Below are 57,671 nucleotides of genomic sequence, written 5' to 3' on the forward strand. Positions count from 1 at the left end.
CTGTCTAAATCGAGCACAAGGGATTCCAATCAATAAAGTCAACAATATCGTATAAAGAAACGCACTTACTTCTATTTCTCGGTAGTATAAACTAACTAAAACTGCTGGCACTAGCATCAGAGCTTTAAATACCAGTAGACTTCCCATCACTTTTATGACGATTCCATAATTCATTAAGCAAACCCCTCTTCGGTGGATAAAAGTATTTTTCAAAGTCCGTCCTGTCGTCCTTCGTTGCAAATATGACAACACGATCACCCGCCGTGATCACAGTTTCTCCATCTGGTATAATCACCTTATTGTTGCGTAGCACAGATCCGATGATAAGCCCTGTAGGCAGTTCCAAATCTCGTAAGTTTTTCTCAGTCACATATGCTTTTTCCTGAACAATTAACTCTGTGACTTCTGCTTTTCCTCCAAACAACAAAGAAAAGGATAAAACTTTTCCTCCCTGAACAAATCGTAAAATCTCACTAGCTGTAATGGTCACAGGATTTACCGCAACGCCTACTCCTAGTTTTTCAATAATTGGGATATAGTTAGGTCGACTCACTTTTGCAATCACCTTTTTAGTACTATACTGTTTTGCAAGCAATGACAGTAATAGGTTTTCTTCATCCAAACCTGTTAAGGATACCAGTGCATCTGCCTCAAAAATAGATTCTTCTTCTAATAAATTTATATCTGTTCCATCCCCATGAATGACCAATGCATCATTAAGGGTTTCCGCTAAATACTTGCATCGATTCCTAGATTCTTCAATTATTTTAACTTGAACACCAATTTTCAAAAGTTTATCTGCTAAATAGTATCCTATGCGACCTCCACCTAGAATGACAACATTCTTGGTGATTTTCTTATCTGGCGAAATACCACATCGACGAGTAAACGAGTTAATATCATCCTTCTCTCCAATAACATACAAAACATCCGTTTCTTCAAGTTGCGTTTCACCATGTGGAATGATAACCTTTCCATTACGATACAAAGCAGCAATCAGAACTCTTTCTTCATAGTTTAAGTCTTTCACGTATTGACCAGACATTTCACAAAGATTTTGTACCTTTACATCAGCCAGTACAATTTTACCATGAGCAAAATCTTCGGTATGAACTGGAAGCCCCTTCATAAGGTATCGAATAATTTCTACGGATGTTGCAAGTTCTGGATTAACGATATAGTCAATATTCATTTCTTTTTTAATAAAGTCAGACTGTCTGGAATATTCTGGATTCCTCACGCGGGCAATAGACTGTTTGCAACCCATCCGTTTAGACAAAAAGGCAATAAGCATATTGGTTTCATCATCATCTGTTACGGCAATCACTAAGTCAGTTTCATGAACTCTTGCTTGCTTTAAACTCTTAATTTCTACCCCATTTTGCTGCATGGCAAGTACATCAAGCTGATCCGTTGTTTTTTGTAGCGCTTGTGCTTTAGGGTCCATTACAGTTACATCATTTTCTTTATCTGAAAAAGCTTCAGCCAGCTGAAATCCCAACTTTCCAACGCCTACGATTAGTATTTTCATTAAGAACAACTCCAATATATTGATTTCCTTGGACATTCGTCCTCAGACTAAAGCCATTTTACCACAATTACGATCTAATCCCAAGTCTATTCGCCGTAAAGGAGTCCCATATTTGACAGGTTTTCATAACTATGCTGTAATAGTCATGCAAGCTGCTTTCCTAATATAATCTACAAAAGTGAGGAGATCCAATGAATTCAAAAAGAAAGATAGTAACAGTTTTGTTTATAGCTGCTATGCTCCTGTTTCTTGTCTATCAGATGCTTAATAAACCTACTGGGGAGTGGGTTGAAAAGAATGAATTTGTGCTTGGTACATTTAGTCAAATAAGAGTTTATGCACCCAGTCAAACAGAAGGGGAGGCTATTATTCAAAAAGCTTTTGACCGAGTTCGAGAAATCGAAAACAGAATGAGTTCCCACATCGAAACGAGTCAGGTTTATGAAATCAATCAAGAAGCTGGAATTTCTTCTGTTGAAGTAACCGACGATACCTTAAAAGTCATTCAAAATGGTATTGATTATTATGATGAAACTCAGGGTCTTTTTCATATTGGAATTGGTTCCCTCATCGAATTATGGGGCATTGGATCTGAACATCCATATATCCCAACACAGTCTGAAATTGAGGAAAAGCTGGAATATTTGGATATTCATGCTATCCAAATTCAAGGAAATCATGTTCAACTTATGAATCCTCAAATGTCTTTAGATTTAGGAGGTATTGCCAAAGGATATGCAGTAGACGAAAGCGCTCGAATCCTTCAGGAGGAGGGCATCCAAAGCGGATTTATCAATTTCGGCGGTGATGTTTATGCCCTTGGAGATAAACCTGATGAAACGCCTTGGAATGTAGGAATTCGTGAACCAGTCATTGAATCCGGATCCGTTCTGGGCCGAATTCCTTCAACAAATGTTTCTGTTGTCACCTCAGGAGATTATGAACGATACTCCATCAAAGAGGATACGGTGTACCACCATATCCTTGACCCTAGGACAGGTTATCCCTCTCAATCAGGTCTAAGTAGTGTTACTATTGTTTCTGATACATCCATTGCTGGCGATGTTTATTCTACAGCAGCTTTTATTATGGGACTAGATGCCGGCTTACAATTGATAGAAGCAGCAGAGAATATTGAAGGAATCTTTGTCAATCACCAAAAAGAAATATTTCTAAGTTCTGGTCTTCAAAACAATGGATTTGAATTGATGAACGACGACTACCAAATCCTTGAAAATTAGGAATAGATAAAAGGTATCTATTGTCCACATAATATTTCATCTTTGCTTGTCCTTAAAAAAGGGTGGCGCCATATATCGGCACCACCCTTTTCTCACTAAAGAATTTCAACATCTGGATCTATTTTATAAATTACATCTTTTCTCTCTAGAATTATTTTTGTTTTCTCTTTTAGTTTTTCACTATTCTTTATTTCCGTCAGCAGTTCTCGAGCTGGATTGATCGCTACAGGATTTCCTACAGCCTGCAACATTGATAAATCACCTTTTGTATCCCCATAAGCAAAGCTATTTGGCAAATCAATCTGGTACTCATCAATTATATCCGCTAGAGCTCTTTTTTTGTTAGCAGAATCCCACATTTGAACAATTTCTCCAGTAAAATTATTACTTTCATCCACCAAATATTCCGTAGCTCTAAAATCTTCCACTTCATATTTTTCTGCCATTTTTTCCACTAAATAATCTGGACTGCCCGATATAAAGAATACATAATGTCCTTGCTGTTTATGCCAAAAAATACGATCTCTGGTGAATCGATAGACCCGGTCCCCTTTTGTATCAATCACCTGATCTACAATGAAATCGATATAGTATTTATTTTGACCCTTCATGGATTTTAGATATATTTCCGCAACTTCTAATAAATAATCTTCATAATTCCCCATGCGTTTATCCCAGTTTCGAAACGCTTTCTGTGCATGACTGTACCAATAGTGTGGGTCGATAATTTCATATCGAATCAGTCGCTTAAAATGCTCCATCATTAAAGAGTCACGGTGAAGCGTTCCATCAATATCAAAAAAAGCAGCAATGTTCTTATTCATCTTCATCACTCCTATTGTCTTCTGGCCACAATTTCATCCCGAGAAGCCAGCGCAATATTGGCGGCATGGTCAGAAATACGTTCCAAATTGTTAATCATATCTAAGAAAATAACACCAGCACTAGGCACACATTGTTGTGAATTTAATCGAAAAATATGATTCGTCCGTAGTTTTTTTTCCATTAAATCCACTTTTTTTTCTAAGTCTAAGACTTCTTCAATTAATCTAATATCAAGGGTTGTCATTGCTGTCAGTGCTTTTTCATAAGCCTCTAACGTTATACCTGAAATTTCTTTAATTTCTTCAACAGCCGTTTCTGTGAATAATAATTTATTATCTATTTTAAACTGCGATAATTCCGCTAAATTTTCAGCATGATCGCCTACTCTTTCAATATCATTGATGGTGTTGAATAATCCATCCACCGTTTCTCTTTGATCTGCCGATAGTTCTTTATTGGAAAGTTTTACAAGATAAGCCGCAATCTCCCGTTCCAACTCATTTGTCACCTTTTCCGTTTCCAAAGATTCCAATATTTTCTTTTCGCTACCATCTATAATGCTCTCGAGGGCATCTTTCAATGATTTCTTCGCCGTATTTCCCATGTGTAAGGTTTCTTTAATAGCAGTCCCTAAAGCAATAGATGGTGTATTCAAAATTCTCTCGTCAATATATTTTATCCCTATTACTGCATCCGCTTCACCCGGAACCATTTTGTAAGCTAATTTTATCAAAAGATTTGTAAACGGCAGCATTAAGAGTGTCGTGGTCACATTAAAAATAGTATGAGCATTTGCAATTTGTCTTGGAATATCTCCTGGATTTAAATATTGGATGATATGGTATGTTGGCTCCCGCAACAAAAATACAAAAATTGTGGTTCCTAGCAAATTAAAGAGTAAATGAAAATGAGCCGCTCTTTTTGCTGTACGATTGGCGCCAATACTTGAAATCATAGCTGTCACCGTTGTACCAAGATTGATACCAAATATAACCGGAAGTCCTGATTCAATAGGAATCAGTCCTTCCATAGCTAAAGCAAGTAAAATACCAGTAGAAGCCGTACTACTCTGAACCATAATGGTAATAGCAAATCCGGCTAAGATACCCAAAAAAGGATTTTCTCCAAAGCTAATAAGAAATGCTCGAAACCCTTCAAATTCTCGGAGCGGTCCTAAGGCATCGCTCATAAACTTCATTCCGATAAACAGCATCCCAAAACCAATAAATGCCTCCGATAGTTGCTTAGCTTTTCGATTTTTAGTAAAAAGCCATGCACCCACAGCAATCCCTACAATCAATGGTGCAAAACGCTCAATTTTAAATGTAATAATTTGGGCAGTGATGGTGGTTCCGATATTTGCCCCCATAATCACACTAGCAGCCTGCCCCAACTGCATCATACCTGCATTCACAAATCCAACAATCATAACGGTAGTGGCACTACTACTCTGCACGATCGCCGTAACAACGGCTCCCACCATAACTCCCGTAAAACGATTTGATGTTAAGGCGCTGATAATACTCTTCAACTTCTGACCAGCTACTTTTTGAAGGCCTGTACTCATTACATGCATTCCATATAAAAATAAGCCTAGTCCTCCAAGTACTCCAAAAGCGATATCCATTACTGTTCCTCCCCATTGCTGTATCAATAAATCATGGTTATTATGGTTGTATATTACTACCATAATAACAAAGCACCCATATTATACTATGAAACGAATTGAATTGGCAAAGAATCTTAAAAAAAATATCTCACTTTAAATAATCGCAATTTTCATTTTGATTTTATCTGATATAATTTCAGTGGCAGTAATGTAATTTCTTGCTGACTATGGTATTCTATTAAAAAACGCAACACTATTAACCACATTATAGGGAGGTAACCCATGATCGAACAAAAAATACAAAAAATAATCGCTGACCATTTGGGTATCGAACGTGTCCACTCTTTAACTCGCAGCACCATGTTAATGGAAGACTTAGATGCAGATTCTTTGGATGCTGTAGAAATCATCATGGCCATTGAAGATGCTTTTGACATTGAAATTCCCGATGAAATGGCAGAGTCCATCAAAACTATTGGCGATATCATTGATTATGTAGAAGAACAGCAGTAGAGACCAGAACTCAAAAGAACAGCTTGAATTCCTTCACTAGGAATTCAAGCTGTTCTCGTTTTTTCTTATTCAACCACCTTAATATCGTGCACAAAAACATTCACATTCTCAACAGGTACTTCCGTCATAGATTCTACGGCTTCTTTCACTTTTTTTTGGGCATCTTCAACGAGACAAGGAATAGAAACACCATACACTAATTCAATGGATAAGTTAAGATTAATACTCTTTTCATCTTTTTCGATTCTAACACCGTCTTTTGTGGCTGTATTTTTATTGAAAAGCGCTTGAATACCACCAGGAAATCCTCCGCTGATCGTGATAATTCCTTCAACATCCTTTACAGCATTTCGAGCAATCGTCATAATAATATCATCAGATATTCTAATTTTTCCCTGTTCACTGTAAAATATCATTGGATCTTCTTGTTTCATTTTGCTTTGCCCTCCTCTGTCTTTTTTTCGTTTCTTTCCTTTGTGTCGGATAGTCCAACGCCCATCTTAATTTGGCCTGCTGATATTCTGATTCTGTATTAATATTGGTAAATCCTCGCAACCCTGGATCCAACTGCTTTATTTGCGTTTCACAAACAGGTCTTACCAGCACATGATCATAAAAATCAACTATTTTGTAATGCTCTTCATCCAATTGTTTTTTTATAAAAGGTAAGCAGGTTTTACGATATAAGGCATGTAACGGCTGAAAATGTGACCCTATCATAGGAACTTTAACATCTTCACCATCCAATGTTTCCACCATATGTGTAATGAATTCACGATTTAAAAATGGCATGTCACAAGGCACTATAAATATATAGTCATGGCTAGCGTTCAACAAACCTGAATAAAGACCTATCAGAGAATTTTTTTTAGGAGTGTCTATTTCATCTACCACGAAACGAACATCATCCAGCATGTGAAAAGTAGAAGGATTACGGGTTACCAGCAGTATCTCATCAAACAAATCCTGCAGCACCTCCACGATCATCTGTATTATTTGCTTATCGCCAATTCTTAGCAACGCTTTGTTTTTTCCCATGCGCGTACTGCCACCTCCAGCTAGCACGACAGCAGAAATCCGATGTTTCACCATATCCATTCCCCATTTCTTGTTCCATTAAAAATGAGAATCTATTTCCCTATTATAGCATATCGAAAGAAAATTCTGCCTAAATGATGCAAAAGAATTTATAAGGTTTTCACAAGTTCTAATAAATCTTGGGAACTTCCTTGAATAGTTGGCTCTATCTTTTGCTTCTCTTTATTTAGCAAATGATCTGTTAGCAAATATGTTTGTATCCCTAAACTCCCTGCAGCCAAATCTTCAAATGCATCATTTCCTATCATCATGGCCTCCTTAGGCGATGCATTTAGATATTCAAGCAATTCTTCGTAATACTCTGTATTTGGTTTGGCTGCATGCATTAATTCATAGGTTGTGATAAATTGAAAGTCTTCTTTATTCAATCCCGCCCAATCTACCCGTTGTAAAACTGCTTCTTTAGGAAACAAAGGATTAGTCGCTATGGCTATTTGATAGTTTTTTTCTTTCAAAATATTAACAATTTCTACCATTTTAGGCTCTTTCCAGGTCGATGGCTTGACTACATCAAAATCATTTTTATAGAATTGATGGAAAATATTTTTAACTTCTTCCTTAGTCATGGGAAGGTCTTGCATAAATGTATTCTCAAATACTTTTTCATTAGTTTTTTTTCTACCTGTGTTGTTCATCATTGATTTTGTTGCTGCCCAGAGTCTATCCCTGAACACTTCTGGAGCCAAGAATGGCTTAAATTTTTCGGTTAAACCAGTTATATACAGATTCATAAACTTCTCTAAGTTCATGGGCAGTAAGGTGCCATCTAAGTCAAATAGGATTGTTTTCATTCGAAACGCCTCCTGTCAGAATAAATTAAGAATATATTCTATTCTTATTATATCGAAACAAGCTTTAAATAACAATGACCCTATTTCCCCATAAAAAAAGCCCTCCATTTATGGCGGGCCTTATCCTACTGATAAAACAAATTAATCATCCATTGTTTTTAAATCTTCATCTACAATAAACTCTGCTTCGGTTACTTCTCTGATTTTTTCTACGGTTGTATCAGGTGCAATTTCTCTTAAATACATGCCACCAGGCGTAATTTCAAAGACGCCCATTTCCGTTACAATCATGTCTACTTCTTTTTTTGCTGTAAGAGGAAGTGTACAAGATCTTAGAATTTTAGGTTTCCCTTTAGCCGTATGCTCCATGGCTAGTATGACTTTTTTAGCTCCTACTACTAAGTCCATTGCTCCCCCCATTCCAGGAACTAGTTTTCCTGGAATCATCCAGTTAGCTAAATTCCCTTCCTGGTCTACTTGAAGAGCTCCCAGAACAGTAGCATCCACATGTCCACCACGAATAATACCAAAAGAAGTCGCACTATCAAAGTATGCAGCCCCTTCTAGTACGGTTACAGGAAGCCCTCCTGCATTCACGACATCTGGATCTTCTTTTCCTTCTTCTGGAACAGGTCCCATACGCACAAACCCGTTTTCAGACTGAAGAATCACTTCAATACCTTCAGGTATATAATTCGCTACAAGAGTGGGCATCCCTATGCCTAAGTTAACAATATCGCCATCTTGAAAATCCTTTGCCACTCTCTTTGCAATTCTTTCACGAATATCCATTCTTATTCCCCCTTTACAATGTAATCCACAAAAATGCCTGGTGTCATAACGTTGTTGGGATCAATTTCCCCCACCTCTACCAGTTCGCAGGCTTCAACTATCACAACATCCGCAGCTGTTGCCATATGAGTATTAAAGTTTCTAGTAGCTGCGTTATACCATACATTCCCCTTTTTATCCACTTTTGTTCCTCGAATCAATGCCACATCTGCTCTCAAAGGCATTTCTAAAAGATATTCTTTTCCATCTAAAGCCATTTTTTGCTTTCCTTCTTCTACAACAGTACCAACACCTGTGGGTGTCAGAAAACCACCTAGTCCAGCACCCCCAGCTCTAATTCTTTCCGCTAGTGTTCCTTGTGGTATTAATGTAACATCGATTAAACCTTCATTCATCATTTTACCCGTTTCTGGGTTTGTCCCAATATGAGATGCATATAGCTTTTTTATCTGTCCGTTCACTATCAGCTTTCCAATTCCAACATTGGGTCTTGCTGTGTCCGTACAGATAAGAAATAAATCTTTTACTTTCTTATCTACCAAACCATCCACCAATGTCTCTGGTGTTCCTGCTCCCATAAACCCAGGGATCATAACCGTTGTTCCATCTTTAACAAACTTAAGTGCTTCTTCCAGTGAGACAACTTTACTCATATAACACCCTCCTTTGACTATATTAGTCTTACTTAAGCCCTTTTTAGGACATTCCTACTACATGATACCAGAATTATACCTACTTGTCCAAGTCTGGCTGTAAATTCAATTCCTATTTCGAAAATCGTTGAAAGTATAATTCCTGTAGCCAATATAACAAAATCCATTTCTTGAGAAATTAAACATGCTGTTCTCCTATCAATTACGAGAATGTTAGCAAAAAGAAAACCATAGCAATTGACGCCAGAGGAGTAATTACCCAACCTGCAAAGATCTTCGCTAGTAAAGACGCTTTTATGTTTCTTCCTCCCTTTGCCAAACCAATCCCTACAACCGAACCTACAACAGCCTGAGATTGAGATACTGGAACCAAGGGAAAAGTTGGTAAGTTTTTTTCCAATAGAAAAGATTGTAAATTTTGGGATGCAAATAGAAAAAGTACCAGCCCACTAGAAAGCACAATAATAAGAGCATGCGCAGGTGTTAGTTTGTAAATCCCACTACCGATAGTTGACATAACTTTATGTGAGTATGTATACACCCCTGTCGAAACTGCCAGGGACCCCAGCAAAAATAACATCTGCTGACCAGATAAAATCACAGTCTCCCCCACTAACAGTCCTGGTATTTCCAGGCTGTTCACAAAAACCCCCATTACATTGGCCATATTATTTGCTCCAAGGCTATAGGCACCAAAAGCTCCTGCGGTTAGCAACGATATTCTCAACCAACGATCCCGCCGAAGAATATGAACCGGCATGTTTTTCCAAAACCAAGAAAACAACAAGTATAAAATAACAGCCATCACACCACCAAGAATCGGCGCGAACACCCAAGTACCCGCTATACGCATTAACAATGACCAGTCTATCGAATGACCATGATACAAATTCCACCCCACCAAAGAGCCTATGATAGACTGAGAAGTAGAAACAGGTAGTCCTTTCCAAGTCATGACCATAACAACAATAGCTGCCGCTAAAGAAGCCATAAAAGCTTCCTCTAAGCGATGGATGTTCCCAAGTTCTCCCAATGTCTCCGTCGTTCCAGCCCCACTAATAACAGCACCAAGTGTTACGAAAATCGCTATGATCAAAGCAGCCGATCCAAACTTAATCATTCTAGTGCTTACCGCCGTGCCCATAATATTTGCTGCGTCATTAGCACCCAGAGACCAACCCATAAAAAGACCTGCAGACAGAAAAAATAATGCAGCTGGATTCGCTCCCATGAAACCCCCCCTTTAATCAGACTTACTGATTACTCGTATACATCTTCTTTTATTTGTTGTAACAGCCAACACAAAGCCATGCTGGTTCCTCTAAACCGCATTTGATTTCGTTTTCCGGATAAATGTACACACGTTGCTTTCTGAAAACCCTTCATAAACAATCCAATCCACATTAAACCCAACTGTGATTCATCTGTTCCTGAATCTGTCCAACCCGTAACCGCCAAGCCAACATCAGATCCCGAAACAGCAGCCACTCCCTTTGCCATAGCTATCGCCGTTTCTTTACTAACGACACCATGTTTGTCAATTAACGAAGGCTGAATCCCCAATTGTTGAATTTTAGATTCAATCCCATAGGTTATCCTACCTTCTTTTAGGCAAGATGACATCCCCGTTACATTAACCAGCCTGGCACAGATTAATCCACCAGTCATAGACTCTGCTACAGAAAGCGTCAGCCCTTTGGATCTCATAAGTTGATACACATTCTCTTCTAAACTCAACTCACCTTCCGCATAAATCAGAGATCCCAATAGACTATAAATTTCTTTCTCCACTGGCTTCAATAAGAGTTCAGCTTTTTCCACGGATTCTGCTCTGGCCGTCACCCTTATATGAACTTCACCTTCTTTAGCATAGGGTGCAATCGTGGGATTGCTTTGATGATGTATGAGCTTTAAAAGCCTTTCTTCTACCTGACTTTCTCCTATACCACATATGCGAAAAGTTTTCGAATGAAATGTCTGTTTCAAATAAAACGCCAATTTAGGCACTACTTGCTCTTCAAACATAGGGATCATTTCTTTTGGTGGCCCAGGCATCATAACCATTATTTTATCATCCTGCTGAATCCAACAACCTGGAGCTGTACCGTAGCCATTCTTTAAAATATCAGCACCAACAGGAAAAGTAGCTTGTTTTTTTGCACTTTCAGAAGGAGCTAAGCCTCTACTTGCATAAAACCCGTAAATTGAGTCCCATATATCTGGAAAAAAAACCATTTTACAAGAAAAATATTTTCCTGCTATTTCTTTTGTTATATCATCCTCTGTGGGTCCTAGTCCACCAGAGATAACGATAAGATCCGCCCTACTATAAGCAATATCATAAGCTTTCATAACCCTTTCTGGATTATCCCCCACCACGGTTTGATAATATACATAAATCCCAAGCTCTGCCAATCGTTTTGCCAAATACTGAGCATTTGTATTTGTAATGTCTCCCAACAATATTTCAGTTCCTATACTCACAATCTCTGCCTTCATCTGATCTCCTCACATTCTTATGCTTCTTCTACCTGTTGAGTCCCATAGTCTTCTGGAGCAATCAGTTGAAGAGCGTAGGGGATGACACTAAAGTTCATAGGTAGCTGACCACATAGTTCACCATCCACATCTATATCCACCTCTTGCTTGCTATTTAATCGAAAAGAATCAACACGATAATATGCTATCCCCTTCTTAGGTGTTTCTTTTTTTCTTAAAAAGCTTAAAAATACGTTAGCCATGTCTTGAAGCTCTGTGTTTTCAACGATAAGTAAGTCTAATTTCCCATCCTCAAGGGATGCTTTAGGCACAAGATTCTTAAATCCTCCGACAATCGGTCCATTGGCTAGTAGAAAAAAAAGTGTTTTTCGTGTTTCTACTCTACCTTCTAACTCCAATTCGATTTCAATGGTCTGAAAAAACTGTTTCGGAAATTCAAGAAAACCTTCTAAATAGTAAGCAAATTTGCCTAGGATTGATTTTTTTTCTGCCGATACTTTATGTGCCAAATCAGGTAAAAGACCACCAGCTGCCACATTTAAAAAATATCTGTCTCCCGCTTTCCCTACGTCTACAGGAATTATCAATGGTTTAAGAATCATCTCAGCATAGGTTTGCAGATTCTTAGGTATTTTAAGATGAGTCGCCACATCATTAGCCGTTCCCATTGGAAATAATGCTAAAGGAATAACTGCTCCAGCTTTCATCAAGCCATTCACCACTTCATTAGTGGTTCCGTCCCCCCCAAAAACAATGATCATCTCATAATGACCTGATCCAAATTTAGCGGCAGCTTCCATGGTATCTTCTTTGCCTTTTGTTTCATGAACAAAAAACTCACATTCTTCTCTTTCTAAAATCACTTTTTTCAGTGATTCAAATCGCTCTAAACCCAATTTTCTACCTGCTTTTGGATTTACAATCACTGCATAATTCTTCATGGACGTCTCCCTTTCTGACAGTTTTTTGTAGAATCCATTTCTACTTCTTCTCACTTTATAAATTGTTTTCCAGAAGGATGGAATGCTTCGATTAATCTTATCATTATATACATTCCCGTTTCAATCTGTTTTTAATTCATAAGGATCATACAAATTCCAAGTTCTTCTTGAAATCCATAAGGTTTCAAGAATCATGGAAACAATTTTTCGATCCATACTTTCAACAAGTTCTATGATTCTTTTCATTTTTACTAGGGTATAGATGATATCGGTGGGGTTTCGAAAGTTAAAAGCGAGGTGATTATATTGTCAAGTTATTTAGCTCTTGTTCCTTTTTTAAAAAAATATAAGCATTTTTATATCTGGGGTGTTCTCTCTCTCATCGCTGTAGATGCATTGCAGCTTGCAGTCCCCGAAATCCTTCGTCGTGTTACAGATGCAATTATGTTTGATACTTTAGACAGAGAAAAATTGTTGTTTTATAGCATCCTCATAGTTGTCATAGGATTTCTGATGATGGTCTTCCGGTTCCTCTGGCGGATTCTTATTATAAATTCATCTAGACGCATGGAATACGAACTTAGAAATGAAATGTTTGATCAGTTTCTCCGATTATCAACGTCCTATTATAGCCGAAAAAAAACAGGTGATTTGATGGCTCATGCCACTAACGATATTTTGGCAGTTCGCATGGCCGCCAGCGGCGGTATCATAACCCTCACAGATGCATTATTTCTTAACATAGCCGCTGTCACTATGATGATGATTACTACAGATATACGTTTAACCTTTCTAGCCCTTCTTCCAATGCCCTTTCTAGCATTTACTATTTATTGCTTTGGTAGAGCTATTAATTATCGTTTTAAAAATGTTCAAGAAAATTTTTCAAAACTAACAGAAAAGGCACAAGAAAATTTTTCTGGCATTCGAGTTATTAAATCCTTTTCTAGAGAAAAAGAAGAACTCCTTGATTTTGATCAATACAATGACAATCTTTTCCGACAAAACATGAGTCTAGCATTACTTTTTGGAACCTTTACACCAACCATCCAGTTTATATCTAGTATTAGTTTTTTTATTACTCTTATTTATGGTACCCATTTGGTTCTAAACCATACCATTACCTTGGGTTCTTTTGTAGCTTTTAATGCATATCTGGCTTCTATGGTTTGGTCTGTTCCTGTTATTGGGTTCGTCATCAACATATTGCAACGCGGCGCCGCTTCCATGGCACGAATTAATGTAGTAATGGCTGAAAAACCTGAAATAATAGAATCGCCTCATCCTATTCACTTAGAACACTTCACTGGATCCATCAGTTTTGAAAATGTTTCTTTTAGCTACAATTCAGAAGAGAATCAGGTTTTGAAAGATCTCAGCTTCCAAATCAAACCCGGATCAACTTTAGGCATTATCGGCCACACAGGAAGCGGAAAAAGCACCATCCCAACTTTATTACTTCGTTTATACGACCCAGACGATGGCATTATTTCAATTGATAATTCCCCCCTGAAGCAGCTATCCCTAGAATCTTTAAGACATCATATTGGATACGTGGAGCAAAATAGCTTTATTTTCTCTACAAGCATTCGGGAAAATATTGGATTTGGAGTGGAGTCTTCTACGCAACAATCAATTGAAGAGGCTGCTACTTTAGCTGGATTGCATCAAGATATTATTCAATTTCCACTACAATACGATACTATTGTAGGAGAACGTGGTGTCACTTTATCTGGCGGACAAAAACAAAGGCTGGCCATCGCCAGAGCACTTTTAAAAAACCCTTCTTTTTTGATTTTAGACGATGCTTTATCTGCTGTAGACACACAAACAGAAGAGAAAATATTAGAAGGAATTCAAGAAACCATCAACACTAAAACTACATTGATCATCGCTCATCGTATTTCAACTTTAAAATACTGCACTCAAATCATGGTCCTGGATAAAGGGAGAATAGCAGAGTTGGGTACTCATGAAGAACTCTTAGATAGGGATGGATACTATGCTCATCAATACCGTCAACAGATGTTGGAAAAAGAAATACTTTAATAATGGGAGCTGAAGGCATTGAGCAGTTATTTCGAAGAAGAAACGCTAGAAAAAACGTATGATCGTTCATTAATGAAACGTTTATTATGCTATGCTAAGCCACATTTTTTATTGCTAGTGTTAGCCATTGTATTACTTGCTTTTACAGCATTTGCCGAGCTAGCGCAGCCCTATCTTTTTAAAATTGCAATCGACAACCATCTTCACTATTCCGAGAAAGAATATACCTTAAACGAAGATACCGCTGCTTATTTTCATGAGCAAGTGCCAGATCATTCCATTAAAGTCTTAAGGAAAGATGGAAATTTCTATCTTTCTTCCGTTGCCGAAGAAAACAAATTATCTGAGCATCAAGTACAGGCATTGAGAGCCCAAGATTCACGCTCTGTTTTAAGGATTGGTTTTATCCTTATAGGAATTTTATTTGCAGCTTTTTTTATTAATTTCGCTCAAGTTTATATCCTTAATTATGCCAGCAATAAAATCATCTTTGCTATACGCCATGACTTGTTTAGCCACATCCAAAAAATGTCCCTTTCTTTTTTCGATGAGCAACCTGTTGGACGTTTAGTCACCCGTATAACTAACGACACAGAAACCCTTCATGAGATGTATACCAATGTATTGGTAAATCTTTTTAAAGACCTCTTTCTTTTACTAGGAATTGTTATCATTATGCTTAGTCTCAACCGCCAACTAGCTCTAATAACTTTTTCAATGATCCCAGTTGTTTTGTTGGCATCCTATTATTTTAGGGGTAAAATCCGAGAAGCTTACCGGAATGTACGCATTCACCTAGCCCGTGTCAATGCATCTTTGAACGAGAATATTTCTGGCATCAAAACCATCCATGTTTATAAACAGGAAGCCAATCGTAGCAATCAATTCCAAGATTTAAACCATCAATTATTAAAGGCAAACGAGCGCGAAAATTTTATTTCTTCAATTTTCAGACCAGGAGTAGAGTTAATTTCTTCTTTGGTCATGGCCTTGATCATTTATTTTGGCGGCGGATTGGTCATCGATCAAATGATTGAATTTGGAATTCTTTTTGCTTTTATTAATTATATTCGTTTATTTTTTCAACCTATCAATAACTTGACAGAAAAATATAACATACTGCAGTCTGCTATGGCATCATCAGAACGCATTTTCCAGCTAATGGATCAACCTCCCGCTATTATTGACAAAACCAAAGCTTATGAACCTGCAACCATAAACGGCTCGGTTGAATTTAAAAATGTCTGGTTTGCATACAAGGACGAGGAATGGATTCTAAAAAATGTCAGTTTTAAAGCCAAAGCAGGAGAATCCATCGCTTTTGTTGGCGCCACTGGAGCTGGCAAGACATCTATTATAAATGTTTTGGCTCGTTTTTATGATATTCAGCACGGCAGTATCTTAATCGATGATATCGATATCCGTGAATACAGCCAAAAATATCTTCGTCAACATATAGGTATTGTTCAACAGGAAGTTTTCTTGTTTTCTGGAAGCATAGCAGATAATATTAATATAAGTCAAAAATTTGGATCCATTTCACCAATTAAAGAAATCGCCAAAGAAGTCAACGCTCATCACTTTATTGAAAATCTCCCTCAGCAATATCAACATCAGGTTTTAGAGAGAGGTAATAACTTCTCAACAGGTCAACAACAACTTATCTCTTTTGCTCGAACCTTGGCCTCTGATCCATCCATTTTAATATTAGACGAAGCGACAGCACATATTGATGCAGAAACAGAAAGTCTAATCCAAGGGGCTATCCCTCGCTTAATGAATGGTCGAACCACCTTTGCCATTGCACATCGCCTTTCAACAATTCAGCATTGTAGCCAAATCATTGTTTTACATCATGGCGAAATCGTTGAAGCAGGTCATCATCAAGAACTTCTTAAACAAAGAGGCTATTACCATAAACTCTATACCCTACAATACCAATCCCACGAGAAAAAGTAATGACCACTCTGCCATAGATATCAAAAGCCCCTTGGGAAATATATGCTTCCCAAGGGGCTTTTGGCACTTTGTTTAATACTCTTGCATAAAAACCCTCTCTTGTAGTTCGCAAGCTTCAAGCGTACATCTGTCCAAAACACAGTGTATACATGTTAACACTCTGCACTTCACTGTTTTTACAGTATCTTCAACTGATTGCTTTTCCATTTTTTTCATTTTTATCATCCCCCCTACAAACTAGTTCAAATTATTATTATGATGGATATTATACTATTCCACCATTTATCTGTCAACTTGATTGCGAAGCTTATTTTTTACATTTTTCATTTTTAAAAATTTTTTCAATTCTTATTTTATCTTTCAGCATCTTTATTAAGCAATCGATACTGCTTTTCCTTTGATGAATACAATCATTTTTTGCAAGTTTATCTTGTGTTAATTCGTTTTGACAGCCTTCTTTCTTTCGATTACAATGGTAAAAGAATTGTTTTCTACCATCACACACAAGGAGGCTTTTTATGTTTGATTATCATATTCACACACACCATTCTTTTGATGGGTATCATTCTATGAAAGACCTGGCCGAAAAAGCCATCTCAATAGGGTTGAAAGAAATTTGTTTTACAGACCATAAAGATTATGATTACGATGGCAAAGGGAGTCACTTCACTTTTTCCTATGAGGATTTTTTCCGCGAGCTAGAAAAAACTGCCTATGATTACCAGAGTCAAATTCGCTTAAAAGCAGGAGTAGAATTTGGTCTTCAGCCTCATATTTTACAAAAATATAGAGAAGATATCGAAAAATATCCTTTTGATTTTATTATCGGTTCCTTACACAGCGCAAAAAAATCCGATATTTTTGCTGGCGACTTTTTTGATAATCGGACACAAGCAGAAGCATACACGGATTATTTTGATGACTTACTTAAGACAGTTAGACAAGATGCTCCTTTTTCAGTTATTGGCCACTTGGACATGATTAAACGTTATGGAGACTATGATAAGGTTTTAAACCTTCCGCATTATTATGATATGCTGGAATTGATTTTCAAAGAAATAATTCAAGGAAACCAAGGACTAGAAGTTAACACTTCAGGTTTTCGCTACCATTTAGGGGATACTCATCCATCTATAGATATATTACAGCTATATCACCAGATGGGAGGAGAAATCCTAGTAATTGGCTCAGATACCCACAGAATAACAGAGTTGGGTTATCATTTATTGGAAACATTAAGGACATTACATTCCATCGGTTTTCGATATATTTGCACCTTCGAAAAACTCAAGCCACAATTTCATAAAATCGAATCTTTACTCTAGTGCCAATCAAACCAAAAGCCTTTCTTTTGCCACATAAAAACAGGTATCGCATAGCGATACCTGTTTTTATGTGTTGTATTTTTTAAGTAGATCCTCAAGTCCCTCTCTCATAAGACCAGCTTCGGTTTTGTTAAGCTTTCCAGCTAAACGACTCAGATTTTGTGCTTTTTCTCTCGCTATACACACCTTCTTTTCCACCCAAATGTGACTAGTTGCCACAATTGTTTGGTTTTTGCCATTGCACTTAGCTTTTTTCAAAGCTTTATCTACGTTTTCGATCAACGCTTCTGTGGTTTTTCCATTATGGGGAAAAGAAGATAGTCCAGCACTAAATCGTACCTTTAGATCTTTATCTCCAGCTAAAATTGTATGATCGTCGCAAAATTTCCGTATTTCCTCAATAAGTAAATGGCCAGTTTCTCGAGGCGTCTCCAACATCATTACCATAAATTCATCTTTGTGGGTTCGACATACCAAGTCATTTTCTCTCAAATTTCCCTCTAGGGTATTTGCGATTTTGCGGATAACCTGATCTCCAACATGTTCGCCATAAAATCGATTCACTGTTTCAAAATCATCAATATTTACCTTAATCAATACAATCTCTTTGGAAAAAGACTGTATTTCATTTTCCAAATGGCAATACAACTCTTGTTCCGTCATCAATCCTTCTATCGTTTTTATCATAATCGATTCACCTCACTGAAGTCATCAATTCCCATGATGATTATGTACCCTTTTACTACTAAAAATCACATTAAAATTTCTATTTCATCACCAGTTTTAATGGTTCCTCCTTTTAAAATTTTTGTGAAAATACCTTCTTTTGGCATAACACAATCACCAACTTTTTGAAAAATTTCACATCCATGATGGCATTCTTTGCCAATTTGTGTCACTTCCTGTAAGGTATCTCCTATCTTAAGCTTTGTGCCAACAGGAAGTTCATAAAGAACAATCCCTTCCGTCAGAATATTCTCAGCAAAAATCCCAGCTTCCAAATCATGGATCACACCCAAAGCCCTTATCTTATCAACACTTTCTTGTCCTAACAAACTCACTTGACGATGCCATTCCCCTGCATGAGCATCATCTTTTAATCCATGATCCTCAATAAACAGCCCTTCTTCTACCGGTTTTTTAACAACACCCTTCTCTTTACTTATATTAATCGACAGTACTTTCGCCATTCTTTTTCCTCCCATCAATTGATATTTTAATCAATAATTTTTACGATACCCATATCCGAACAATCATATCCGCCTAAGGCTTGAATCTGTAGTTTAAATGACTCACTTTTAATAATTTCCAGTAATTGTTTCACTTTTTCAGTTTCAAGTTGTTTTTCCCGTAGTAAAAGATCATAGTCCTCCCATTCCACAGGTATAAATTCCAATTCCATCGCTACAGCAGCAGACTCTACACCCATTCCACAATCAGCTGTTCCTGTTTTTATGGCAGCAGCTACTGCCATATGAGTAGTCATTTCACGATGGTACCCTGTGATTTCATCCCGCTCCACGCATAACTTTTGCAATAAATGATCCAAAAGAATTCTTGTCCCCGCTCCTTTTTGCCTATTTACCATGACAACGTCTTCTCTGGATAAATCTTTTAAACTTTTTATTTTCTTTGGATTTCCCTGTTGAACGATCAATCCTTGACAACGTTTAACCAGTTTAATCAAACACATTTTTTCACCCGGAAAATACTTCTTTACATAGGACTCATTGTATTTGCCAGTATGATCATCCAGTAAATGAATCGGCGCAAGATGGCATTCATTTTGTTTCATCGATATCAGGCCACCCATACTTCCAACATGCGAAGAAGCAAGTCCCAGGCTGCTCCCATACTTTTTCATCTCATTTGCTAACAAGTCCATTACAATATCGTGGCTACCTATAGACACCAACACATTAAAAAGCGTATCTATGGGCCTTGATAGCTCCACTTCTACCAGTTCACCTTTTTCATAGCCTTCAGAGGACTGAGGAATCCTGAGAATGCCATCCCCACGAACCAGCGACATCGTAACACCAGCACCTCGATTTAAGGGCGTCACAATCCATCGATCCTCTACTTTCCCGAGCTTTACACGAATAAATTCTTCATGTTTTAAAGAAGAAACAACTCTTCTGACTAAGGTGGCTTTCAACGTTTCAGGTTTAGGAGCCACTTCATCTCGAAGAAGGTAGACCAAAGGTCGAATAATTTGTTCAAACACTACATATGCAGACACTGGATAACCAGGAATCCCTACCACTGGTTTTCCATCTACTTCTGCTAAAATCACAGGTTTTCCAGGTTTAATGGCAACACCATGGGTATAAACATTCCCTAGTTCACGAAGTATATCAACGGTATAATCCTTTGTACCAGCAGATGAACCTGCATTCACTACCAACACATCATTATATTTTATAGCCGTCTTAATAGACTGTTTAATGCTTTCTGGATCGTCTTTAACAATTGGATACGTCTTCCCTATCACTCCATAGCTGTGAAGCAAGGCACAAAACATTTTGCTATTAGACTCGATAATTTTTCCTTCTGGAAGCGGATTTGTTAAAGCTGTAATTTCAGATCCTGTCGGAATAATACCCACAGACATTTGAGTAAAAACATCAACTTGTTCAATACCACCAGATAGGAGAGCCCCAATATCCTGCGGACGAATGACGTGATTCTCTGACAGGATCAGTTCTCCCTTCACAAGGTCTTCCCCTACAGGTCTTATGTGTTGCCAAGGACTAGCTGCCTGTCTTATTTCAACGGTTTCGCTATCCAATTCCACCACATCTTCGATCATTACAACCGCATTTAGCCTAGATTTTAAAGGAGCTCCAGTATTAATTACTTGAAAATGCTTTTCTTTTTTTAATCGTATTGGATTTGTTTCTGAAGCTCCAAATGTGTCTTCCGCGTTAACGGCAATCCCATCCATTGCCGCTGCATTATAGTGAGGTGCAGATATTTTAGCAAAAACTGGTTTAGATGTTTTTCGATTGTGCGAATCAGACACAGATACCCTTTCTACTGGGAAGCCACCGAAAGATTCCTTCACGATATTTATATAACGTTCCACAGCTTCATCTAGCGGTGTATTGGTTAGGTATACATTTCTCTCTTTTGTCCCCACTTTACCCCATCCTCTCTCTCTAAAATGTCTTTATACCGTCATTAAAAAATTTCCATTTCTACGTCACTTCCTTTTGATAATCCTTCTTGATTGGCTTCAATCTTTATATATCCTTGTGAACGACTCATCATGGAGAGCATACCAGATTTTCCATGAACTGGCCAAATCCTATTTTCCTCCAAACCTTCTTCCAATCTCACCATCACATAATGCTCTCGGCCTGGTGCAGAAGAAATATTTTCCGCTAAAACACCTTTGATCGTGGGCACGAGGGTTTTGTGATTCATTCTTTTCTTTAGCAATGGTCGAATCAAAATCCGATATACCACTAAAGTTGATACCGGCTGCCCCGGCAACCCCAATAGTATTGTTTTATCCGCTTTCCCAATAATGGTTGGCTTCCCAGGTTTGACCGACATGCCATGTACAACCACGCCAGGCTCTCCCATACTATCAATGGCATCTTTCGTCACATCATGATGTCCCATAGAACTTCCGCCAGATATCAAAACCAACTGGCACTCTTTCATCATCTCTTTTATCTTCATCTTTAAAGATTCTAAATCATCCGGAACCACCGCTGTTTCAAAGACTTCACATCCATCTTCTTTCACTGCAGCTGAAAGACTATACGTATTCATGTCAATTATTTTTCCAGGATCCAATTTATCTCCTGGTTGTATTATTTCATCCCCAGTAGAAATGATTCCAACTTTCAATTTTTTAAATACAAGAAACGTCTGAAAACCCATTCCAGACAAAAGACCCAAATCTTGAGGTCGTAATCGGTGTCCTTTGTTCAGTATTATTTCGTTTTGACCTATATCTTCGCCTTTTTTCAAGATATTGGCACCTATCGTTACTGGCTGGTGGATCAATACTGTTTTCTCATCAAGTTTTTCAGAGAATTCAATCATCACAACCGCATCGCACCCCACAGGAAGCATTCCACCTGTAGGTACATATACACACTCTCCTGCCGACAGGATAATGATTGTTTCTTCCCCCATACCAACCTCTCCACAATCTTTAAGCATTGCAGGCATCGATTCAGATGCACCATAGGTATCAGCCGCTTTCAACGCATATCCATCTACTGTTGAACGATTAAAACCAGGGACATCGATAGGACTTTTAAGGGATTCCGATAAGGTTCTGTGTAAAGCATCCATTGTTAAACATTCTTCAGTTTCAAGTAGAAGATCTTCTGACAGTTCTTCTATGATTTTTTGCACCTCTTCTACGCTACGAGTTTTAAAAAGATCCATATTAACACTCCTTAAGCAATTATTAAAGTTGCCTATCCATAGTTTACCTTATTTAAAAGATTTCAGCTAGAATTTAATTTTAGTCTTGCATCTCATCATGACCTATGCTATAATTCATTTTGTTGTGGGGGCGTAGCTCAGCCTGGGAGAGCGCTACACTGGCAGTGTAGAGGTCAGGGGTTCGAGCCCCCTCGTCTCCACCATTCATATTAACTTCTAAGGATCCTTCTATTACTGGATCCTTTTTTCGTTTTTATTAAAATCACTCTATCCTTAAATGTGTTCTTAACTCACTCAAGTCTTCAGGCAGTTCTGCGCGACAAGTAATTTTTTCATCCGTCCTAGGCTGTGTAAAGGTAATGGCCTCCGCATGCAAAGCCTGACGATGAATCCGCTGGGGTTGATTAGGTTCATAAAACACATCTCCAATAACTGGATGACCTAAATATTGCATATGGACTCGAATTTGGTGAGTGCGCCCCGTATCAATTTTCACTCTTAACAGGGACGCTTCAGGAAACATCTCTAGTCTTTCAAGGTGACTGACTGCCATTTTTCCGCGATCATCTACAATTCTTCTGGGGGGCTCTCCCTCGGGGATGATTTCTGGCCTATAGATTGGGGCCTTTATGCTCTTTTTCATGTCTTTGACTCTCCCTAGAACAAACACAAGGTATTCCTTTTTCATGGTTGAACTTAACTGTTCCGCTAGCTGTTGATGAGCAAACGCATTTTTTGCAAGAATCATTGCTCCAGAAGTATCCATATCTAACCGATTAACAAACCTAATTTTATAACACTCTCCAGCATTATGCATATAATGCATAACCGCATTCGCCAAAGTCCCTTTTCTAATATTCACCGTCGGATGCGTCAGCATATTTGGAGGCTTGTTGACAACCAGCACATCAAAATCCTCGTATAAAACGGTTATAGGTATAGACTCTGCTTCAAACTCACAACTTTCTTCCATCATATTCAACCTTAGCTCATCGAATTCTTGCAGTACTTGATGGAAAGGTGCCCATCTTCCATTGACCGTTATCCCTTTCTCTTTCTTAATTCGTGTCATAAGCCGTCCTGAAACACCCCATTGTTTTCGCAGCACTGATTTGATTGTTTTTCCTGCAGATTCTAAATCTACATGGTAGAGAATCTGATTGTATTTTTGTTCTTTCTTATATATCATTTCTTCACATACCTTTCTAATCTGGGTTTTATTATAGAGATCAACTAAATCTTTAACAGGATCATCAAATCATGTTTGACTTTTATTTCTTATATGTGTATGGTTATGATAAACAAATAGGATTATATTCTTTAATAGAAATAGGGAGGAAACTATCATGTCTTCCATTAACAACATCTGTGTTTTAAGCAATTCAATCCCCCTCTCCCTGGAGACAGAAACCTTACTAAAGAAAAAACTAAAAATACACGGTTTCACTTGGACCAGTCAGCTAGATTCTACCACCGATTTAATCATCTGCATTGGTGGTGACGGATCCTTTTTAAAAACCATGCATGATTTATCATTTCCAACTATTCCCGTCGTTTCTATCAATACTGGCCATCTAGGTTTTTTTTCTGAGATTAAGCCAGATCAGATTGACTTTCTCTTAGAACGACTACGATCATGCGAGTATATCCTAGAAGATATGAATCCCTTGAAAGCAGAAATTCATTCCGAAAAAGGATCTTATACCCTCCATGGAATCAACGAAGTCGTCGTCAAAAGCAATCGTTGTAAACCAATCCACCTTAAAATCACCGTAAACGGTCAACTTATCCAAACCTTTAGTGGTGATGGAATCTTAGTATCGACTTCTACCGGAAGCACCGCCTACAGTTATTCTGCTGGAGGAAGTATTGTAGACCCAAGCCTGGAAGTCCTTCAAATTACGCCCCTAGCACCAATCAACACCAATGTTTATCGTTGTTTCACCTCTAGTGTTATCTTTCCACCCAGTGCTCATATATATATCATGCCAGAAAGAGAGCCCGAAAGCTATGTTTTAATCTCAGCAGATGGTATCGAACAGCCACTAACTTGGTTTAAACAAATAAGCATCTCTCTAGGATGTAGACCTATCCGAATGCTAAGACTAAATCAACATGATTTTTGGAACAAAGTTATCACCAAGTTTCTGTAGCCATTTCAAAGGAAATAAGGAGAATTTCATATGCCTTCCAACTATCATCCCATCAATTTAAATCCAGATAAATGTATCGGATGCACCAATTGCATCAAACGTTGTCCTACGGAAGCCATTCGTGTTACAAACGAAAAAGCAAGTATTATGCATGAAAAATGCATCAATTGCGGCGCGTGTATATCTGCGTGTCCATATAACGCTTTTTATGGTGTCATCAAGGGATATCGTGGTGTTTCTAATTACGCTCTCAAAGTTTCACTCGTAGATCCTATTCTTTACAGTCAATTCGAAACAGAAATTCCTCCACAATCTATTCTTTCGGCTATCAAGAGCATTGGCTGTACAGAAGTATTCGAAGTATCTAAAGGAGCTGACATTGTCACTGGGTTTACACAAAAATATTTACAGCTACAGAAAAAAACACCTGTTATTTCTTCCTCTTGTCCAGCAATCATCCGATTAATTCAACTGCGTTTTCCAGAATTAATCCATCACATTCTTCCTATTGACTCACCAGTGGAAATTGCAGCCTACTTGGCTCGAGAAGAAGCCATGCGCAAGTATGGGCTTAAGGCCAAAGAAATCGGTGTTTATTATACAACCCCCTGTCCAGCTCGCATCATGAGTTTTATGAACCCACTCGGCACCAACCAAACAAACGTCAGCATGTCATTGCCGATTCACCGTGTCTTTGGCAATGTTAACCGCGTACTAAAATGGGACAAAGGAAAGAGGTTTTCTAACCAAAAAGTATACCCTTCTTCAGCTGGCATCAATTGGTCACGGATTGGAGGTCAAGCTGCCGCAATTGGCATTGACGAATACATGGCTGTAGACGGAATCGACAATGTAATCAACGTATTAGAGGAAATAGAATATGGAAAAATGCGTCACCTTAAGTTTCTCGAATGCCAAGCATGCATTAATGGATGTGTTGGTGGAAGTCTTAATGTAGAGAACCCGTATATTGCTCAAAGTCGTATTCGAGTGATCTCTCGAAATTTTCAAGATGTCATCGTTGATAAACCCAGTGTCAAAGCAGAGAAATTTCTTTTCACCAAACCAATTCATCCTCTCCATTCCACAAAATTGGATAAAGACTTATCCAAAGCACTTATAAAGCTAGAACAAGTGGAAGATACACTTAAGCAGCTTCCGGATATCGATTGTGGAGCTTGCGGTGCGCCATCTTGCCGTGCATTTGCTGAAGATATTGTTCAACAACGTGCAACCATAGAAGATTGTGTCGTACTGATCAAAAAAACTTATTTTAAAAAATAAGTTAAATCAGATTGCTTTTGATGATAAAGAAACATCTCCTTAGCTAATGAAGAAAGCCGTATGCTTTCTTCTCGCCGAAGATAACGTTCATCTAAATCGTTTATCCGAACACGATCTAAATTATCTGCATCTTTGAATAATGGAAACAGTCGCTGCAATTGCTGATAAGCGTCTGGATCCCATATTTTTTGAAGTTTTTCATGCTCTTTAAGGGCATGTGCATCCTCTATGGAATGATGTTGGATAATCACCGTAGCAATCTCTTGTTCTGGTATTGATAATAAAGGTATTTTCCTTTTGATCTTTTTCATTTTATCAACACTAGCTGCTCCATGCCATGGATCTACACCATCATGATGACGCCCTATATCATGATACATACTGCAAAACAAGAGTATATCTTCCTGTCTTTCCGACAACCGACAAAGCCGACTGATAAAAAGACTAAGCATTAAAACCCGCTGAATATGGGTCGGTCCATGAAGCCCTTTGGGATAAAAAAACAGTTCTTCATCAATCCGCTCTTCGTAATACTTGTATTTTTCTATTATTCCCCTAAAGCCATCGACTCTTTCTCTCAGGTCTCTCTTTGAATATTTGAGCCTTATTCCATTATTTTTTTGTACTATCATCATTCCACACTCCAAGACTAGCTTTTATTGGAAACTGTTTTAAAGTAGCAAGTTCAATTCAATTATTATATCATATTATGTCTCTATCATCGATCCTTACCTTGCCCACATTCCTTTTTCAAAGAATCTTTTCAATCATCCTATAAGGTGAATAACGATTATACCAGGAAACAAACTTGTAGCATCCATTCTTAAATACTAGGTATAATTACACATAGTATATTTACAACATAGCATAAAGTATGGTAAAATAATACTATGCTGAATTGGGGAATTAACTCAGCTGGTAGAGTATATCCTTGACGTGGATAAAGCCGTGGGTTCAAGTCCCTCATTCCCCACCATATCATATAAAAAAACTGGGTATCTAATGGATACTCAGTTTTTTTATACACTTCTTTTCCATCCTCTTAACTTTTTACCTATAAATAAATTCCTTTGTTTTATTACTTCCAATATCGGGTAAAAGAATTACAGATTTTAAAAACATGGAGGTCATGCATATGGTCGCACAAAGCAAATGGTCGGTATTTTTTCAGCGTCAACCCATCATGCGAAGTGTTTTAATCAGTCTGATTCCACTAACCCTTGGAGCTGTCTATCTTTTTGGATTAAGGGTTCTAGCATTGATGGTAGTTGTAATTGCTGCCGGCACCGCTACAGAATATATTTTCACACAAAAAAGAGGAGGTAAAATTACAGAAGCTGTTTTGGTAACCAGTGTGCTTTTCACTCTTTCTCTTCCAGTAGCAACCCCTTATTGGGTAGCTATTGTAGGAATCGTCTTTGGAATCCTCTTTGCTAAAGAAGCTTTTGGTGGCTTCGGTCGGAATGTATTTAATCCAGCACTGGTAGGACGAATGTTTCTATATGTCTCTTTTCCCGAATACCTAACTGCTTCTTGGAATCATGCTGCCACTTCGTTTCCTGGTGGATTTGCAAAATACATAACACCAGTTCTTGATACCGTATCGGAATCAACTCCCATGCCAGCCTTCCGCTCTTCCGGTGAAATGCTATCATCAAGCGAAGTATTGTGGGGCTATACTTCTGGCTCCTTGGGAGAAACAAGTGCCATCCTCATTCTAATAGGCGGTTTATTTCTTCTTAGTCGAAAAATCACTGATTGGAGGCCTATATTTGCATCTTTAACTGGATTTTTAACGATGCACAGTATTCTTTTTATGTCCAGCATAGAGAACGTGCCAAATCCTTTATATGGCTTTTTTACTGGTGGATTTCTTTTTACTTCTATCTACTTTGTATCCGATCCTATTACAGCCCCAAAGACCATTCCAGCCAAATGGGCCTACGGCTTTTTAATTGGCATTATCACCGTCACTATCCGTCATTTCGGAATCTTTATTGAAGGTGCAGCTTTTTCTGTCCTCATTATGAATACCTTTGTTCCGATTATGGACGAAGGCGTAAAAGCCTACCAAGCTTCTCGAAAGAAGGTGAACGCATGAAAAAGTTCAGTTTTAAACCAATTCTATTCATGATAGTCGTTACGGTAATTTATACCTCTGTCTTAGCTAGTATTAACGCTGTTACCATCGAGAGAATTGAGTTAAACGAACAGCTTTCCGACCAACTTTCATTTCTTTATGTCTTAGATAAAATGCCAGAAAATCGAAATGCTGAACACGTTAACATGGTATATGAAACACATGTCAAAGAAATTGAAGTCAATGGAAAAAAGATTTTTGAAGGGTATGATCATAATAATCAGCTCATGGCCTATATTATTCCTATTTCAGGAAGCGCAGTTTGGGGTGAACTAAGAGGGTTAGTCTCTCTTTCAACGGATTTCAAAGAAGTGTTGGGCATTGAATTTCTATCTCATAACGAAACACCAGGCCTAGGAGCCCGTATTGATGAAGAATCCTTTAAGGAACAATTCAGAGGAATAGAAATCGATCCTGACGAGTCAGAAAAGTTCCTTGTATATACCCCTGATCCCAAAGCACAAGTTGATGCTATTTCTGGAGCTACTGGTACTTCAAATGCTGTACGCGATATATTTAATAACAATTTGCAAGAATTCATGTCAGAAACTCGGGAGGCTTTAAAGCATGATTAGAAAAATTAAAAACATATTTTCTCTCGGTGTCTTTAAAGACAATCCCGTTTTTCGCCAAATTTTAGGTATTTGCTCTGCACTTGCGGTTACCAACCTAATGATCAATTCAATGGTTATGGGGATTGGCCTAATCTTTGTTGCTTCATTTTCCAGCCTCACTGTTTCCATTATCCGAAAATTCACGCCAAAACATATTCGAATGATGGTACAAACCCTTATTATTTCAGCTTATGTAATTATTGTAGACATTGTGCTAAAAGCCTATTGGCCCAGCATGAGTGACGCCTTAGGTCCTTACGTTGGGCTCATTATAACAAATTGCATTATCATGGGCCGATGTGAAGTTTTTGCACAAAACAACCCGCCTTTAACCTCCTTTATTGATGGCATTGCTTCTGGGGTTGGATACAGTGGTGTATTGCTATTCATCGCTTTTTTTCGTGAATTATTGGGCTTTGGTTCATTATTCGGCATCAACATACTTGGTGAAGGATGGACCAATTGGGTCTTTATGATTATGCCCCCTGGTGCCTTCTTTATGTTAGGAATTCTCATTTGGATTGCTAATACTTATATTCCAGATAAAGATGGAAACAAACCCGCAACAGGAGGTGCTAAGTAATGGACATTAATCCAATGGTCATTTTAATGGCATCTATTTTCACCAACAATATGATTCTAGCTAACTTTCTTGGAATGTGCTCTTTTATTGCAGTTTCAAAAGAAATAAAAACAGCATGGGGTCTTGGTCAAGCTGTAACATTCGTTTTGACTGGAACCTCTATCCTTAACTACTTAATTTACCACCTCATATTAATTCCATACGATCTAGAGTATCTTCGTTTTATTGTTTTCATTATCTTAATCGCTGCCTTTGTACAATTAGTTGAGATGATTGTAGAACGGTATGTTCCAACATTGTATTATTCCTTAGGAATATTTCTTCCACTGATTACTGTGAATTGTGCCATTCTCGGTGTATCTTTATTCATGGTCATCCGAGACTATAATTTGATACAATCTGCATTTTTCGGACTTGGATCTGGCGTTGGGTGGACTCTAGCTATTGTAGCCTTAGCAGGAATTCGCCAAAAAATCAAAAACGCACCTGTTCCAAAAGGGCTTGAGGGTGCAGGTATTACACTCATTATCATCGGCTTAATGGCTTTAGCCTTTATCGGATTTTCAGGCATCGCCAATGTACAGTAAAGGAGGCTTGAAACATGACGCAAATCATCATCACCGTAGGGATCATGAGCTGTATTTCTGGAACTTTAGCTTTATTGCTAACACTTGCCAACCAGTATATTGCAAACTATGGCCAATGCTCTATTACCATTAATAATGAAAAAGAATTCATTGTAGAAGGCGGAAGTACACTTCTAAGTACACTAAATGAACAGGAGCTTTTCTTGCCTTCAGCCTGCGGTGGAAAAGGTACCTGTGGACTTTGCAAATGCAGTGTGAACCATGGTGCAGGTCCTGTTCTTCCAACAGAAACGTCTTTTCTTACGGAAGAAGATAAAAAACACAATGTCCGATTATCCTGTCAGGTAAAAGTTAAATCCAACATGGACCTTAGCATCCCTGAAGATCTTCTTACGGCTAAAAAATACGAGGCTGTCGTTGATACAATTAAAGAATTAACAAATACTATTAGGTTTTTACGCATTCGAATTACCGATGGTCAAGAAATTAATTTCAAGCCAGGTCAGTATGTACAATTATTAGCTCCACCTTACCCTGGAAATCCAGAAGAAGTCTTTCGAGCTTATTCACTAGCATCTTCTGCTTCTAATAAAGAGAATATTGAGCTAATTATTGGTTATGTAGAAGAGGGCCTGGTCACAACATATGTTCACCAATTTTTGAGCGAAAACGATAAAATTTCGTTCAATGGGCCCTTTGGCGATTTCTATCTAAAAAAAGATAGCAATGCTGAAATTATCCTCATCGCCGTAGGTACAGGACTCGCCCCAATACGAAGCATCCTCTATCAGCTGAAAGAAGAGGGTATCCAACGCAAGACAACTTTTTTCTTTGGTGCTAAAACAGAAAAAGATTTGATTTTAGCAGATGAAATGCAGGCTTTTGAAAAATCAATTCCTAACTTCTCCTACAAGCCAGTATTATCCAGACTCAGTGATGATGATCCATGGACTGGAGACCGAGGACGAGTCACAGATTCTATCGAAAAGTACCTTCATGATGCAAAAAACAAAGAAGTGTATCTTTGCGGCAGCCCAGTAATGATTGACTCAGCCGTTAAAAAGCTCAAAGAAAAAGGATTAACAGATGATGTGATTTTCTACGATGAATTTGGATAAAAGATGCCCCTTTTCTCAAAGGGGCATTGTCTATAACACTATCTCTGTATCCGCTAAATTAAATCCTTCTCCTATTGCTTGTATGGCTTTTTGCTCATCTTTTGCATCAATCACCCAAGAAAGATTAATCTCTGATGTAGTAACCATTTTTATTTCAATTTGATTCGATGCCAGTAAATCAAAAACTTTTCCCGCAACACCAGAATGAGACCTCATCCCTAAGCCTACAATAGCCATTTTAACAATATTTTCGTTCACTTCCCATTGAATAACATCATCTTCTTTTTTCCAAGACTCCATCATTCCTCTTGCTACATCCGAGTCCTCTCTCGGAACAGTAAAGCTTACATGCATTCTATTTTTACTAGCTGTCATTTGAGAAATCATATCTACATTCACTTCCTGTTCAGCCATTTCAGAGAAAATTCGGCGTAAACTATTCATGTTAGCCGGCAGATACATCAACGTAACCTGAATATCCGAATGGCTAGAAGTCATCCCTGTAACGACACTCTCTTCCATTTCTTTGCTGCCTCCATTCACAATTTTCGTTCCAGAAACCGAATCAAAAGCCGACGCAATATACAGAGGAACACGAAATTTATGGGCCAATTCTACCGACCGGTGGTGAAGCACACCAGCACCAAGACTAGCCATTTCCATCATTTCTTCCGAAGCGATGGACTCCAGTTTCTTAGCATTCTTAAGTTTTTTGGGATCCATTGTATAGATCCCATCCACATCCGTATAAATTTCACAAGATGCTTGCAACTTCGCCGCCAGAGCAACGGCAGAGGTGTCACTTCCACCTCTACCTAAGGTAGTCAGTGCTTGATCTTTTCCTACCCCCTGAAAACCTGCCACTACTACAATTTTATCTTTTGCCAGCTCTTGATGAATTTTACTCACATCAATATCAAGAATTCTTGCTTTCTGATGAATAGAGGTGGTCCGAATGTTTAGCTGTCCTCCTGTAAATGAAATGGCTGACGTTCCTTGCTCCCATAAAGCCATGGACAAAAGTGAAATAGATACTTGTTCTCCTGTTGTTAATAACACATCCATTTCTCTAGCATTTGGATTCTGAGATACTTTTTTAGCTAATTCAGTCAAGTGATCAGTCGATTTTCCCATAGCCGAAACAATTACCACTACTTGATGGCCTTCCTTCTTTTTCTGAATTACCTTTTTTGCCACTTCCATTATTTTTTCGGGTGTTCCCACGGAAGTTCCGCCATATTTTTGTACGACAATGCTCATTGTCTATTCCTCATTTAACTGTCTTAATGCATCTACTATACCTGTTTTAGACCTCGTTTTATCATCAGATTTTTTCAATACTTTAGCTGGCATTCCAGCAACAACAACATTTGGAGGTACATCTTCTGTTACGATAGCTCCTGCTGCAATTGTTGAGTTAGTTCCTACTCGAACTCCTTCTAAAATTACTGCATTCGCACCAATCAGAACACCATCTTCAATCACTACTGGTGTTGCAGATGCAGGTTCTACCACTCCTGCAATCACAGCACCTGCTCCTATATGACAGTTTTTCCCTACGATGCCTCTTCCACCTATCACTGCATTCATATCAATCATGGTCCCTTCACCAATAATTGCGCCAATATTAATAACCGCACCCATCATGATAATTGCATTTTTATGAATTTCTACTTTTTCTCTAATGAATGCTCCTGGTTCGATACGAGCAGGTATCCCTTTATAATCCATTAAAGGAATACCTGACATATTTCGATCCCATTCCACCACTTGGTCTTCTAAGTTAGAACTATGTTGCTCTAAAAAAGATTCTACAGGTTTCCAGTCTCCAAAGAGCACAGCTGTTTCTCCACTGATAAAACTTTTACCAGGAAAATCACTCCAATCTATATCCTTTAGGTTCCCTTTGACATATACCTTTACAGGTGTTTTTTTTTCGCTTTTTTGAATATATGCAATGATTTCTTTTGCTTCCATTTCACTTACCTCCAGTGTGTTTTATCGGACTTATGATTCTTCTATCCCCAAGACATCTTTCATATCATACAACCCCGCTTTTGCTTTCAAAGCAAACTTGGCTGCTTCCAATGCTCCTTTTGCAAAAACAGACGGATTATGTGCATCATGAACCAAAGTAAGACTTTCCAGTTCATGTATAAAACTTGCTTCATGCCGTCCAACGATACTCCCACCACGTATGCTATGGATACCAATTTCCCCTGTATTCCTTGGACATTGACCCTCTCTCCCATGAACATGATTACGTTTTTCACCCAACCCTTTTTCAATTGCCTCTACAATGGTTCTAGCGCTACCAGATGGTGCATCTTTTTTGCGATTATGATGTGCTTCCATCACTTCTATATCCACAGAATCTTTCAATACCGCCGCCACTTTTTCTACCATAGAAAACATAAGGTTCATACCTAGAGACATATTCGTTGCATAAACCAGCGGCAAAGCCTTTGACGCTTGTTTAATTTTATTCAACTCTTCTTCTGTATATCCGGTGGTTCCAATTACCAACGAAATTTTTCTTTTATCCGCATAGGCTAACACCTGATCTAATGCTGTTGGATGAGAAAAATCAATGACCACATCCGGTATTAATAGATCACTGTCACAATCCTCATGTGAGCTAATTCCCTGTATTTGATTCCAAAATGGATCTTCCCTCGCCATATCCATAATCATTTTTCCCATTTTACCAGTTTTTCCCCATACTAATAGGTTCATCTTTTCACACCCTTTCCTAAAGGCAACAATTATGATTAAACTATTCCTAAGTTTTTCATTTCTTCCTTCAGTTCAAGCTGATTAGCAGTCTCCATAGGTGTCAGTGGTAATCGCAACTCATTTCCTACCATACCCATGAAAGATACTGCTGCTTTTACTGGAATTGGATTCACTTCCATAAATAACAAATTGAATAATTTTTTATATTTTACTTGAAGTTCAATAGCTTTTGATATATCTCTATCCTCGAAAGCTTTACACATAGCCTGAGTTTCTTTGGGAATCACATTTGCCATGACAGAAATGACACCATGTCCGCCAACAGAATAAATCGGTAGTATATTGTCATCATTTCCAGAGTAAATCTTAAATTCATCTGGAACCAACCGTTTAATCTCCAACACTTGGGATATATTGCCACATGCTTCCTTAATACCAATAATATTATCCACTTTCGAAAGCTTGGCCACCGTATAAGATTCAATGTTTACTCCAGTTCTTCCAGGAACATTATATAAGATAATCGGTAACTTTGTACTTTTAGCAACTGCCTCAAAATGCATTACTAATCCATTCTGTGTTGCCTTGTTGTAATAAGGCGTTACTACAAGGGCTCCGTCAGCTCCTAATACTTCTGCTTCTTTTGTGTTCTCAATAGCATTTGCTGTATTATTACTACCCGTTCCTACTACAATGGGTATTCTACCTTTCACATGATCTACAGCCGTTTCAATCACCTGCCTCTTTTCATCTTTGGTTAAAGTAGAAGCTTCACCAGTTGTCCCCAGTACAATTAAACACTGGCAATCATTATCAATCTGAAAATCAATCAAGTTTCGGTATCCATGAAGATCTACCTTCCCTTGAGAAAAAGGCGTTATAATGGCTGTTCCAGTTCCTTTAAACATGTTTGTTTTCCTCCTTCATCTTTAAATCTTACGTTATGCCTCTATTGATCCTTTAACATTTCCATTTTTTCTAGAATTTGAACCGCATTTGTAGCCGCACCTTTACGCAAATTATCCGCTACAATCCACATAGATAACGTGCAAGGATCGTAAAGATCTTTTCTAATTCGTCCTACATAGACATGGTCTGTAGATGCTGCTTCTATAGGCGTCGGATATTCCAAGGCATCCGGATTATCCATCAGCATAATTCCTTCTCCATTTTTCAGCAATTCCCTGACTTCCAATAAACGTGGTGCGGTTTCAAAGGTCACGGTAATAGATTCGCTGTGGCCATAAAAAACCGGGACACGAACCGTCGTTGCATTTATCTGTATGTCGTCATCATTAAGAATTTTTTGCGTTTCATACACCATTTTCAACTCTTCCTTCGTAAAGCCATTTTCCTGAAAAACATCGATATGAGGCAAGCAATTAGCTGCAATCCTTTTAGGATATACTTGAAAAGGATACTCTCTGTCTTTCATCTGGTTTTCCAATTCCAGAATGGCTTTTTGACCGCTTCCCGATACGGCTTGATACGTAGAAACAACAATACGCTTCATATTGTAAATTCGATGCAGCGGCGCTAAGGCTACGACCATTTGAATGGTAGAACAATTTGGATTCGCAATAATACCCTTGTAATTTCGCAGAATATGTCCATTTACCTCTGGCACAACCAGCGGCACACCCTCCGTCATTCTCCACTGGGATGAATTATCGATAATCGTATTCCCTGCATCTCGAGCAATGGGCGCATATTTTTTTGAAATATCCCCACCTGCGGAAAACAAAAGATAATCAAAGGCTTGCTGCATAGCTTCTTCTGTCAACAATTCGATGGTAATAGACCGATCCTTCCAGTTTAGTTTTTCTCCAGCAGTTCTTTCTGAAGCAAAGCAACGTAAACGCTCAATCTCAATATCTCTTTCCTCTAACACTTCCAATATCTTTCTACCTACAGCTCCAGTAGCTCCTACAACGCCAATATGAAGTCCCATTCCTGATTCCTCCTAATTATTGATCATTTTACAGAAAAACTCCCGGCAAAGGATCCCGGGAGTTGCACGTACATAAAAAACAAAAACCATTCCGAAGTATTTTCTCCAATGTATCATAAATGGCTTTGTCTTTCAATAGCACTCCATGGGCTTACCATGACAGTGGCAACGCTCTTCGCAATTACCCCCAGTCTCTGAAATGATAGCAATACCAGAAACTTCGGCGCTTAGACCTTTCGACTATCAGTATCGAGTGCTTCCCTCTTTTCACCTGACCTCTAATGATTCTCAGCGCAACCTCTATCGATAAATATAATGAATTTTTTGAAATACTATGAATTATGATATCATACCTCAAAAAGTGCTGTCAAGATCATTTAGGGATTCTATTTTTTCACCACTTCATACAAATCATGCCTTCTAAGCTTCAAAAGCGGTAATTGCTGTCGTATCGCCAGTATTTTTTCTGGATAAATGTCTGCTGATATAATTGCTTCTTTTTCCTTTCCGCTTTTCAGCACAGTCCCCCAGGGATCACATACAGTAGAGTAGCCATAAGCATGATAGGTCGACTCTTCATTTCTAGCTGGTGATGCTGCAACAAAAAATACTTGGTTATCAATTGCCCTCATCTTAATCGTTTCGTGCCAGTGTGCTGGTCCAGTAATGGTATTGAAGGCTGCTGGAACAATAATGATTTCAGCTCCTTGTAAAGCCATTAGTCTGATAAGTTCTGGAAATCTCATATCAAAACAAATCGCTACACCCACTTTTCCAAATTCTGTATTAAAAACAGTGATTTCGTTTCCGGCCATTAAAGCTTCTGATTCGACAAATCGAATACCATCTTCTATGTCTACATCAAACAAATGAATCTTTCTATGTTTTCCAATACATTCTCCTTTAGGGTTATAACTATATGAGGTGTTATATACTGCAGTATCTTCTCTTTCAGCAATCGATCCCCCTATCAAATAGATTTCAAGTTCCTTAGCCAAAGATGATAGCATGTTCGTCGTTATACCACCATCTTCTTCTGCCATCCTTACCATTGTTTCTGTGTTATAAGGCGAATTAAAAATTTCTGGCAAGACAACCATATCTGCTTTTTCAACGGAAACAGCTTTCCGAATCATTTTTTCTGCCTTATACAAGTTCTCTTCTTTTTTATCCAGTACTTTCATCTGACAGATGGACAGCCTATAGGATTTCATAAACCGATCCTCCTCTTTCCTTTTTTCAATTTAATAAACTTTGTCCAACGACTGCTTTGTGATAAAATGATGGTATCATCATTTTAAATAAAGAAAGGACGTATCCTATGCTTCGAACTATCTACTGGACGATAGATTTTCTTCTATATCTATTGTACATCATTTTAATAGCAAAACGAGCTGAAAAATTGAATAAACAAGGAGAAATTATAAAAAAACGAACGTTAACCCAACAAGTAGGTCAGAAATGGTCTACGCGAATCCTCAATAAGTCTGGTAGCACAATCCACATCACTGGCACCGAAAACATTCCGACCCAAGGACCTGTCCTAATCGTTAGTAATCATCAAAGCTATTTTGATATCCCTCTCCTAGTGAGCACCATCCCTCTTCCTATGGGATTTGTTGCAAAAAAAGAACTTGGAAAAGTGCCCGTTATTTCAAAGTGGATGCATCTCATCGAATGCAGTTTCATTGATCGTAAAGACCTTCGCCAGTCTTTGAAAGCCATACAACAGGCACAAAAAAATTTAAAAAATGGCCAATCCATGGTTATTTTCCCAGAAGGAACACGAAGTAAACAAAATCAAATGTCCGCTTTTAAGCCAGGTAGCCTGAAATTAGCACAAAAAGCACAGGTCCCTATCTTGCCGGTGGCCATTCAGGGCACCTGTGATATTTTTGAGACAAACAATCGCATTAGACCTGCTAAGGTCCAAGTCAAAATCCTTCCATTAATTGATGAAGATCAGGTAATAGAGTCATCCACTAGTCAATTGCTAGCAGATGTTTTTTCATCCATCAACCAAGAGGTAGGTGGCAGTAAACTCTTATCAATTGATTAATTTTTATCCACCATCGTATCAATGAATTCATCCATCACCTTGTCATGATCGCCGACATTGTAAGAAATAATATTCTTTAAATGAGTAAAAGAATCTATGTCTATATGCTCTAAATGAACCCCTAGGCCATGTTCCTCTATCCGCACAATTTTTCCATCTCCTTGGATATAAACATCCAAGGAAGGATCTGATAAGTCGATCTCAATGGATACTTCCTCTTGTAATGAAAATTCATCTGTCGATTGGTCCACCTGTAAAAAAAGACCTTTTAAACTTAAGTCACTAACTTCTCCAGAAATTTCCTTGCTTTTCCCTTTAATGGTCCCTTTAATATGAAATTCAATACGGGTTACTTGACGCTTTTCATCCACAATTTATCACTCCCTAGTTTGAATTCTACAGACCATACTACCGTTACACTTTCTTTATACCCCCTCTTGTAAGCATTTTATCGTTTATTACAGAAAAACCTCCTCACAAAGGAGGAGGTTTTTCTATTTCATTTCACTAAAAGTATCATCTAGAATCTTAATAAATTCATCTATTTCATCTCTAGAAATAATCATAGGAGGAAGAAACCTCAGGATATTCCCAGCTGTACAATTGATTATCAATCCCTTTTCAAAAGCTTTCTCTACCACTAGATTCCCTGAAAAAGAAAGCTCCAAACCGATCATCAACCCTTTTCCCTTAAGCTTAGTGACAAACGTATATTTTTCCATTAGTGCTTCTAGCTGCTCACGTAAGTAAGCACCATCTTTCTCAACTTTTTCTGGAATTTTCTGACTAATAATTTCCTGTACAGTTGCCACTCCAGCTGCACAAGCTAAAGGATTTCCACCAAATGTCGTTCCATGATCTCCAGGCTGCCATGCTTCAGCAACCCTATCCGTTGCTACTATGGCACCTATAGGAAAGCCTCCTGCCATAGTTTTAGCCAAAGACATAATATCTGGTTTTATATTGTATTGCTCATAGGCAAACATAGTACCAGTTCTACCGAATCCACATTGAATCTCATCAAGGATAATCAATATATTATATTTTTTAGCCAACTCTTGGACTTTATCAACATACTCCTGTGTTACTGGTGTCAATCCTCCTTCTCCTTGTAACGGTTCAAACATAATGGCACAACTGTTTTCTGTGATCGATTCTTCCAGGGCTTTCACATCGTTAAATGGTACTTGTTTAAAACCGCCTGGAAGGGGTTTATATCCTACCCGATAGTTTTCGTTCGCCGTTGCTGATAAGGTTCCCAAGGTTCTCCCATGAAAGGACTCGCTGACCGTAATTATCTCACTTTTAGGACTGTCAAAGTTTTTATACCCATATTTTCTAGCCAGCTTTATTGCCGCTTCATTGGCCTCAGCTCCACTATTGCAAAAAAACACTTTATCTGCAAAAGAGTTTTCCACCAATAGTTTTGCTAGTTCGTACTGTGGTTCATTCCAATAGTAATTTGTCACATGCAATACCTTTTCTGCCTGTTTGTGAATGGCTTCCACTAAATAATCTGGCGAATGGCCCATTCCAGAAGCCGCTAGTCCACCTACCATGTCCAAATATTTTTTCCCTTCCGAATCTACCAACCGACAATTTTTTCCTTCTACAAATACAACCGGTACACGTTTGTAGGTATTCATAAATAGTTTTTCACTGGCAGCAATAAAATCATTTTTCATCATGACGCTTAATCCTCCTGTATTTTAATCCCATCTATTTCTATTCAATTTATATTATTTCCTGATCACGGTTCCGCTGCTATTGTCAGAAAACACCTGAAATAACAAAGAATGGCTTTTTCTTCCATCAATAATATGAACTTTTTTAACCCCATCCCTAATGGATTCTAAGCAACATTTTACTTTCGGAATCATGCCTCCTGTAATAACTCCCTGGTCAATATATCGATCAATATCTTCAATACTTAACTCTGGAATTACTTCTATTCCGTTTTTATCCTCTTTCATAACGCCTTCAATATCGGTCAACATGATCTGCATGGATGCATGGAGTGCCACGGCCATTTTACCGGCAGCTTCATCTGCGTTTATATTATAGCGATGGCCTTTTTCATCGCATCCAATAGAGGATATAACTGGTATATAATCTTTTTCTAATAAATCGTAAATCAGTTCTGGATTAATATTTTTGATATCACCAACGAAACCCAGTTTTGGATCTTTTTGTTTAGATACTATAAGCCCACCATCTTGACCGCTAATGCCAATGGATTTAATTCCATAGGCACTTATCATTGCTACTAATTCTTTCGCAATTTTCCCTGTTAAAACCATTTCAGTAATACTCATGGTTTCTTCATCCGTTACACGTAATCCATTGACAAATTCCGTCTTTTTCCCCATGATTTCTAGCATCTTAGTAATTTCAGGACCCCCTCCATGCATTACCACTGGGCGCATCCCTACATACTTCATAAAAACAATATCTTTAATAACCTGCTCTTTTAAAACTTCGTTAACCATAGCATTTCCGCCATATTTTATTAAGATTATTTGTTTATGATACTCCCTAATATAAGGAAGGCTACGAAGCAATGCGTCTGGACTAAATTCTACGGTCTTATTCTCTTTCATTCCAACTGCCTCCCCTAGCTCCGATATGAACCATTTATTTTTACATAGTCATAGGTTAAATCACAACCCCAACTTTTCGCCGAAGCAGGTCCATTGTTGGCTTCAATAAGGATATAAATATTCTTATCATCCAGCAAATTCTCTACACTTACTTCATCATATTCGAGAGGAAGCCCTTTTTCTAAGACTTTTATCCTTTCACCAGATCCATTCCCAAGGGTTAATGCTATCTTATCCATAGAGAATGCTGCCCCTGAGTAACCAAGACTACAGATCATCCTTCCCCAGTTACCATCTCCACCAAAAATAGCTGTCTTAACTAGATTAGAGCTAAGAACGGTTCTAGCTGCTTTTCTAGCATCCTTTACCGTTGGAAAACCACTAGCTTCTGCTTCAATAAATTTCGAAGCACCTTCTCCATCTCGAACAATAGATTTTGCTAAATACTCGCTCACCTGCTGCAATGCCAGCTTAAAAATCTCTTTATCTGGATGAAGCTCATGGATTTCTTGATTGTTTGCCATTCCATTAGCCAGCAGGAACACCGAATCATTGGTGCTAGTGTCCCCATCTACACTAATCATATTAAAAGTGCTTTCCGTTACTTCTTCTAGTGTTTTTTGAAGAAATTGCGACTCCACATCCGCATCTGTTGTGATAAAACCTAGCATGGTCGCCATATTAGGATGAATCATTCCAGAACCTTTTGCCATGCCTGCAATCCTAACGATTTTATCATCTATTCCAATTTCTACTGCTATTTCTTTATTCGTAGTATCCGTGGTCTTAATTCCTTCTGCCGCTTCTTTACCACCTTCTTTTCCAAGCTTGTCAACAGCTTCTGGAATTCCCTTTAAAATATGCTGCATTGGTAAAGGTATTCCTATAACACCTGTAGATGCCACCGCTAACTCTTCTGCAGCAATTCCAAGGGATTTTGCCGCTGTCTCTTGAATCTTTCTTGCGTCTTCCATTCCGCGACTTCCAGTGCATGCATTGGCATTTCCACTATTAACAACAATTCCTCTTAACCGGTGATTCTTAATCACTTCTTTACTAAGAATCACCGGTGCTGCCATTGCGATATTTTGTGTGAAGACCCCAGCTGCCTTTGCTTGCTTTTCACTGAGTATAATGGATAAATCTAACTGTCCGTCCTCTTTAACCCCTGTATTTACAGCACTTGCCACAAAGCCCTTAGGGGCTGTTATGGTTCCGTTGATGAGTTCCTTTCCAGGAAATTTTTCTTCTGCCAATTCATTTCACTCCTTTGAAAGTTTGCTTCTTTATGGCCACATAGACATTGATTGAATTCCTGCAGCTTCATTTAAATTAAACATTAAATTCATATTTTGAACAGCTTGACTAGATGAACCTTTAAGCAAATTATCAATCGCCGACACAATAACAAGATTCCCACTTCTTGACTCCCATTTAAATCCAACATCACAATAATTGGATCCTCTAACTGCTTTCGTTTCTGGAAGCACTCCCTCTTCTAAAATTCGTATAAAGGGCTTATCTCCATAATATTGTTCGTAGCATTGTTTTATTTCTTTGTGAGTCAATTTATCACTAGGAAGAACGATGGTAGATAAAATACCTCTATCCATCGGAACCAAATGCGGTGTAAAAAGGACTTTCAGATCTTTTTCCGCCGCTAGCGATATTTCCTGTTCTATTTCTGGAGTATGCCGATGTCCTCCAATATTATAAGCTTTTACATTTTCGTTAACCTGCGAAAAAACATTGACTCCAGAGGGGCTTCTACCTGCCCCCGATACGCCAGTTTTAGAATCAATAATAATCGTCTTAACCGCTACCATTTTTTCTTTGATTAATGGTAACAGGGGCAATAAAACACTTGTTGGAAAACATCCAGGATTCGCTACTAAATTTGCGTTTCGGATCTCATCGACGTACCATTCAGGCAATCCATATACAGCTTTCTTTAAGGCTTTATGATCCATATGCTCTATCTGGTACCATTTTTCATAGGTTTTGCCATTTCGAATACGAAAATCAGCTGAAAAGTCCACAATTCTAAAACCAGCATTCATTAAAGGAATCACTTTTTCTTGACTCACCCTATGGGGCAATGCACAAAAAACAACATCCGTATCCTTTGGAACGTCTTCTACCTCAACAGAGCGACATCTTTTATCCACTTTTTTTCTTAAATTTGGATACACATCGCTTAACAGCATTCCTTCATAACTTCTTGAATCCACAAAGGTTAATTCAACTTCTGGATGATCTTCTAGCAATCGTACAAGCTCTGCTCCTGTATATCCAGTGGCTCCCATCACTCCTGCTTTTAACATTCTCTCCCTCCTTCTGTCCAACAAAATACTAATTACAATCAATGTGCCTGTTTTTGGGCGTATATGCAAATAATTTGTTCCATTATAACGGAAACTGCTTAATTATGCAAATCAATAATAACTATAATCATTGTTTCATTATTTAAATTTTCATTTTTACGTTTATTATTAGCTATTGTACTTTGCTTATAAATATCAATGTATATTTATGCTTTCGTATTTATCTATCCATTCTTCTTTTCTCTGTAATATTCTCTCTGAATAGACTGTTTTATACGTATTCTTCCATTGGTAGTGGCGTCGCAGTCCCACTGGTCCACGGTTGTACTCTCCCAAAACTCTATGCCAACTCATTTCACCTTCTTCTTCTATGACCCTCTCCATAATATATTGTAAGTATTTAGTTCCTAAAGTTAAGTTATACCAAGGTTCAAAAATATCTGCTGGATTATAGGAAAATGTCCACAACTCACCGTACTCTTGAAATAAATGCTTTTCTGTTATGGGAGTGATTTGCATATAACCGCGATCTTGATCTTTTCCTACAAGATCATTTTCAAATCTTCCTCCCGTTTCCACATGAATCAGTCCAATCACCAGCCACAGTGATAGTCCTTTATTGTCACAATGTCTCATTAGTGTCCACACTTCTTCATGACTCATACCAGTTTCTTGTTGAATAAAATGCAACAATCGATGCTCTTCAGCAGTTAGCAAATGTTCTGGATGAAAACCAGGATGATATACATTTCGAAGATAATCAGATTGGCGTTCTTCCATAGGGTTAGCAACACTGTGATGCAATAATAATGCTTGCCTTCTTGAGGAATCCACCAGCTCTTTTTGCTCTAAATCATCCTTAAGAACCAACGGAATATAAAAGATCATTACCAATATCCCTACAGCAGATAGAAGACCCCACAAGATCAATCCTCTGATAGAATTACTCATACCATCTAGGATTCCAAATCCACGACCCTTCCTTATCGATATACCCTGTTCCCATTTCCGTTTCTACCTGTGCTACTCCCTCATAATGATTCCAGGCTCTTTTAAATTGCGGACTCACAATCATATCCCCGATGGTATCAATATAGCCCCACAAATCATTTTGCTTGACAGCCGCCCTCTCCTCTGAAAAACTACGCACATCTTCATAGATCGTTTCAATGATCAAACTACCTTCTCTATCCACAAATCCCCATAATCCATCTATCCTTACCGCAGCTCTTCCATCATGAAATGGAAAAGCGTGTTCAAATGATGGTGCAATGACCCAAGTGCCATTTCTATCGATAAATCCAGTATTCCCTTGAAATCGTACAGCAGCTTTGTCCTCATTAAAGATGTCTGCTTCTTCATAAATAGCTTCAATGAGTAATTCTCCATGCTCATCCACGTATCCCCAGAGATCATTAATCCTCACTGGTAATCGAAGGGAGCTTTCATCTCCATCTTCAGATTCCTCCGATACATCAAACTGGTCTTTCTCTTGTTGTTCTTCTGATTCGCTGGAATCTTGATCAAGTATTTCCCCGCTACCGCCAAATACGATCCAAAGTAATACTGTCGTTATCATCAAACTAATCATTATGACACTTATAATCATGATCATAGCCTGCTTTTTTGTCAATTCCTTCGCTAAATCAAAGGTTGGAATTTTTGATTTTTTTTCTTCATCCATGGTGTCTTTCCCCTTTCTTAAAGATGGTTTTACTCTATATATATCCAAAATCAACAAATATATCGAATTATCTTTGGGATTGAGTGCATAAAAAAGCCTCAGCCTACCAATGTGGCAGGCTGAGGCTTTTTTCATTGATTTACATGAAACAAATCTTTCAGATTCACAATCTCAAATAATTCAACAATTTCCTTACGAGCATTAATAACACGCATGGATTTATCATTCTTCTGCAAATATCGATAAAGACCTATTAAAAAAGTCACTCCCGTAGAATCAATATACTCTACTTGATCCAACCCAATAACAACTTCACGATATTCTTCCTTAGAATCCACGATTTGATACATATGCTGCAGATAGTAATTTATATTTAATGCCGTTGGGTTATATTCAAGAATAAATGTAATCTTTCCTCCTTCTACCGTATGTTGCAATAAAACTGCTCCTTTCAACGGATCCTATGCCATTTTTACGCTTTCTGCCACCTAAAGTTCACATCACTTTTACTTTACATCTCCATATCTTCTATGGTTTCGAGACTTTTGGTTAACTCATCCATCGCTTGCTCTAACTCCACTTTCATCTCCATTAGGTTTTCAATGACTTCTTCATCTTTTAAATAGATTTCGCTTAAAACAATGGAACGCTTAATGGCATACAGATTGTTTTTTAACCGATCCCTTTCTAAAAGTACTTCTCTTACTTTCACCATTCAACACCTCCGATTCCTCTTTAGATACATTATTTAAAAATTGCTTCAAAAGATTCTTTCGCTGCTTCCAGGGTTTGATCAATGACCTGATCATCGTGACACACGGATAAAAACCAAGCTTCAAACTGTGATGGTGGCAAATAAATACCTCTTTCCAACATTTCTCTAAAAAAATGTCCGTACATTCCTGTATCCGATTTCAAAGCACTTTCGTGATTCGTCACCTGTTCATCTGAAAAAAACAAACTCAGCATGGAACCCACTCGATTGATGGTCGCTTTTACATCATATTCCTGTATCAGCGTACGCAACCCACGTTCCAATTTCATGGTTTGTCGATCAAGTTGCTGATAAATATATCCATTATTGAGAAGTTTTTCTAACGTATAATATCCAGCTGTCATCGCCAACGGATTCCCCGAAAGTGTACCCGCTTGATACACAGGTCCTTTAGGCGCCATCATCTTCATCACATCATATCGACCACCAAAGGCTCCTACAGGAAGCCCTCCTCCTATTATCTTACTATAGCAAGTTAAGTCTGGTTTTACATTATAAAGACTTTGAGCCCCTTCAAAAGCCAATCTAAAGCCTGTCATCACCTCGTCTAAGATAAGCAGACTTTCGTACTCTTCTGTGATTTCACGAAGAGCCTGTGCAAACTCCATGGTCATGGGAACTACCCCCATATTCCCTGCTACAGGTTCCGCAACTACCGCTGCAATTTCATGTCCATGCTTTCTAAAAAGATTACGAACCGCCTCTTCATCATTGTAAGGAGCCGTAATGGTATTTTCCACTACACTTTCTGGAACGCCTGGACTTCCAGGAATTCCTTGTGTTAACACTCCGGATCCAGCTTGTACTAAAAGGCCATCTGAATGTCCATGGTAATTCCCACTAAACTTCAAAATCTTAGATCTCCCCGTAAAGGCTCTTGCAAGTCTAAGTGCAGTCATAACCGCTTCTGTTCCAGAATTTACCATTCTAATGCGTTCAATAGACGAGACATTATCCACAATCATAGACGCTAACATGTTTTCCAACTCTGTAGGTGCTCCAAAACTAGTTCCATTTTGAAGCGCTTTTTCAAGGGCGCGAATCACATCTGGATCTGCATGGCCTAAAATCATCGGTCCCCAGGATAACACATAATCTAAATAGGTATTGCCGTCTACATCCGTAACAGTAGCACCTTTACCATGTTGAATAAACACCGGATCCCGATCAACGGAAGCAAAAGACCTAACCGGACTATTAACACCTCCTGGAATCAATGTAAGAGCTCTTTCGTACATTGCTCGTGAGTTTTCGTTATTCATATGATTGTTTCTCCTCTCTTTCCTCTTCCTCGTATGCATCCACTAAATTTATGCAGTCACAATCTAAGAGACGATCCAATAATTCGCCTGCTTCTTCTCCCTTTCCTTCCAGTCCAACTTGTTTTAATTGGTGAATTGGAGTTCTCCACATTTTTTTTACCAAACTGTATACAAAAGACTCAATGTTTTGCTGATCTTTTTGAGACAGATGAGGCATTTTTCTAAACAAATCCTGTATTTCTGTATTGGTCATTTCCCTTGAGTACTGTTGTATGGCTTGAATACGCGGGTATACTGGTAAACAGCGATGCCAATCCAGAAATTCTTTTTCTTTGTCTTCGATCCTCCTATGAATCATTTTCAGCTTTCCATTTCTTTGCTTCATACTATCTCTAGCAACTTCTTCTAGTTGATCTAAATCATATACCTGTACACCGTTTAATTCGCTAATGCTTGGATCAATATCCCTTGGGATCGCAAGATCTGTCATAATAATCCTTTTACCTTCTTGATGATGTAACATAAATTGAGTTTTTTCCACTACTATATGCGGAGCAGAGGTAGCGCTTATGACCCAGTCGACTTTGCCTGTTATCTCGTATCTGTCATCAAAAGGAACCCTTGTCATCCTCGATGGATCTTGGGCACAAATTCCTGTCAACAATTCACTTCTCGTTGCAATATAAACGTGTTGTATATGTGAGTCCATTAAATGACGGATCGCTGATCGACTCATCTCTCCACGCCCTAAAACCAGGACATTTATGTTTTCCAAAGAGCTAAATATTTTTTCTCCTTGTTTAACTGCGATAGAAGCGATTGATAAAGGATTCTCTGAAATAGCAGTTTCGTTTTTAACTTTTTTTCCTAAGGTAATTCCACACTGAAATAACTTGTTAAGTACTTTTCCTGTTGCACCAAATTCTCTAGCCGTATGATAAGCTTCTTTAATTTGACCTAGTATTTGATCTTCCCCAAGTACTAGAGAGTCTAAACCACAACACATGCGAAAAAATTGCTGAATGCAACGATCTTCATGACAACAGTATTTTTGGATAGTTTCTTGTTCAATGCCAAAAAAATCATGATAAAAGTAATCTAACCTCTTTTTTCCATCTACCCCTTCATCGGCTTCGTAAATCACTTGACTTCGATTACAGGTTGAAAAAATCACACAATTTCTAATTCCATCTAGTGCAAGTATTTTATGATAGGCGGACTCGAGTTCAGAAGGTCTGAAAGCAGCTCTTTCTCTCACTTCAACCGGAGTACTTTTATAATGCATCCCGTAGATGCCAATATTCATAAGGCTCATCCCTTCTCATTCGGCTGAGGTATCAAACATAAGTATATCTAATTAATCATATCAAAAAACACAGATTTCGACAAGGCAAGAAAAAAAGGAGGATTCTCCCTAATAACTACGCCATAAAAAAAAACGGCTATTGCTACTCAACAGCCGTTTTACAATGTTCACCTTGTTCTAAGATTCTATTTTTTCACTTTTCAAGGCTTTCATCAAAAAGAGAACAAATCCTCCAGCATAAAATCCGAAAATTAATAGCATAAATAGGATAGCACCAGTTGTCATTAGACCCCTCCTTCAGTCGAAGACTTTGTATTCTCAGTAGCTTTACTGATTCTATCTCCAGTATTCATTTTTCCTAGTTTTATCCGATCTGCCATCCAATCATTTAAGAAAATCATGATCATAACCCCTATACCCCATTGAAACGCCATGGTTCCTGGTGAAGCTTCTTCAAAGGGCTTCCACCATTCTCCCGGATACCATCCAATGGCTTGCCATGTCCACCATCCAAAGATGACAAAAAAGATCAGCGGGAAAATTCGTATCATAAAAGACCACCACTTACCAATGTACATATCACTATGTTCATGGTTGATATCTTCTTGCCGTACTTTTTCTACACCATATTTCATCACTGCAATAGAAATCAAAAGACCACTGATCAGAAGGCCTACTCCCCATACAAAATCCTGATTATCCAAAAAATGAATGCTGTAAGCCGAAGGAATCCCTACAAAAAACCCTGCTACACAGACAAACAAGGTAGCTTTACCCCGATCCCATCCAGCATCCTGAAGATTAAGCACCCCTACTTCAATCATAGATAACAAGGACGATAGTGCAGCAAAAGCAAGTGCAGCAAAAAAGACAATTGCCACCATGGTTCCACCTGGCATATTTCCAAACAAAGCCGATAAGTACACAAATATTAGGCCATTATTTCCCGATGCCATCGCTGCTTCTGCCACTTCAACGCTTGGCGAAAGAGAATACACCGTTGGCAAGATTGCGGTTGAAGCAATAAGACCCACTAGCACATCTCCAAAACCAACAATAAAGCAGTTTAGAGAAAGATCTTCTTTTTCTTTTGTGTACACCGCATAAGTCATAATTAATGCCCAACCGGCTCCCGTTGACCAAGCTGCCTGTGTAAATGCTTCCAGCCAGGTTTGGGATCGAAGTAGGTACTCTAAATTTGGTGTAAACAAGAATTCAAGTCCTGCAGCTGCGCCTGGCAAAGTTACTCCTCTAATAGCCACAAGAGTTATTAAAACAAATAATGTCGGAACCATGATTTTTGTTACTTTTTCAATCCCAGAAGTTACCCCTTTATAGATAACAATAGCTCCAAAGAACATGGCTACCCCATGAAAAAAGATAGTTTGTATCGGAGACGACAAAAACCCTTCCCAGATACTTTGAGTCAGTTCCGGTGTAATATCTGGTTGTGCAAAGGTGCCTTGGACTGATAGAACTAAGTATTTTAACGTCCACCCCGCAACTACAGAGTAGTAAAACATAACACCCATAGCCACCAAAGCCAACCATCCACCAATCCAGGTGAATTTTCGACCCATAAAATCCCTCATAGCACCTACAGTTCCCAGGCGCGTTTTACGTGCAATGGACATCTCTGCCAATAATAATGGGATTGCATACACAAACATGGCTACCGTAAGCGCAATCAAAAATGCACCTCCACCATTTGCTGCAGCAACTCTTGGAAACCGCCACATATTACCAGTTCCCACTGCCATTCCTATGGCTGCTGCAATAAAACCAAATCTGGATTGAAACTGTGTTTCATTTTTCTTCATCAAAAAACCCCTTTGTTTTATTTGTAACAATATCCCATATCCGTATCTAAGGGAATATGCTTTTTCCGATTTTATCATAAAAAAACCTCCTGAGCAATCAGGAGGCTGTTTCTTCTTTGTTTTCTTCTTCTTTTTCCTTCTTCTTTACATCTGGTTGACGATAAATCAGCGTCGGTTGAATATTACTTAAAATGGTCTCTCTTGTAATAACCACTTTTTCAACATCTTCCTTAGAAGGAATATCGTACATGATATCCATCATCATCGTTTCCATAATCCCCCTAAGTCCACGAGCTCCTGTTTTAGTCTCTTTGGCTTTTTGAGCAATTAATTCAAAAACACCTTTTTCAAAATCTAAGGTTACATGATCCATATCAAACAGTTTCTGATACTGCTTCACTAAAGCATTTTTAGGTTCTGTTAGGATACGAACAAATGCTTCTTCATCCAACAGATCTAAAGTTGCCACTACTGGTAATCTACCAACAAGCTCTGGAATCAATCCATATTTAAGGAGGTCTTCTGGCTGAATCATTTTAAGAAGGGCTCCAATATCCAAGTCCTGCTTACTTTGTATGTCCGCACCAAAACCCATGGCTTTTTTACCAACCCGCTTTTGGATAATGCTATCAATTCCATCAAAAGCGCCTCCGCATACAAATAAAATATTGCTTGTATTGATCTGAATAAACTCTTGATGAGGATGCTTTCTCCCACCTTGAGGAGGAACAGAAGCCACCGTCCCTTCAAGAATTTTCAGTAACGCTTGCTGAACCCCTTCACCGCTTACATCTCGTGTAATAGAAGGATTTTCTGACTTGCGTGCAATTTTGTCCATTTCATCAATGTAGATGATGCCTTTTTCTGCTTTTTCAATATCATAATCTGCTGCCTGTATGATTTTCAGCAAAATATTTTCTACATCTTCTCCTACATAACCTGCTTCCGTCAAAGACGTAGCATCAGCTATGGCAAAAGGTACGTTCAAAAGCTTCGCCATGGTCTGTGCTAACAATGTTTTTCCAGAACCTGTAGGCCCCAGCAACATTATATTGCTTTTTTGCAAATCAACGCCATCAGACTGCTGCTCCGCATTAATACGCTTGTAGTGATTATATACCGCTACAGCCAATGTCTTTTTTGCGTGCTCTTGCCCAATAACATACTGATCTAGTATCTCTTTAATTTCCTGTGGTTTTGGCAGATCCATCAAATCTACTTCAATGTTCTCGTCCAGTTCCTCTTGAATGATTTCCTGGCACAGCTCAATGCACTCATCACAAATGTAAACATTTGGTCCAGCAATTAATCGCCGAACCTGATCTTGGGATTTCCCGCAAAAGGAACATTTAAGCTGTTTTTTTTCTTCGTAGCGTGCCATCCATTACACCTCATTTTCTTATTTCCTGGACGCGATGACCTCGTCAATCAATCCATATTCTTTTGCTTCATCCGCAGACATAAAGAAGTCGCGATCCGTATCTTTTTGAATTTTTTCTAATGGCTGTCCCGTTCTCTCTGAAAGGATTCGATTTATTGTTTCACGAGTTTTCAGAATCCGATCTGCATGTATTCGAATATCTTCCGCTTGACCACGAGTTCCACCTAAAGGCTGATGAATCATTAATTCAGCATTGGGAAGGGCATACCTCTTTCCTTTAGAACCTGCTCCCAACAAGAAGGCACCCATGCTAGCAGCCATACCAATACAAATGGTGGACACATCTGGCTTCACATAATTCATTGTATCATAAATAGCCATGCCAGATGTAATTGAACCACCAGGACTGTTAATATATAACTGTATATCTTTATCTGGATCTTCCGCTTCTAGAAAAATCAATTGAGCTACTACCAGCCCTGCATTCACATCATTTATCTCTTCGTTCAGCAATATAATCCGATCTTTTAAAAGCCTAGAATAAATATCATAGGATCGTTCCCCACGATTTGTCTGCTCTACTACTATCGGAACTAGTGACATCTCAAGACCTCCTGTTACTCATTTTCTTGCATTACGTCCTACTCTTCATTCTCATGAGTCGCTTCAGCACTCTCTTTTGCTTCATTCTTTTGATTTAGATCAACTTTTTTCTCTTTGATCATTGCATTTTCCACTAAAAGATCAATGGTTTTTCTTAAAGCGACGTTATCTTCAAAGACTTTTTGCCCATGCTGAGCTACTTTCTTTTTAAATTCTTCTAAATCTTGATTATATTGTTCTGCCATTTTTTTAATTTCGTCTTCTACTTCTTCTTCTGACGCAACAATGTTTTCTATTTCAGTAATTTTATCTAATACCAACTGATCTTTCACAGTTCTTTCTGCATCAGGTCTCATTTTTTCTTTTAGATCTTCTTCCGAGGTTCCGGTCATTTGGTAATACATTTCAAGGCCAATTCCTTGAGACATCATTTGCTGATTAAAATCCTGCAACATTTGTTTTATTTGTCTTTCAATGACTGCTTCCGGAATATCTACAGATACTTTATCCGTCACTTTTTCAACAACAGATGCCCTAAGTTCCTGTTCACTTCTTTGTTCCGCTTGTGCTTCTTGCTTTTTACGAAGATCTTCTTTTAATTCCTCCAGAGTATCAAATCCTGCATCTTTGGCAAATTCATCATCCAACTCTGGGAATTCTTTTTCTTTGATTTCATGTATATTCACTTTAAAATCAACTTCTTGACCAGCAAGTTCTTCTGCTTGATACTCTTCTGGGAAAGTTACCTGAATGGTGTTCTCTTCACCAGGCTTCATGCCTACCATTTTTTCTTCGAACCCTGGAATAAATTGTCCCGATCCAATTTCCAATGTATGGTTTTCAGCTTTTCCCCCTTCAAAGGATTCTCCATTAAGAGAGCCTTCAAAATCAAAGGTTACTGTATCGCCTTCCTGAATACCTCGGTCCTCAACAGCCACCATTCTAACGTTCTTTTCCTGCATTTGCTTCAGCTCTGCTTGAATGTCTTCTTCCGTGATGGAGTAAATATTTTTTTCCACTTCTACGCCTTTATATCCTTCTACAAGTACTTCTGGCATAATTTCAATATCAGCAAGAAAAATCACATCTTCTCCACTTTCTAACTTCTCTATGTCCACCTGTGGCTGATCCACTGGATCTAGATCATGCTCTTCCAATGCTTTTTCATAAGCCTCTGGGAATGAGAAATTGATTGCTTCCTCAAAAAAAACTTCTACTCCATAATTCATTTCAACAATTTTTCGTGGGGCTTTCCCCTTTCGAAAGCCTGGGATGTTGAATTTTGTTTTCATTTTGTTATACGCTTTATTTATCCCTTTGTCAAATTCCTCCGGACTAACAACAATTCTCAAGGAAATGTTGTTTCCTTCCTGTTTAATAATTTCTGAGCTCATTCGTGTCCTCCTCAATCTATTCGGTTCAATTTATTTTAGTACAGGCCAACGCCTCTTTCTATCGAAAAGCAACAGGCTCCAACAGGTTCCTGTCGCTGACTATACTTAGTCTACCGAATTTTATCCTTAATGTCAATAAAAGCCGTATGATTTCTGTAATCCCTCGGTTTCAATTTATTTGACAGGATATACTAATAGGTTATATAATTAAGTGTTAATAAGGAAGGAGGGGCCCGATGATCGAATTTAGAAAATTATCAAAATCTTACGACGGCAAAACCAACGTAGTGGACCAACTAGACATGACAATCAAAAACGGAGAACTTGTGGTTCTCATAGGCGAAAGCGGTTGCGGTAAAACCACCACCATGAAAATGATCAACCGACTAATCGAACCCACTGGAGGAGAAATTCTCATCAATGGAAAAAACATCATGGAAATGAATCCTATCCAATTAAGACGCAATATCGGATATGTCATTCAAAAAGTGGGGTTGATGCCCCATATGACCGTTGGTGACAATATCGAGCTAGTGGCATACCTTAAGAATTGGGACAAGAAAAAAAGAAGAGAAAGATCCATAGAACTCCTTAAATTGGTCAACCTAGATCCAGACCAATATATCGACCGTTACCCCAACGAGCTAAGCGGTGGTCAGCAACAGAGGGTTGGTGTCGCAAGAGCACTAGCTGTCAATCCAGATGTCATTTTAATGGATGAACCCTTCAGTGCTGTAGATCCACTGACTCGCGAAACCCTTCAAGAAGAGCTCATCAAATTACAAAGCGAGGTGCGAAAAACCATTGTTTTTGTTACCCATGACATGGATGAAGCCCTGAAGCTGGGTGATAAAATCGCAGTAATGCAGGGAGGCCAGATCATACAGTATGATTCTCCAGAAAAAATTCTTAAAGAACCTGTTAATGACTTTGTAGAATACTTTGTAGGCAAAGATAGGTTATGGAAGTCTCCAGAAATGCTTTATGCCAGAGATATTATGCAAAAAAGACCTGCCATTGTATTGGAGAACAGAACGCCAGCCTACGCGTTGGAAGTCATGCGAAAACGGGATATTGATTTCCTAATTGTCACAGATGCCCCTTACGATCAACCTCAAAAAATGCTGGGTGTTGTCACACCAAAAGAACTGAAGGGCATGGGCATGGTAAAAAACAATCATATGATCGATATCATGAGAACAAATTACCCTACGGTGACAGAACGTACGAGCATGGTTAATGTACTAAATCTCATGAAGCAACAACACTTGCACTATGTCCCTGTAATCGATGAAAACAGCAATCTCCTAACAGGTCTGATTACCCACGGAAGTATCGTTAATATTATTACAGATGCCTTAGTGTTATCAGAAATCGGAAAGGAGGAGCGCTAGATGGATCGCCCAAATTTCTTTTCATTTTTTATGAGTCGCTTTCCAGATGTGATCAGCCAAACGATTACACACTTACAAATTACGGGTCTTGCAGTTTTTTTAGCTGTATTGATCGGCGTCCCCATAGGAATTTATATCACCCGAAATAAAATGGTGGCTCGTAATGTATTGGGGATCGCTAATATTCTCCAAACACTTCCAAGCTTAGCTCTTTTCGGTTTAATGATCCCCTTACTGGGTATTGGGTTTAACCTAGCCGTTTTCGTTCTATTTCTCTACGCCTTGCTGCCAATCATCAAAAATACATACACTGGCATTATTGGTGTTGACGATTCCTTGATTGAATCTGGACGCGGAATGGGTATGACTAATATGCAACTTTTAAGAATGGTTCAAATCCCATTAGCTTTACCTGTTATTATGGCAGGAATTCGAATAGCAACCGTTATTAACATTGGTACCGCAACCATAGCTGCTCTGGTGGGTGCTGGTGGCCTTGGTAGCTTCATTTTCCGCGGAATCTCTATGGGGAACAACAATCTTATCTTGACAGGAGCCATACCAGCCGCTATACTCGCTTTGATAGTAGACTGGATTCTAGGTGTTGTTGAATATCAAATCACGCCTAAAGGAGTCCGAAAGTAATAGCATTCAAGAGAAACCATAAGAAAAGGAGGAATGATGGACAATGATTTACACAAAAAACAAGCTTGCTCTACTCTTAGTAATGATGTTAATTTCCAGCATGATACTTGCTGGCTGTGGAGGTGAAGCCCCAGAAGATGTCTCAGCAGACGAACCTCAAAAAGACTTGGAAGAATCGATAAATAAAGACCCAGAGGGCGGAGAGGTGACCATCGGAACCAAGAACTTCACCGAATCCATTTTGCTTGCGAATATTTTTGCTGTATTGATTGAAGAAAACACCAATATGACTGCCAATGTTCAAGAACTTGGCGGCACCATGGTTGCTTTCGAAGCACTCCGAAATGATGATATCCAGTTATACCCAGAATACACTGGGACTGGTTACATCAACATGTTGGAAGAAACAGATATTTTACCCGCAGAAGAAACATATGCAATTGTTCAACAAGAATTCCAGGATCGATGGAATCTTGAATGGATGCAACCCCTAGGTTTTAATAACACGTATACCTTAGCGTTGCGCCAGACTATGATTGATGAATTTGAACTCGTCACCTTTAGCGATCTTTTAAACCATGATCAAGATCTTGTTTTTGGTGGCACCACTGAGTTTGTCGAGAGGCAAGATGGACTCCTTGGCTTGGTAGATGCTTATGGATTTGAATTCGGTAACGTGGTGGATCTAGATCCAGGTCTGATGTACACCGCCGCTCAAAGCGAAAACGTTGATATTATCAGCGCCTTCGCTACCGATGGACGAATACCAGCCTATGGGCTTGGAATTTTGGTAGACGACCTACTTTTTTTTCCACCCTATTATGCAGCTCCACTGATTCGTAGTGATGCCTTAGTTCAATATCCACAACTAGAAATTTTGAACGAGCTTTATCATACGCTAGATGATGAAACAATGGCTGATCTTAATTTCCGTGTAGATGAAATGGGAGAAACAGAAGATGCAGTCGCTCGAGATTTCTTATCCTCCATCGGACTAATTTAACAGATAAAATAACTCTAAAAATTCTAAAAGAGAAACTGCCGTTCTGGCAGCTTCTCTTTTTTAGGTGCTTTCTCTTTCAATCACTTCATAATCTAAGACAATATCCGATGCACCGATGCTTTCCTGATGAAGAATTTTCGTGAGCAACCTCATGGCAATAGCTCCCATTTCATACATAGGCTGTCCAATAGTAGACAGAGAAGGAAATACTTTACCCGAAATATCCACATTATCAAATCCCATAATAGCCACATCCTCTGGTATTTTAAGCCCATCCTCTAGAATAGCACGACTGGCTCCAATTGCCATTTCATCGCTACATACAAAAACAGCCTTAGGTGGATTCGGTAATGCCATTAACCTTTTAGCTCCTTCATATCCGCTTTTATACCGATATCCACCTTCTACAATCAGCTCTTCTTCTATTTGAAGCCCCTTCTCTTCCATAGCTCGGCGATACCCTTTCAGCCTTGCTTGTCCCATCATAGGATCTTTCATTTTACCTGTTATAATGCCTACCCGATGATGCCCTCGATTAAGAAGAAACTCAACCGCTTCCTTCGCTGCCTGTTCATTATTAATTGTGACAGAAGGTAACTCTGCTGCTTTACCACCAATCAGTACCACTGGAATATCCGAATGAATCATCTCCTTCCGAAGTTCTTCCGAAACCTGGTTGCCCATAAAAATCAAACCGTCTATTTGCTTTTCTTCCAACTCTGTAAAATATTGAAGCTCTTTTTCTTCGTTTAAATCTGTATTACATAAAAAAATTGTGTATTCATACATATTGGCAACATCTTCAATACCTCTTACTACCTCAGGGTAGAATTGATTGGCAATATCTGGCGTCATAATTCCAATAGATTTTGTATGCTTGATTTTTAAACTACGTGCAATCGCATTGGGCCGGTATCCAAGTTCTTCAATTGCATCCAGTACTTTGTCTTTTGTTTTCAGCTTTACCGGCTTGCTGCTGTTAATCACTCTAGAAACCGTCGATATTGACACTCCAGCTTTTCTGGCTACATCCTTAATATTAAATTTCATTACTTTCCTCCTGTTCCACTTCACGCCACTCTATTTCAAACATGAATCCTGATTTTCTGACGCAAACACCTTATGCCTCATCATTTTTTCAAGCCGGTCCGCTGGCACTGCTGGACTGTAATAAAACCCTTGAATCATATTACACCCAATTTCTAATAAGAAATCTCTTTCGGCTTTTTCTTCAACTCCTTCCGCCACCACATCCATTCCCATCTGGTGACTCATACCCACCATAGCAGCCACAATCGTTTGTTTATCTGGGCTTTTTTCAATCCCACTAACAAAAGAACGATCTATTTTAAGCTTATCTACTGGTAATCGACTTAGTAATGCTAACGACGAATATCCCGTTCCAAAATCATCCATCGCCACCCGAATACCAAGTTCTTTGATACGCTTTAAGCTTCGAATAGCATAATCAATATCAACCATCGCTGTATTCTCCGTAATTTCCAGCTCCAGCATAGCTGGGTCTGCTTGGGTTTCTGACAAAATACCTTTTATTTGATCAAACAAGTCCATTTGTTGAAACTGTGTTGGTGATAAATTAAAAGAAATTAACGCTTTATGAAGCCCTGCATCACACCAGGACTTGACTTGTTCAAAAACTTGATTCATGGTATAGATGCCCAAAGGAATCATTAATCCACTTTCCTCCGCAGCTGGAATGAAAATCCCAGGTGAAATCTGCCCTTTCTCCAGATGCCTCCAACGCATCAAGCTTTCTGCTCCTTTAATTTCACCCGTTACCACCTCAATCTGGGGTTGATAGTACATCTCAAACTCTTTTTCTTCTAATCCTTTACGTATGTCATTTTCCATTTCCAGCCTTACCAAGGTTTCTTTATGCATATCTTCCGAATATAAACGATATCTATTCTTTCCAAACTTTTTAGCCTGAAGCATTGCAATTTCCGCATGCTTAATCAATTCCTCCGGATACTGCCCATCCCCTGGGTAAATCCCAAC

57 protein-coding genes, 2 tRNA genes and 1 riboswitch (2 of these 60 cut by a window edge) are annotated in these 57,671 nt (G+C 38.5%); of the genes, 18 read left to right on the top strand and 41 right to left on the bottom strand.

What is annotated here, in order from left to right; all coding sequences use genetic code 11:
* Both ACZ47N_RS01435 and trkA read right to left on the bottom strand, forming a co-directional pair.
* On the bottom strand, positions 1-174 hold the 5' end (the start) of the coding sequence (locus ACZ47N_RS01435; RefSeq protein WP_464887364.1) for a TrkH family potassium uptake protein. Its footprint begins 1,275 nt before the window's first position; only the first 174 of its 1,449 coding nucleotides appear in the window; it begins with the start codon at positions 172-174; its stop codon lies beyond the left edge, outside the window.
* Positions 125-1,531, bottom strand: coding sequence for a Trk system potassium transporter TrkA (gene trkA, locus ACZ47N_RS01440; RefSeq protein ID WP_464887365.1), 1,407 nt, complete (start codon positions 1,529-1,531; stop codon positions 125-127). Before trkA ends, ACZ47N_RS01435 begins: the two co-directional genes overlap by 50 nt.
* Positions 1,532-1,722: 191 nt before the next feature.
* On the opposite strand from trkA, the gene ACZ47N_RS01445 reads away from it, so the two are divergent.
* Positions 1,723-2,772 (top strand): FAD:protein FMN transferase, encoded by a 1,050-nt coding sequence (locus ACZ47N_RS01445; RefSeq protein ID WP_464887366.1) that lies wholly within the window; start codon positions 1,723-1,725, stop codon positions 2,770-2,772.
* A gap of 95 nt (positions 2,773-2,867) precedes the next feature.
* Here ACZ47N_RS01445 and ACZ47N_RS01450 read toward each other — a convergent pair whose 3' ends face one another.
* Positions 2,868-3,596, bottom strand: a complete 729-nt coding sequence (locus ACZ47N_RS01450) for an HAD family hydrolase (RefSeq protein ID WP_464887367.1) — start codon at positions 3,594-3,596, stop codon at positions 2,868-2,870.
* A gap of 11 nt (positions 3,597-3,607) precedes the next feature.
* A complete protein-coding gene (locus ACZ47N_RS01455) occupies positions 3,608-5,224 on the bottom strand; it encodes a Na/Pi cotransporter family protein (RefSeq protein ID WP_464888401.1) in 1,617 nt (538 codons plus the stop codon).
* 264 nt (positions 5,225-5,488) lie between these two features.
* Here ACZ47N_RS01455 and acpP point away from each other — a divergent pair, with 264 nt between their 5' ends.
* Positions 5,489-5,719 (top strand): acyl carrier protein, encoded by a 231-nt coding sequence (gene acpP, locus ACZ47N_RS01460; RefSeq protein WP_464887368.1) that lies wholly within the window; start codon positions 5,489-5,491, stop codon positions 5,717-5,719.
* Between the two features lie 65 nt (positions 5,720-5,784).
* Here acpP and ACZ47N_RS01465 read toward each other — a convergent pair whose 3' ends face one another.
* The 8 genes from ACZ47N_RS01465 to ACZ47N_RS01500 form a co-directional block, all read right to left on the bottom strand.
* Positions 5,785-6,153: an Asp23/Gls24 family envelope stress response protein gene (locus tag ACZ47N_RS01465; protein WP_464887369.1), complete on the bottom strand. Its 369-nt coding sequence runs from the start codon at positions 6,151-6,153 to the stop codon at positions 5,785-5,787.
* On the bottom strand, positions 6,119-6,811 hold the full coding sequence (locus ACZ47N_RS01470) for a molybdenum cofactor guanylyltransferase (RefSeq protein WP_464887370.1): 693 nt from the start codon (positions 6,809-6,811) through the stop codon (positions 6,119-6,121). The genes ACZ47N_RS01465 and ACZ47N_RS01470 overlap by 35 nt, the downstream gene beginning before the upstream one ends.
* 95 nt (positions 6,812-6,906) lie before the next feature.
* On the bottom strand, positions 6,907-7,608 hold the full coding sequence (locus tag ACZ47N_RS01475; RefSeq protein WP_464887371.1) for an HAD family hydrolase: 702 nt from the start codon (positions 7,606-7,608) through the stop codon (positions 6,907-6,909).
* A 141-nt stretch (positions 7,609-7,749) separates the two neighbouring features.
* A complete protein-coding gene (locus tag ACZ47N_RS01480; RefSeq protein ID WP_464887372.1) occupies positions 7,750-8,400 on the bottom strand; it encodes a CoA transferase subunit B in 651 nt (216 codons plus the stop codon).
* A 2-nt stretch (positions 8,401-8,402) separates the two neighbouring features.
* On the bottom strand, positions 8,403-9,053 hold the full coding sequence (locus ACZ47N_RS01485; protein ID WP_464887373.1) for a CoA transferase subunit A: 651 nt from the start codon (positions 9,051-9,053) through the stop codon (positions 8,403-8,405).
* Between the two features lie 202 nt (positions 9,054-9,255).
* Positions 9,256-10,284, bottom strand: coding sequence for an inorganic phosphate transporter (locus ACZ47N_RS01490; protein ID WP_464887374.1), 1,029 nt, complete (start codon positions 10,282-10,284; stop codon positions 9,256-9,258).
* A 29-nt stretch (positions 10,285-10,313) separates the two neighbouring features.
* Entirely contained in the window at positions 10,314-11,552 is a 1,239-nt protein-coding gene (locus tag ACZ47N_RS01495; protein WP_464887375.1) for a competence/damage-inducible protein A, read from the bottom strand.
* Positions 11,553-11,569: 17 nt separating this feature from the next.
* Positions 11,570-12,493 (bottom strand): diacylglycerol/lipid kinase family protein, encoded by a 924-nt coding sequence (locus ACZ47N_RS01500; protein ID WP_464887376.1) that lies wholly within the window; start codon positions 12,491-12,493, stop codon positions 11,570-11,572.
* Positions 12,494-12,799: 306 nt separating this feature from the next.
* Here ACZ47N_RS01500 and ACZ47N_RS01505 point away from each other — a divergent pair, with 306 nt between their 5' ends.
* From ACZ47N_RS01505 to ACZ47N_RS01515, 3 genes are all read left to right on the top strand, one after another.
* A complete protein-coding gene (locus tag ACZ47N_RS01505) occupies positions 12,800-14,542 on the top strand; it encodes an ABC transporter ATP-binding protein (protein WP_464887377.1) in 1,743 nt (580 codons plus the stop codon).
* Positions 14,543-14,560: 18 nt separating this feature from the next.
* Positions 14,561-16,501, top strand: coding sequence for an ABC transporter ATP-binding protein (locus tag ACZ47N_RS01510; protein WP_464887378.1), 1,941 nt, complete (start codon positions 14,561-14,563; stop codon positions 16,499-16,501).
* A gap of 518 nt (positions 16,502-17,019) precedes the next feature.
* Complete coding sequence (locus tag ACZ47N_RS01515) at positions 17,020-17,826, top strand: histidinol-phosphatase HisJ family protein (RefSeq protein WP_464887379.1); 807 nt, start codon at positions 17,020-17,022, stop codon at positions 17,824-17,826.
* 66 nt (positions 17,827-17,892) lie between these two features.
* On the opposite strand, the gene ACZ47N_RS01520 is transcribed toward ACZ47N_RS01515, so the two are convergent.
* From ACZ47N_RS01520 to ACZ47N_RS01535, 4 genes are all read right to left on the bottom strand, one after another.
* Positions 17,893-18,513, bottom strand: coding sequence for a GGDEF domain-containing protein (locus ACZ47N_RS01520; protein WP_464887380.1), 621 nt, complete (start codon positions 18,511-18,513; stop codon positions 17,893-17,895).
* A gap of 65 nt (positions 18,514-18,578) precedes the next feature.
* Positions 18,579-19,016: an MOSC domain-containing protein gene (locus ACZ47N_RS01525; RefSeq protein ID WP_464887381.1), complete on the bottom strand. Its 438-nt coding sequence runs from the start codon at positions 19,014-19,016 to the stop codon at positions 18,579-18,581.
* A gap of 26 nt (positions 19,017-19,042) precedes the next feature.
* A complete protein-coding gene (locus ACZ47N_RS01530) occupies positions 19,043-20,968 on the bottom strand; it encodes a molybdopterin biosynthesis protein (protein WP_464887382.1) in 1,926 nt (641 codons plus the stop codon).
* Positions 20,969-21,009: 41 nt separating this feature from the next.
* A complete protein-coding gene (locus tag ACZ47N_RS01535; RefSeq protein WP_464887383.1) occupies positions 21,010-22,236 on the bottom strand; it encodes a molybdopterin molybdotransferase MoeA in 1,227 nt (408 codons plus the stop codon).
* Positions 22,237-22,362: 126 nt separating this feature from the next.
* Here ACZ47N_RS01535 and ACZ47N_RS01540 point away from each other — a divergent pair.
* Positions 22,363-22,439: transfer RNA gene (locus tag ACZ47N_RS01540), tRNA-Ala, on the top strand.
* A gap of 59 nt (positions 22,440-22,498) precedes the next feature.
* On the opposite strand, the gene ACZ47N_RS01545 is transcribed toward ACZ47N_RS01540, so the two are convergent.
* The gene (locus tag ACZ47N_RS01545) at positions 22,499-23,425 is read right to left on the bottom strand and encodes an RluA family pseudouridine synthase (protein ID WP_464887384.1); all 927 of its coding nucleotides are present in this window, start codon (positions 23,423-23,425) and stop codon (positions 22,499-22,501) included.
* A 157-nt stretch (positions 23,426-23,582) separates the two neighbouring features.
* Between ACZ47N_RS01545 and ACZ47N_RS01550 the strand changes: the two genes are divergently transcribed.
* Positions 23,583-24,389, top strand: a complete 807-nt coding sequence (locus tag ACZ47N_RS01550; RefSeq protein WP_464887385.1) for an NAD(+)/NADH kinase — start codon at positions 23,583-23,585, stop codon at positions 24,387-24,389.
* Between the two features lie 30 nt (positions 24,390-24,419).
* The gene (locus ACZ47N_RS01555; protein WP_464887386.1) at positions 24,420-25,673 is read left to right on the top strand and encodes a [Fe-Fe] hydrogenase large subunit C-terminal domain-containing protein; all 1,254 of its coding nucleotides are present in this window, start codon (positions 24,420-24,422) and stop codon (positions 25,671-25,673) included.
* On the opposite strand, the gene ACZ47N_RS01560 is transcribed toward ACZ47N_RS01555, so the two are convergent.
* Complete coding sequence (locus ACZ47N_RS01560) at positions 25,658-26,305, bottom strand: hypothetical protein (protein WP_464887387.1); 648 nt, start codon at positions 26,303-26,305, stop codon at positions 25,658-25,660. The genes ACZ47N_RS01555 and ACZ47N_RS01560 overlap by 16 nt on opposite strands.
* A 268-nt stretch (positions 26,306-26,573) precedes the next feature.
* Here ACZ47N_RS01560 and ACZ47N_RS01565 point away from each other — a divergent pair.
* The 6 genes from ACZ47N_RS01565 (at position 26,574) to ACZ47N_RS01590 (ending at position 30,715) form a co-directional block, all read left to right on the top strand.
* Positions 26,574-26,649, top strand: a tRNA-Val gene (locus ACZ47N_RS01565).
* 159 nt (positions 26,650-26,808) lie between these two features.
* The gene (locus tag ACZ47N_RS01570; protein ID WP_464887388.1) at positions 26,809-27,774 is read left to right on the top strand and encodes an RnfABCDGE type electron transport complex subunit D; all 966 of its coding nucleotides are present in this window, start codon (positions 26,809-26,811) and stop codon (positions 27,772-27,774) included.
* Entirely contained in the window at positions 27,771-28,388 is a 618-nt protein-coding gene (locus tag ACZ47N_RS01575) for an FMN-binding protein (protein WP_464887389.1), read from the top strand. Before ACZ47N_RS01570 ends, ACZ47N_RS01575 begins: the two co-directional genes overlap by 4 nt.
* Complete coding sequence (locus tag ACZ47N_RS01580; RefSeq protein ID WP_464887390.1) at positions 28,381-29,010, top strand: NADH:ubiquinone reductase (Na(+)-transporting) subunit D; 630 nt, start codon at positions 28,381-28,383, stop codon at positions 29,008-29,010. The genes ACZ47N_RS01575 and ACZ47N_RS01580 overlap by 8 nt, the downstream gene beginning before the upstream one ends.
* A complete protein-coding gene (locus tag ACZ47N_RS01585; RefSeq protein ID WP_464887391.1) occupies positions 29,010-29,597 on the top strand; it encodes an RnfABCDGE type electron transport complex subunit A in 588 nt (195 codons plus the stop codon). The genes ACZ47N_RS01580 and ACZ47N_RS01585 overlap by 1 nt, the downstream gene beginning before the upstream one ends.
* 14 nt (positions 29,598-29,611) lie before the next feature.
* Positions 29,612-30,715: an FAD-binding oxidoreductase gene (locus ACZ47N_RS01590; RefSeq protein ID WP_464887392.1), complete on the top strand. Its 1,104-nt coding sequence runs from the start codon at positions 29,612-29,614 to the stop codon at positions 30,713-30,715.
* 30 nt (positions 30,716-30,745) lie between these two features.
* Here ACZ47N_RS01590 and ACZ47N_RS01595 read toward each other — a convergent pair whose 3' ends face one another.
* The 6 genes from ACZ47N_RS01595 to ACZ47N_RS01620 all read right to left on the bottom strand — a co-directional run bounded on the left by ACZ47N_RS01595 (position 30,746) and on the right by ACZ47N_RS01620 (position 36,616).
* Positions 30,746-31,975 carry an aspartate kinase gene (locus tag ACZ47N_RS01595; protein WP_464887393.1) on the bottom strand — a complete coding sequence of 410 codons (1,230 nt, stop codon included), beginning with the start codon at positions 31,973-31,975 and terminating at the stop codon, positions 30,746-30,748.
* A 3-nt stretch (positions 31,976-31,978) separates the two neighbouring features.
* Positions 31,979-32,692: a 2,3,4,5-tetrahydropyridine-2,6-dicarboxylate N-acetyltransferase gene (gene dapD / locus ACZ47N_RS01600; RefSeq protein WP_464887394.1), complete on the bottom strand. Its 714-nt coding sequence runs from the start codon at positions 32,690-32,692 to the stop codon at positions 31,979-31,981.
* Between the two features lie 30 nt (positions 32,693-32,722).
* Positions 32,723-33,451, bottom strand: a complete 729-nt coding sequence (dapB, locus tag ACZ47N_RS01605) for a 4-hydroxy-tetrahydrodipicolinate reductase (protein ID WP_464887395.1) — start codon at positions 33,449-33,451, stop codon at positions 32,723-32,725.
* Between the two features lie 35 nt (positions 33,452-33,486).
* Positions 33,487-34,359: a 4-hydroxy-tetrahydrodipicolinate synthase gene (gene dapA / locus ACZ47N_RS01610; RefSeq protein ID WP_464887396.1), complete on the bottom strand. Its 873-nt coding sequence runs from the start codon at positions 34,357-34,359 to the stop codon at positions 33,487-33,489.
* A 41-nt stretch (positions 34,360-34,400) separates the two neighbouring features.
* The gene (locus ACZ47N_RS01615; RefSeq protein ID WP_464887397.1) at positions 34,401-35,402 is read right to left on the bottom strand and encodes an aspartate-semialdehyde dehydrogenase; all 1,002 of its coding nucleotides are present in this window, start codon (positions 35,400-35,402) and stop codon (positions 34,401-34,403) included.
* Positions 35,403-35,530: 128 nt separating this feature from the next.
* Positions 35,531-35,713, bottom strand: a riboswitch (Lysine riboswitch).
* 75 nt (positions 35,714-35,788) lie between these two features.
* Positions 35,789-36,616, bottom strand: a complete 828-nt coding sequence (locus ACZ47N_RS01620; protein WP_464887398.1) for a carbon-nitrogen hydrolase family protein — start codon at positions 36,614-36,616, stop codon at positions 35,789-35,791.
* A gap of 107 nt (positions 36,617-36,723) precedes the next feature.
* Between ACZ47N_RS01620 and ACZ47N_RS01625 the strand changes: the two genes are divergently transcribed.
* Positions 36,724-37,461: a lysophospholipid acyltransferase family protein gene (locus tag ACZ47N_RS01625; protein ID WP_464887399.1), complete on the top strand. Its 738-nt coding sequence runs from the start codon at positions 36,724-36,726 to the stop codon at positions 37,459-37,461.
* Here ACZ47N_RS01625 and ACZ47N_RS01630 read toward each other — a convergent pair.
* The 15 genes from ACZ47N_RS01630 to tig form a co-directional block, all read right to left on the bottom strand.
* Positions 37,458-37,832 (bottom strand): PilZ domain-containing protein, encoded by a 375-nt coding sequence (locus tag ACZ47N_RS01630; RefSeq protein ID WP_464887400.1) that lies wholly within the window; start codon positions 37,830-37,832, stop codon positions 37,458-37,460. The two genes, ACZ47N_RS01625 and ACZ47N_RS01630, sit on opposite strands and share 4 nt — an antisense overlap.
* A gap of 123 nt (positions 37,833-37,955) precedes the next feature.
* Complete coding sequence (locus ACZ47N_RS01635; RefSeq protein WP_464887401.1) at positions 37,956-39,149, bottom strand: acetylornithine/succinylornithine family transaminase; 1,194 nt, start codon at positions 39,147-39,149, stop codon at positions 37,956-37,958.
* Positions 39,150-39,200: 51 nt separating this feature from the next.
* Positions 39,201-40,061 carry an acetylglutamate kinase gene (gene argB / locus ACZ47N_RS01640; RefSeq protein ID WP_464887402.1) on the bottom strand — a complete coding sequence of 287 codons (861 nt, stop codon included), beginning with the start codon at positions 40,059-40,061 and terminating at the stop codon, positions 39,201-39,203.
* 14 nt (positions 40,062-40,075) lie between these two features.
* Positions 40,076-41,317 carry a bifunctional glutamate N-acetyltransferase/amino-acid acetyltransferase ArgJ gene (argJ, locus tag ACZ47N_RS01645; protein ID WP_464887403.1) on the bottom strand — a complete coding sequence of 414 codons (1,242 nt, stop codon included), beginning with the start codon at positions 41,315-41,317 and terminating at the stop codon, positions 40,076-40,078.
* Between the two features lie 30 nt (positions 41,318-41,347).
* The gene (argC, locus tag ACZ47N_RS01650; RefSeq protein WP_464887404.1) at positions 41,348-42,385 is read right to left on the bottom strand and encodes an N-acetyl-gamma-glutamyl-phosphate reductase; all 1,038 of its coding nucleotides are present in this window, start codon (positions 42,383-42,385) and stop codon (positions 41,348-41,350) included.
* Positions 42,386-42,580: 195 nt separating this feature from the next.
* A complete protein-coding gene (locus tag ACZ47N_RS01655) occupies positions 42,581-43,336 on the bottom strand; it encodes a lytic transglycosylase domain-containing protein (RefSeq protein WP_464887405.1) in 756 nt (251 codons plus the stop codon).
* Positions 43,329-44,069: a WG repeat-containing protein gene (locus ACZ47N_RS01660; RefSeq protein ID WP_464887406.1), complete on the bottom strand. Its 741-nt coding sequence runs from the start codon at positions 44,067-44,069 to the stop codon at positions 43,329-43,331. Before ACZ47N_RS01660 ends, ACZ47N_RS01655 begins: the two co-directional genes overlap by 8 nt.
* 131 nt (positions 44,070-44,200) lie before the next feature.
* Entirely contained in the window at positions 44,201-44,506 is a 306-nt protein-coding gene (locus ACZ47N_RS01665; protein WP_464887407.1) for an STAS domain-containing protein, read from the bottom strand.
* Positions 44,507-44,580: 74 nt separating this feature from the next.
* Positions 44,581-44,784 carry a hypothetical protein gene (locus ACZ47N_RS01670; protein ID WP_464887408.1) on the bottom strand — a complete coding sequence of 68 codons (204 nt, stop codon included), beginning with the start codon at positions 44,782-44,784 and terminating at the stop codon, positions 44,581-44,583.
* A 29-nt stretch (positions 44,785-44,813) separates the two neighbouring features.
* A complete protein-coding gene (hemL, locus tag ACZ47N_RS01675; protein WP_464887409.1) occupies positions 44,814-46,106 on the bottom strand; it encodes a glutamate-1-semialdehyde 2,1-aminomutase in 1,293 nt (430 codons plus the stop codon).
* Positions 46,099-47,412, bottom strand: a complete 1,314-nt coding sequence (hemA, locus tag ACZ47N_RS01680; protein ID WP_464887410.1) for a glutamyl-tRNA reductase — start codon at positions 47,410-47,412, stop codon at positions 46,099-46,101. The genes hemL and hemA overlap by 8 nt, the downstream gene beginning before the upstream one ends.
* 284 nt (positions 47,413-47,696) lie before the next feature.
* The gene (locus ACZ47N_RS01685; protein ID WP_464887411.1) at positions 47,697-49,310 is read right to left on the bottom strand and encodes a sodium-dependent transporter; all 1,614 of its coding nucleotides are present in this window, start codon (positions 49,308-49,310) and stop codon (positions 47,697-47,699) included.
* Positions 49,311-49,329: 19 nt separating this feature from the next.
* Positions 49,330-50,613, bottom strand: a complete 1,284-nt coding sequence (gene clpX, locus ACZ47N_RS01690; RefSeq protein ID WP_464887412.1) for an ATP-dependent Clp protease ATP-binding subunit ClpX — start codon at positions 50,611-50,613, stop codon at positions 49,330-49,332.
* A gap of 18 nt (positions 50,614-50,631) precedes the next feature.
* Positions 50,632-51,216, bottom strand: a complete 585-nt coding sequence (gene clpP / locus ACZ47N_RS01695) for an ATP-dependent Clp endopeptidase proteolytic subunit ClpP (protein ID WP_464887413.1) — start codon at positions 51,214-51,216, stop codon at positions 50,632-50,634.
* A gap of 38 nt (positions 51,217-51,254) precedes the next feature.
* Positions 51,255-52,610 (bottom strand): trigger factor, encoded by a 1,356-nt coding sequence (tig, locus tag ACZ47N_RS01700; RefSeq protein WP_464887414.1) that lies wholly within the window; start codon positions 52,608-52,610, stop codon positions 51,255-51,257.
* Between the two features lie 236 nt (positions 52,611-52,846).
* On the opposite strand from tig, the gene ACZ47N_RS01705 reads away from it, so the two are divergent.
* From ACZ47N_RS01705 to ACZ47N_RS01715, 3 genes are read left to right on the top strand one after another with little or no spacing between them, the layout of a single operon-like run.
* Positions 52,847-54,004: an ABC transporter ATP-binding protein gene (locus ACZ47N_RS01705; protein ID WP_464887415.1), complete on the top strand. Its 1,158-nt coding sequence runs from the start codon at positions 52,847-52,849 to the stop codon at positions 54,002-54,004.
* Complete coding sequence (locus ACZ47N_RS01710; RefSeq protein ID WP_464887416.1) at positions 54,005-54,649, top strand: ABC transporter permease; 645 nt, start codon at positions 54,005-54,007, stop codon at positions 54,647-54,649.
* Positions 54,650-54,692: 43 nt separating this feature from the next.
* The gene (locus tag ACZ47N_RS01715; protein WP_464887417.1) at positions 54,693-55,652 is read left to right on the top strand and encodes a glycine betaine ABC transporter substrate-binding protein; all 960 of its coding nucleotides are present in this window, start codon (positions 54,693-54,695) and stop codon (positions 55,650-55,652) included.
* Between the two features lie 60 nt (positions 55,653-55,712).
* Here ACZ47N_RS01715 and ACZ47N_RS01720 read toward each other — a convergent pair whose 3' ends face one another.
* Together ACZ47N_RS01720 and ACZ47N_RS01725 are read right to left on the bottom strand one after the other, a co-directional pair.
* On the bottom strand, positions 55,713-56,702 hold the full coding sequence (locus ACZ47N_RS01720; protein WP_464887418.1) for a LacI family DNA-binding transcriptional regulator: 990 nt from the start codon (positions 56,700-56,702) through the stop codon (positions 55,713-55,715).
* Positions 56,703-56,732: 30 nt separating this feature from the next.
* Positions 56,733-57,671: the 3' portion of a sensor domain-containing protein gene (locus ACZ47N_RS01725; protein ID WP_464887419.1), read on the bottom strand. The gene runs 1,518 nt beyond the window's last position; the window shows 939 of its 2,457 coding nt (coding positions 1,519-2,457); its start codon lies off the right edge, out of view — the gene reads right to left on this strand; the stop codon is at positions 56,733-56,735.

It is taken from the genome of Tindallia texcoconensis (assembly GCF_055383815.1).

Bases quoted from the DNA above. Each gene is read 5' to 3' on its own strand.
- ACZ47N_RS01585 (WP_464887391.1), top strand. From the start codon at position 29,010: ATGGACATTAATCCAATGGTCATTTTAATGGCATCTATTTTCACCAAC.
- ACZ47N_RS01620 (WP_464887398.1), bottom strand. From the start codon at position 36,616: ATGAAATCCTATAGGCTGTCCATCTGTCAGATGAAAGTACTGGATAAA.
- ACZ47N_RS01550 (WP_464887385.1), top strand. From the start codon at position 23,583: ATGTCTTCCATTAACAACATCTGTGTTTTAAGCAATTCAATCCCCCTC.
- ACZ47N_RS01710 (WP_464887416.1), top strand. From the start codon at position 54,005: ATGGATCGCCCAAATTTCTTTTCATTTTTTATGAGTCGCTTTCCAGAT.
- argB (WP_464887402.1), bottom strand. From the start codon at position 40,061: ATGAAAGAGAATAAGACCGTAGAATTTAGTCCAGACGCATTGCTTCGT.
- ACZ47N_RS01485 (WP_464887373.1), bottom strand. From the start codon at position 9,053: ATGAGTAAAGTTGTCTCACTGGAAGAAGCACTTAAGTTTGTTAAAGAT.
- hemA (WP_464887410.1), bottom strand. From the start codon at position 47,412: ATGAATATTGGCATCTACGGGATGCATTATAAAAGTACTCCGGTTGAA.
- ACZ47N_RS01465 (WP_464887369.1), bottom strand. From the start codon at position 6,153: ATGAAACAAGAAGATCCAATGATATTTTACAGTGAACAGGGAAAAATT.
- ACZ47N_RS01670 (WP_464887408.1), bottom strand. From the start codon at position 44,784: ATGGTGAAAGTAAGAGAAGTACTTTTAGAAAGGGATCGGTTAAAAAAC.
- ACZ47N_RS01655 (WP_464887405.1), bottom strand. From the start codon at position 43,336: ATGAGTAATTCTATCAGAGGATTGATCTTGTGGGGTCTTCTATCTGCT.
- clpX (WP_464887412.1), bottom strand. From the start codon at position 50,613: ATGGCACGCTACGAAGAAAAAAAACAGCTTAAATGTTCCTTTTGCGGG.
- ACZ47N_RS01545 (WP_464887384.1), bottom strand. From the start codon at position 23,425: ATGATATATAAGAAAGAACAAAAATACAATCAGATTCTCTACCATGTA.
- ACZ47N_RS01720 (WP_464887418.1), bottom strand. From the start codon at position 56,702: ATGAAATTTAATATTAAGGATGTAGCCAGAAAAGCTGGAGTGTCAATA.
- ACZ47N_RS01635 (WP_464887401.1), bottom strand. From the start codon at position 39,149: ATGATGAAAAATGATTTTATTGCTGCCAGTGAAAAACTATTTATGAAT.
- ACZ47N_RS01520 (WP_464887380.1), bottom strand. From the start codon at position 18,513: ATGATAAAAACGATAGAAGGATTGATGACGGAACAAGAGTTGTATTGC.
- trkA (WP_464887365.1), bottom strand. From the start codon at position 1,531: ATGAAAATACTAATCGTAGGCGTTGGAAAGTTGGGATTTCAGCTGGCT.
- ACZ47N_RS01450 (WP_464887367.1), bottom strand. From the start codon at position 3,596: ATGAATAAGAACATTGCTGCTTTTTTTGATATTGATGGAACGCTTCAC.
- ACZ47N_RS01515 (WP_464887379.1), top strand. From the start codon at position 17,020: ATGTTTGATTATCATATTCACACACACCATTCTTTTGATGGGTATCAT.
- ACZ47N_RS01445 (WP_464887366.1), top strand. From the start codon at position 1,723: ATGAATTCAAAAAGAAAGATAGTAACAGTTTTGTTTATAGCTGCTATG.
- ACZ47N_RS01685 (WP_464887411.1), bottom strand. From the start codon at position 49,310: ATGATAAAATCGGAAAAAGCATATTCCCTTAGATACGGATATGGGATA.
- ACZ47N_RS01615 (WP_464887397.1), bottom strand. From the start codon at position 35,402: ATGGGACTTCATATTGGCGTTGTAGGAGCTACTGGAGCTGTAGGTAGA.
- clpP (WP_464887413.1), bottom strand. From the start codon at position 51,216: ATGTCACTAGTTCCGATAGTAGTAGAGCAGACAAATCGTGGGGAACGA.
- ACZ47N_RS01575 (WP_464887389.1), top strand. From the start codon at position 27,771: ATGAAAAAGTTCAGTTTTAAACCAATTCTATTCATGATAGTCGTTACG.
- ACZ47N_RS01500 (WP_464887376.1), bottom strand. From the start codon at position 12,493: ATGAAGAATTATGCAGTGATTGTAAATCCAAAAGCAGGTAGAAAATTG.
- dapB (WP_464887395.1), bottom strand. From the start codon at position 33,451: ATGAACCTATTAGTATGGGGAAAAACTGGTAAAATGGGAAAAATGATT.
- ACZ47N_RS01455 (WP_464888401.1), bottom strand. From the start codon at position 5,224: ATGGATATCGCTTTTGGAGTACTTGGAGGACTAGGCTTATTTTTATAT.
- ACZ47N_RS01570 (WP_464887388.1), top strand. From the start codon at position 26,809: ATGGTCGCACAAAGCAAATGGTCGGTATTTTTTCAGCGTCAACCCATC.
- argC (WP_464887404.1), bottom strand. From the start codon at position 42,385: ATGTTAAAAGCAGGAGTGATGGGAGCCACTGGATATACAGGAGCAGAG.
- ACZ47N_RS01660 (WP_464887406.1), bottom strand. From the start codon at position 44,069: ATGGATGAAGAAAAAAAATCAAAAATTCCAACCTTTGATTTAGCGAAG.
- ACZ47N_RS01580 (WP_464887390.1), top strand. From the start codon at position 28,381: ATGATTAGAAAAATTAAAAACATATTTTCTCTCGGTGTCTTTAAAGAC.
- tig (WP_464887414.1), bottom strand. From the start codon at position 52,610: ATGAGCTCAGAAATTATTAAACAGGAAGGAAACAACATTTCCTTGAGA.
- ACZ47N_RS01595 (WP_464887393.1), bottom strand. From the start codon at position 31,975: ATGAGCATTGTCGTACAAAAATATGGCGGAACTTCCGTGGGAACACCC.
- ACZ47N_RS01475 (WP_464887371.1), bottom strand. From the start codon at position 7,608: ATGAAAACAATCCTATTTGACTTAGATGGCACCTTACTGCCCATGAAC.
- dapD (WP_464887394.1), bottom strand. From the start codon at position 32,692: ATGGAAGCAAAAGAAATCATTGCATATATTCAAAAAAGCGAAAAAAAA.
- ACZ47N_RS01480 (WP_464887372.1), bottom strand. From the start codon at position 8,400: ATGGATATTCGTGAAAGAATTGCAAAGAGAGTGGCAAAGGATTTTCAA.
- ACZ47N_RS01555 (WP_464887386.1), top strand. From the start codon at position 24,420: ATGCCTTCCAACTATCATCCCATCAATTTAAATCCAGATAAATGTATC.
- ACZ47N_RS01495 (WP_464887375.1), bottom strand. From the start codon at position 11,552: ATGAAGGCAGAGATTGTGAGTATAGGAACTGAAATATTGTTGGGAGAC.
- ACZ47N_RS01590 (WP_464887392.1), top strand. From the start codon at position 29,612: ATGACGCAAATCATCATCACCGTAGGGATCATGAGCTGTATTTCTGGA.
- ACZ47N_RS01625 (WP_464887399.1), top strand. From the start codon at position 36,724: ATGCTTCGAACTATCTACTGGACGATAGATTTTCTTCTATATCTATTG.
- ACZ47N_RS01705 (WP_464887415.1), top strand. From the start codon at position 52,847: ATGATCGAATTTAGAAAATTATCAAAATCTTACGACGGCAAAACCAAC.
- ACZ47N_RS01560 (WP_464887387.1), bottom strand. From the start codon at position 26,305: ATGATAGTACAAAAAAATAATGGAATAAGGCTCAAATATTCAAAGAGA.
- hemL (WP_464887409.1), bottom strand. From the start codon at position 46,106: ATGAATAACGAAAACTCACGAGCAATGTACGAAAGAGCTCTTACATTG.
- ACZ47N_RS01490 (WP_464887374.1), bottom strand. From the start codon at position 10,284: ATGGGAGCGAATCCAGCTGCATTATTTTTTCTGTCTGCAGGTCTTTTT.
- ACZ47N_RS01535 (WP_464887383.1), bottom strand. From the start codon at position 22,236: ATGGATCTTTTTAAAACTCGTAGCGTAGAAGAGGTGCAAAAAATCATA.
- acpP (WP_464887368.1), top strand. From the start codon at position 5,489: ATGATCGAACAAAAAATACAAAAAATAATCGCTGACCATTTGGGTATC.
- ACZ47N_RS01470 (WP_464887370.1), bottom strand. From the start codon at position 6,811: ATGGTGAAACATCGGATTTCTGCTGTCGTGCTAGCTGGAGGTGGCAGT.
- ACZ47N_RS01715 (WP_464887417.1), top strand. From the start codon at position 54,693: ATGATTTACACAAAAAACAAGCTTGCTCTACTCTTAGTAATGATGTTA.
- ACZ47N_RS01525 (WP_464887381.1), bottom strand. From the start codon at position 19,016: ATGGCGAAAGTACTGTCGATTAATATAAGTAAAGAGAAGGGTGTTGTT.
- dapA (WP_464887396.1), bottom strand. From the start codon at position 34,359: ATGTTTAAAGGAACTGGAACAGCCATTATAACGCCTTTTTCTCAAGGG.